49 protein-coding genes and 1 pseudogene are annotated in these 57,671 nt (G+C 41.1%); 12 read left to right on the top strand and 38 right to left on the bottom strand.

Going from position 1 to position 57,671, the window contains the following annotated elements; all coding sequences use genetic code 11:
• Window positions 1–4 precede the first annotated feature (4 nt).
• Complete coding sequence (locus ISX59_RS20270) at window positions 5–952, bottom strand: ABC-three component system protein (RefSeq protein WP_032539709.1); 948 nt, start codon at window positions 950–952, stop codon at window positions 5–7.
• A gap of 393 nt (window positions 953–1,345) precedes the next feature.
• Here ISX59_RS20270 and ISX59_RS20265 point away from each other — a divergent pair, with 393 nt between their 5' ends.
• Window positions 1,346–1,495: a hypothetical protein gene (locus ISX59_RS20265; RefSeq protein ID WP_175413933.1), complete on the top strand. Its 150-nt coding sequence runs from the start codon at window positions 1,346–1,348 to the stop codon at window positions 1,493–1,495.
• A gap of 304 nt (window positions 1,496–1,799) precedes the next feature.
• On the opposite strand, the gene ISX59_RS20260 is transcribed toward ISX59_RS20265, so the two are convergent.
• Both ISX59_RS20260 and ISX59_RS20255 read right to left on the bottom strand, forming a co-directional pair.
• Window positions 1,800–2,927, bottom strand: coding sequence for an ATP-binding protein (locus ISX59_RS20260; RefSeq protein WP_005781477.1), 1,128 nt, complete (start codon window positions 2,925–2,927; stop codon window positions 1,800–1,802).
• Window positions 2,928–3,125: 198 nt separating this feature from the next.
• Complete coding sequence (locus ISX59_RS20255; protein ID WP_032536980.1) at window positions 3,126–4,175, bottom strand: DUF2027 domain-containing protein; 1,050 nt, start codon at window positions 4,173–4,175, stop codon at window positions 3,126–3,128.
• Between the two features lie 80 nt (window positions 4,176–4,255).
• Between ISX59_RS20255 and ISX59_RS20250 the strand changes: the two genes are divergently transcribed.
• Window positions 4,256–5,476 (top strand): S-adenosylmethionine:tRNA ribosyltransferase-isomerase, encoded by a 1,221-nt coding sequence (locus tag ISX59_RS20250; protein ID WP_022011084.1) that lies wholly within the window; start codon window positions 4,256–4,258, stop codon window positions 5,474–5,476.
• A gap of 3 nt (window positions 5,477–5,479) precedes the next feature.
• A complete protein-coding gene (locus ISX59_RS20245) occupies window positions 5,480–6,010 on the top strand; it encodes an NUDIX domain-containing protein (protein WP_005808522.1) in 531 nt (176 codons plus the stop codon).
• 119 nt (window positions 6,011–6,129) lie between these two features.
• Here the strand turns inward: ISX59_RS20245 and ISX59_RS20240 are convergent, their stop codons facing one another.
• Both ISX59_RS20240 and ISX59_RS20235 read right to left on the bottom strand, forming a co-directional pair.
• Window positions 6,130–6,672, bottom strand: a complete 543-nt coding sequence (locus ISX59_RS20240) for a glutathione peroxidase (RefSeq protein ID WP_005808524.1) — start codon at window positions 6,670–6,672, stop codon at window positions 6,130–6,132.
• Window positions 6,673–6,734: 62 nt separating this feature from the next.
• On the bottom strand, window positions 6,735–9,077 hold the full coding sequence (locus ISX59_RS20235; RefSeq protein WP_005808525.1) for a GH92 family glycosyl hydrolase: 2,343 nt from the start codon (window positions 9,075–9,077) through the stop codon (window positions 6,735–6,737).
• Window positions 9,078–9,255: 178 nt separating this feature from the next.
• On the opposite strand from ISX59_RS20235, the gene ISX59_RS20230 reads away from it, so the two are divergent.
• The 8 genes from ISX59_RS20230 (at window position 9,256) to hydF (ending at window position 21,537) form a co-directional block, all read left to right on the top strand.
• Window positions 9,256–13,575, top strand: a complete 4,320-nt coding sequence (locus ISX59_RS20230) for a CusA/CzcA family heavy metal efflux RND transporter (protein WP_220576226.1) — start codon at window positions 9,256–9,258, stop codon at window positions 13,573–13,575.
• Window positions 13,576–13,595: 20 nt separating this feature from the next.
• Entirely contained in the window at window positions 13,596–14,483 is an 888-nt protein-coding gene (locus tag ISX59_RS20225; protein WP_220576225.1) for an efflux RND transporter periplasmic adaptor subunit, read from the top strand.
• 28 nt (window positions 14,484–14,511) lie between these two features.
• Complete coding sequence (locus ISX59_RS20220; RefSeq protein ID WP_220576224.1) at window positions 14,512–15,573, top strand: sensor histidine kinase; 1,062 nt, start codon at window positions 14,512–14,514, stop codon at window positions 15,571–15,573.
• Entirely contained in the window at window positions 15,570–16,349 is a 780-nt protein-coding gene (locus ISX59_RS20215; RefSeq protein WP_005781490.1) for a LytTR family DNA-binding domain-containing protein, read from the top strand. Before ISX59_RS20220 ends, ISX59_RS20215 begins: the two co-directional genes overlap by 4 nt.
• Before the next feature lie 88 nt (window positions 16,350–16,437).
• Window positions 16,438–17,907: a monomeric [FeFe] hydrogenase gene (locus tag ISX59_RS20210; RefSeq protein WP_005781492.1), complete on the top strand. Its 1,470-nt coding sequence runs from the start codon at window positions 16,438–16,440 to the stop codon at window positions 17,905–17,907.
• Window positions 17,888–18,925 carry a [FeFe] hydrogenase H-cluster radical SAM maturase HydE gene (gene hydE / locus ISX59_RS20205; protein ID WP_022011090.1) on the top strand — a complete coding sequence of 346 codons (1,038 nt, stop codon included), beginning with the start codon at window positions 17,888–17,890 and terminating at the stop codon, window positions 18,923–18,925. The genes ISX59_RS20210 and hydE overlap by 20 nt, the downstream gene beginning before the upstream one ends.
• 12 nt (window positions 18,926–18,937) lie before the next feature.
• Complete coding sequence (hydG, locus tag ISX59_RS20200) at window positions 18,938–20,356, top strand: [FeFe] hydrogenase H-cluster radical SAM maturase HydG (RefSeq protein ID WP_220576223.1); 1,419 nt, start codon at window positions 18,938–18,940, stop codon at window positions 20,354–20,356.
• Complete coding sequence (gene hydF / locus ISX59_RS20195; RefSeq protein WP_220576222.1) at window positions 20,353–21,537, top strand: [FeFe] hydrogenase H-cluster maturation GTPase HydF; 1,185 nt, start codon at window positions 20,353–20,355, stop codon at window positions 21,535–21,537. The genes hydG and hydF overlap by 4 nt, the downstream gene beginning before the upstream one ends.
• A gap of 131 nt (window positions 21,538–21,668) precedes the next feature.
• On the opposite strand, the gene ISX59_RS20190 is transcribed toward hydF, so the two are convergent.
• The 11 genes from ISX59_RS20190 to ISX59_RS20140 form a co-directional block, all read right to left on the bottom strand.
• On the bottom strand, window positions 21,669–22,865 hold the full coding sequence (locus tag ISX59_RS20190) for a 6-bladed beta-propeller (protein WP_220576227.1): 1,197 nt from the start codon (window positions 22,863–22,865) through the stop codon (window positions 21,669–21,671).
• Between the two features lie 216 nt (window positions 22,866–23,081).
• The gene (locus ISX59_RS20185; RefSeq protein ID WP_220576221.1) at window positions 23,082–25,391 is read right to left on the bottom strand and encodes a beta-galactosidase; all 2,310 of its coding nucleotides are present in this window, start codon (window positions 25,389–25,391) and stop codon (window positions 23,082–23,084) included.
• Between the two features lie 39 nt (window positions 25,392–25,430).
• The gene (locus ISX59_RS20180; protein ID WP_044301447.1) at window positions 25,431–28,436 is read right to left on the bottom strand and encodes a glycoside hydrolase family 2 TIM barrel-domain containing protein; all 3,006 of its coding nucleotides are present in this window, start codon (window positions 28,434–28,436) and stop codon (window positions 25,431–25,433) included.
• Window positions 28,437–28,617: 181 nt separating this feature from the next.
• On the bottom strand, window positions 28,618–30,006 hold the full coding sequence (gene glmM, locus ISX59_RS20175) for a phosphoglucosamine mutase (RefSeq protein ID WP_005808542.1): 1,389 nt from the start codon (window positions 30,004–30,006) through the stop codon (window positions 28,618–28,620).
• Between the two features lie 36 nt (window positions 30,007–30,042).
• Window positions 30,043–30,687, bottom strand: a complete 645-nt coding sequence (locus ISX59_RS20170) for a DUF4827 domain-containing protein (protein WP_005781500.1) — start codon at window positions 30,685–30,687, stop codon at window positions 30,043–30,045.
• Between the two features lie 204 nt (window positions 30,688–30,891).
• Window positions 30,892–31,923: a bifunctional oligoribonuclease/PAP phosphatase NrnA gene (locus ISX59_RS20165; RefSeq protein WP_005781501.1), complete on the bottom strand. Its 1,032-nt coding sequence runs from the start codon at window positions 31,921–31,923 to the stop codon at window positions 30,892–30,894.
• A gap of 50 nt (window positions 31,924–31,973) precedes the next feature.
• A complete protein-coding gene (locus tag ISX59_RS20160; RefSeq protein WP_032539713.1) occupies window positions 31,974–34,073 on the bottom strand; it encodes a ComEC/Rec2 family competence protein in 2,100 nt (699 codons plus the stop codon).
• A 9-nt stretch (window positions 34,074–34,082) separates the two neighbouring features.
• Window positions 34,083–34,733 carry a ribulose-phosphate 3-epimerase gene (gene rpe, locus ISX59_RS20155; RefSeq protein WP_005781503.1) on the bottom strand — a complete coding sequence of 217 codons (651 nt, stop codon included), beginning with the start codon at window positions 34,731–34,733 and terminating at the stop codon, window positions 34,083–34,085.
• Between the two features lie 186 nt (window positions 34,734–34,919).
• A complete protein-coding gene (gene fmt, locus ISX59_RS20150) occupies window positions 34,920–35,894 on the bottom strand; it encodes a methionyl-tRNA formyltransferase (RefSeq protein WP_005781505.1) in 975 nt (324 codons plus the stop codon).
• A 44-nt stretch (window positions 35,895–35,938) separates the two neighbouring features.
• Window positions 35,939–37,729, bottom strand: a complete 1,791-nt coding sequence (locus ISX59_RS20145) for a chloride channel protein (protein WP_005781508.1) — start codon at window positions 37,727–37,729, stop codon at window positions 35,939–35,941.
• The gene (locus ISX59_RS20140; RefSeq protein WP_005781511.1) at window positions 37,729–38,292 is read right to left on the bottom strand and encodes an L-threonylcarbamoyladenylate synthase; all 564 of its coding nucleotides are present in this window, start codon (window positions 38,290–38,292) and stop codon (window positions 37,729–37,731) included. The genes ISX59_RS20145 and ISX59_RS20140 overlap by 1 nt, the downstream gene beginning before the upstream one ends.
• A 79-nt stretch (window positions 38,293–38,371) precedes the next feature.
• Between ISX59_RS20140 and ISX59_RS20135 the strand changes: the two genes are divergently transcribed.
• Complete coding sequence (locus ISX59_RS20135; RefSeq protein WP_005781514.1) at window positions 38,372–38,806, top strand: thioesterase family protein; 435 nt, start codon at window positions 38,372–38,374, stop codon at window positions 38,804–38,806.
• A gap of 47 nt (window positions 38,807–38,853) precedes the next feature.
• Here the strand turns inward: ISX59_RS20135 and ISX59_RS20130 are convergent, their stop codons facing one another.
• From ISX59_RS20130 to updY, 22 genes and pseudogenes are all read right to left on the bottom strand, one after another.
• The gene (locus ISX59_RS20130; protein WP_220576220.1) at window positions 38,854–40,923 is read right to left on the bottom strand and encodes an LruC domain-containing protein; all 2,070 of its coding nucleotides are present in this window, start codon (window positions 40,921–40,923) and stop codon (window positions 38,854–38,856) included.
• A gap of 287 nt (window positions 40,924–41,210) precedes the next feature.
• Window positions 41,211–41,303 (bottom strand): smalltalk protein, encoded by a 93-nt coding sequence (locus ISX59_RS20125; RefSeq protein ID WP_005781518.1) that lies wholly within the window; start codon window positions 41,301–41,303, stop codon window positions 41,211–41,213.
• A gap of 25 nt (window positions 41,304–41,328) precedes the next feature.
• Window positions 41,329–41,808: an HU family DNA-binding protein gene (locus ISX59_RS20120; protein ID WP_005791037.1), complete on the bottom strand. Its 480-nt coding sequence runs from the start codon at window positions 41,806–41,808 to the stop codon at window positions 41,329–41,331.
• Window positions 41,809–42,130: 322 nt separating this feature from the next.
• Window positions 42,131–42,558: pseudogene (locus ISX59_RS21480) on the bottom strand (N-acetylmuramidase family protein).
• Window positions 42,559–42,564: 6 nt separating this feature from the next.
• Window positions 42,565–43,515, bottom strand: a complete 951-nt coding sequence (locus ISX59_RS20110; protein WP_044301453.1) for a glycosyltransferase family 4 protein — start codon at window positions 43,513–43,515, stop codon at window positions 42,565–42,567.
• A gap of 115 nt (window positions 43,516–43,630) precedes the next feature.
• On the bottom strand, window positions 43,631–44,527 hold the full coding sequence (locus ISX59_RS20105) for an NAD(P)-dependent oxidoreductase (RefSeq protein WP_010993517.1): 897 nt from the start codon (window positions 44,525–44,527) through the stop codon (window positions 43,631–43,633).
• Window positions 44,524–45,276, bottom strand: coding sequence for a glycosyltransferase family 2 protein (locus ISX59_RS20100; protein WP_010993518.1), 753 nt, complete (start codon window positions 45,274–45,276; stop codon window positions 44,524–44,526). The genes ISX59_RS20105 and ISX59_RS20100 overlap by 4 nt, the downstream gene beginning before the upstream one ends.
• A gap of 44 nt (window positions 45,277–45,320) precedes the next feature.
• Window positions 45,321–46,148, bottom strand: coding sequence for a glycosyltransferase family 2 protein (locus ISX59_RS20095; RefSeq protein ID WP_032535383.1), 828 nt, complete (start codon window positions 46,146–46,148; stop codon window positions 45,321–45,323).
• 34 nt (window positions 46,149–46,182) lie between these two features.
• Window positions 46,183–47,268 (bottom strand): EpsG family protein, encoded by a 1,086-nt coding sequence (locus tag ISX59_RS20090; RefSeq protein ID WP_010993520.1) that lies wholly within the window; start codon window positions 47,266–47,268, stop codon window positions 46,183–46,185.
• Window positions 47,265–48,251: a glycosyltransferase family 2 protein gene (locus ISX59_RS20085; protein WP_010993521.1), complete on the bottom strand. Its 987-nt coding sequence runs from the start codon at window positions 48,249–48,251 to the stop codon at window positions 47,265–47,267. The genes ISX59_RS20090 and ISX59_RS20085 overlap by 4 nt, the downstream gene beginning before the upstream one ends.
• Entirely contained in the window at window positions 48,248–49,099 is an 852-nt protein-coding gene (locus ISX59_RS20080; protein ID WP_032535382.1) for an alpha-1,2-fucosyltransferase, read from the bottom strand. Before ISX59_RS20080 ends, ISX59_RS20085 begins: the two co-directional genes overlap by 4 nt.
• 24 nt (window positions 49,100–49,123) lie before the next feature.
• Window positions 49,124–49,654: a CatB-related O-acetyltransferase gene (locus ISX59_RS20075; RefSeq protein ID WP_052510079.1), complete on the bottom strand. Its 531-nt coding sequence runs from the start codon at window positions 49,652–49,654 to the stop codon at window positions 49,124–49,126.
• On the bottom strand, window positions 49,614–50,669 hold the full coding sequence (locus ISX59_RS20070) for a glycosyltransferase family 10 domain-containing protein (protein ID WP_050503146.1): 1,056 nt from the start codon (window positions 50,667–50,669) through the stop codon (window positions 49,614–49,616). Before ISX59_RS20070 ends, ISX59_RS20075 begins: the two co-directional genes overlap by 41 nt.
• Window positions 50,670–50,814: 145 nt before the next feature.
• Complete coding sequence (locus tag ISX59_RS20065; protein WP_033572606.1) at window positions 50,815–51,666, bottom strand: hypothetical protein; 852 nt, start codon at window positions 51,664–51,666, stop codon at window positions 50,815–50,817.
• On the bottom strand, window positions 51,663–53,039 hold the full coding sequence (locus ISX59_RS20060; protein WP_137570164.1) for a lipopolysaccharide biosynthesis protein: 1,377 nt from the start codon (window positions 53,037–53,039) through the stop codon (window positions 51,663–51,665). Before ISX59_RS20060 ends, ISX59_RS20065 begins: the two co-directional genes overlap by 4 nt.
• Before the next feature lie 175 nt (window positions 53,040–53,214).
• Window positions 53,215–53,538, bottom strand: a complete 324-nt coding sequence (locus ISX59_RS20055; RefSeq protein ID WP_010993527.1) for a hypothetical protein — start codon at window positions 53,536–53,538, stop codon at window positions 53,215–53,217.
• Window positions 53,535–54,266, bottom strand: coding sequence for a glycosyltransferase family 2 protein (locus ISX59_RS20050; RefSeq protein ID WP_010993528.1), 732 nt, complete (start codon window positions 54,264–54,266; stop codon window positions 53,535–53,537). The genes ISX59_RS20055 and ISX59_RS20050 overlap by 4 nt, the downstream gene beginning before the upstream one ends.
• Before the next feature lie 2 nt (window positions 54,267–54,268).
• Window positions 54,269–54,985 (bottom strand): glycosyltransferase family 2 protein, encoded by a 717-nt coding sequence (locus ISX59_RS20045; RefSeq protein ID WP_010993529.1) that lies wholly within the window; start codon window positions 54,983–54,985, stop codon window positions 54,269–54,271.
• Complete coding sequence (locus ISX59_RS20040; protein ID WP_010993530.1) at window positions 54,982–55,614, bottom strand: HAD family phosphatase; 633 nt, start codon at window positions 55,612–55,614, stop codon at window positions 54,982–54,984. Before ISX59_RS20040 ends, ISX59_RS20045 begins: the two co-directional genes overlap by 4 nt.
• 11 nt (window positions 55,615–55,625) lie before the next feature.
• A complete protein-coding gene (locus ISX59_RS20035; protein ID WP_010993531.1) occupies window positions 55,626–56,246 on the bottom strand; it encodes a hypothetical protein in 621 nt (206 codons plus the stop codon).
• A gap of 98 nt (window positions 56,247–56,344) precedes the next feature.
• Complete coding sequence (locus ISX59_RS20030) at window positions 56,345–56,830, bottom strand: UpxZ family transcription anti-terminator antagonist (protein ID WP_033572592.1); 486 nt, start codon at window positions 56,828–56,830, stop codon at window positions 56,345–56,347.
• Window positions 56,831–56,888: 58 nt separating this feature from the next.
• The gene (gene updY, locus ISX59_RS20025) at window positions 56,889–57,428 is read right to left on the bottom strand and encodes a capsular polysaccharide transcription antiterminator UpdY (RefSeq protein ID WP_033572591.1); all 540 of its coding nucleotides are present in this window, start codon (window positions 57,426–57,428) and stop codon (window positions 56,889–56,891) included.
• Window positions 57,429–57,671: the final 243 nt, after the last annotated feature.

Raw genomic sequence — 57,671 nt, 5'->3', positions numbered from 1 at the left:
GCTATCATTTAATTTTACCTATATCGCAATTAAAATACATAAAATGAACAAATATTCGAAACAAGTTTCTTCTATCTTTTATTTCTTCTTTGTCTAAATCAACAATAGTGTTAACGATATGTTCTATTACCTCCATGAAAGAAGGGAATTCCCCTCTATGTTGTATTATATATGCTTGTAAGTCAGCGATTGTATTTTGATATTTTAAAGTATACCGCTTGTTTTTGGGGTCTTTGAGAAACTTTTCAATCTCAACAAAATATGGTAACGATTGCTTTTTAATAAAATCAAAATACTCATCACTTAAATCATTCAATAGATTCTTTTCCTTTTTATCAATATTCAAAAGAGAGTTACTACTATTGCATGGAGTGAAATTTAAATAATCATTTACATCACTAAAAAGTAAAATGACTTCCTGAATATCTTTTTCGTAAAATCGTTCGGGAGCATTAAATTTGTGTAGACCAAATTGTTGGACAATTTTGGGATATGATGCTAAATATGAATCAAGTTGTTCTTTTCCTACAACATCTGCATTCTTTATATTTAGCTCCGAAATCAATCTATTGGTAATTTCAGGATGTTCACCACCTGTTAATTTTCTATTAGTAAAGAGTAAATAGTTATCAAAAGGATGTTGCTTTTGAACTTCTAATAAACGATTTATTTCTTTAGAAACTATGCTAGTTTGATTTTTATAAAAGTTGTTATCTGAACAGCTAGCTTCCGATGAAGTTGTATGTTTTGCTTGTATCACAAACACCCCTTCCCATTGTGATGCACATGAAGGAAAATTTTCAGCTTTTCCTTCAAACCAACTGTCTTTCCCTTCGTCTTTTCCTTGGGAGAATGTTTTGCATCCTATACCCAATATATTCTGGCATATAGCAATAATAAGATTCTCAAAATCTATTTCATTTAAGTTCTCATATTGATATTTTGTGCGCATACTTCTCTTTTTTCTGCAAAGTAACATTTTATTTTCAAATTGGCTTAAGTTTTAATAGAATATTTTGAAAATAAGTAGTGTCTTGATTGCCTATTCATATTTCAAGTATATATGTTCCATCGTTATCAATTGTAGAGAATGTGACCTTATTTTTTATGAAATCATTTATCCCGATTGATACGCACAGATGAATAAAACATTGGAGCTGGATAAAAATGCGATATAAAAGGATGAATATCCAAATACATTTCCGTCTAATTGTTTATAAATATCCAAACACCGTTTAAAATTTAGTTCAACACTCTTAAAACGAGGTCATCTCCTATGTAGTCTCTAATCATTTAACAAAGAAGGTAAATACCCGGTAAAAGTCAAAGTTTACCAGGTAACGAAGTGGGCGAAGTAAACGCCATTCTCAGGCTGTCGGACTATGGAAGAAAGAGAGCGACGGTGTGGCGACTGATTGCCAACACTTGCTGGAGTGACATAGGGGCAAAAGGAAGGTATCTGATAGCGGCACTAAATAAGGCAAAAAGGAAATAAACGGATAGGGCAAATCCCCTGTGTATAGTTGACAAAAAAGCAAGTATATTGGCTCTATACTGCAGAGACCTTCAGTGAGGCTAAAAAGTAAAAATCAAACTTAACAAGCTGAAATACAAACTATTCAAAGTTCAAAACATCTGTCAGTAAAAGCTTTGTTTTAACACAGAGTTAAAGTTTATTCTTTGGATGCAAATAACAAGTGTTTTAAATGCAAAAGACTTATTATTTGCACACAAGAATAAAATAAACGGAAATTGACATTAACATTGTTAAACAGTCGGTTTTCCCCATACAATTCAGCTCAACAATACTCCCTCTTAAACCAAAGTTCGAATACAGGATCAGAAAACACATATAGTTCCCCCTCCTTCTCAATAAAATCACGTTCGGTCAGCATACGTTTGTTGCGGGTGATGGTTTGTGCACTTCCCAATTCATATTTCCGCACTACAGGAATAGAATTGAAGCGGTATTCACCATTGGCTACGGCACGTAACATGGCTGTTTGCGCAGCGGTCAGATTTTCAGTATCATTCATGAACATAGGCATATTGGTATCTATCAATTGCCGGGTACGCATTTCAATGGTTTCGTCAGTCACTTTGTCGGAAGTGCCACTCCAGACGAAGTAACACAACTGTTGCAGATACCATGAATGGCACTTCACGATGTCACACAGCTGTTCGGCTTGCTCTTTGCTGATTTCTTTATTCGTCCGCTTGAAGGCATTGACGATAAAAGGTACCCACTCCTCCTTCTTAATCTTTTGCAGGAATAGTACCTGCCCGAAACGATAGAAAGGATTGGATGAGTTGTTGAAAATATCCAGCATCATGTGTCGTTTGCTTCCGTAGAAGCAATAAGATACTTGTTGCTGTTTTTGCCAGACAGAACGCATTTTACCTTCCAGATCTCTGTAGCCGGATAGTTGTGCCAGTTGTTGAAATTCGTCGATGCAGACTATCAGCCGTATGCTTTTGGCTATGGCTATCTTTTCGGGCAATTTCAGTATTTCCATAACATCCCTTTCTTCCAATTCGAATTTCAAGTCAAAAGACATCGTATCGGTAGGGGTGCTTTTCAGCGTGATACTGGGTGAAACAGTTTTTAAAAAGTGTCTTACATCTTCCAATCGTTTTTCAAGCGTAGATGCAGCGCAAGCGATGACTTCACGGGCAAAGATCCGGTAGAACTCGGATTCGGTCTTGATACTGAATGCATCGATATAACAGACACGAACCTGTTTATCTTCATGCATCAACTCGTCCATCGCTACTTTGACAAGTGAAGATTTTCCCCAACGACGTGGAGAGATGAGCATTACGTTAATACCCGAACCTAACAACTCTTTCAGTTGTTTGCGTTCTTCTACCCGGTTGACAAAATTCTCTTTATCGACCAGTGTACCATACTGAAAAGGTGATTTCATAAGCTGTTTCCTTCTTTATCATAGAACAAAGATACAAATTATACATCAATGTATAATACATCAATGTATAATTTTAGTAATTATCCACATTTCTTTCGTCCTTCCACCCGTTTACACTGCATCAATTCACTTAATTTCCTTTTTTGTCACCTCTCTAATTTCAGAAACACGCACATCCCAATAACAGGCATAGAAGCATCATTTTATGGTCACCATGGTTGCTCCGAAACCATATTCCTGGAAAGAAGCATCCTGATAGCGGCAATTACTATATTTTCGCTTTAATTCGTCAATCAATGCTTTGCGAAGCACTCCGTCACCTTTACCATGAATGAAAACTATTTTTTGTTCACGTTTGGTTTTGTACTTCTCCATCACCTCACGGAATTTATCCAACTGATAATTCAGTATCTCGGCATTCCCCATGCCACGTGTGTCATCCAGCAACTCGTTGATGTGCAGGTCCACTTCAAGAATATCATTTTTCCCGCCACGTTTTACGATAGACTGCGACTTGGGTTTATCTACTTCTTTCTTCTGGATCAATACGGATTGCAATTCTTCGGCCGAAACAAATACCTGACGGGTAGGAACATCGTCTTTCACAATGTCATAAACCAGTGCCGGTTGTTCAAAGAAATCGGACTCACGGAAAGTATGAAGTTTATAGAACTTCACCGTATCGATACGCAGCTCCACACAAACCGCAGGTTTCAAAGGCGCTGTCCGTCCATCTTTAAAAGCAATGAACTGAACGGCTACATGCTCCATTTCATTCAGCATATCTTTAGTAAACTCTTCCAGCAAAAGCTTCGTATTGGGTTCCACCAGTCCATGCGAACGGGTTTTCCAAGCCTTTCCTTCGGCACTCTGATACGTATAATACAAATAATAATTGCTGTCATTCACCAGATAGGCCTCGAATGGAGTACTGCTGATAGCTTTCACATCTTCGGGCACATAAGCCAGAAAAACATTTAAAACATCGCCACCCCGCACTTCGGCCGGACGAACTACCGGAATCTCAGGCTTTACCGGTTTGACGGGTTCTTCGGGTTTCTTTGGCGCAGGAGCAGCCTTCCGGGTCATATTATAATCATCCGTATCGATCACCACACACTCACGAATCTGCATCGGGATATCAAATCCATCAGCATCTTCCACCAATACAATATCTTTTCCCCGGAATCCCTTTACGATTCCTCCGCCCACCTCACTGAGGAAGCGCACTTTATCACCTATTTTCATCGTTCTGTTTACAATTTACCATTTACAATCTACAAATTAAGGCAAATATAACTACTTTTGTCGTCGCAAAGAAAGAAATGATGAAAGAAAACCCGAAACATATCCGTATTAGCGAATACAATTATCCATTGCCGGATGAACGCATCGCTAAATTCCCGTTGCCTATGCGGGACCAGTCTAAGTTACTTATTTACCGTCACGGCGAAGTCAGCGAAGATGTATTCACCTCCTTACCGGAACACTTGCCTGCCGGAAGTCTGATGATATTCAACAATACCAAGGTTATTCAGGCACGACTCCATTTCCGCAAAGAGACAGGAGCCTTAATCGAAGTTTTTTGTCTGGAACCGATTCAGCCTAACGACTATGTACTCAATTTCCAGCAAACGGAACATGCGGCGTGGCTTTGCATGATCGGTAACCTGAAAAAATGGAAAGACGGTCCGTTACGTCGTGAAATGACTGTAAAAGGTTTCCCCATCACCCTGACGGCTACTCGTGGCGAGTGTTGTGGAACCAGTCATTGGATAGATTTCAACTGGGATAATCCGGAAGTCACCTTTGCCGATATTCTTGAAGTATTCGGTGAGTTACCCATCCCTCCATATCTCAACCGGGATACGGAAGAAAGTGATAAAGAGACCTATCAGACAGTCTATTCAAAAATAAAAGGCTCGGTGGCCGCTCCTACGGCAGGTTTACATTTCACCCCTCGTGTACTGGATGCCCTGACCGAAAAAGGGATCGACCTCGAGGAACTGACCCTCCATGTTGGCGCCGGTACTTTTAAACCGGTAAAAAGTGAAGAGATAGAGGGGCACGAAATGCATACGGAATATATATCCGTATCACGCAGTATTATCAAAAAGCTGATAGACCACGACGCTTGTGCCATTGCCGTAGGAACAACTTCCGTACGTACCCTTGAAAGTCTCTACCACATCGGTGTAACGCTGGCCAACAACCCGGAAGCTACGGAAGAACAATTGCGTGTAAAACAGTGGCAACCTTACGAAACGGAATGTGACGTACGCCCTGTTGTAGCTTTACAGAAAATATTAGGTTATCTCGACCGTCACGGTATGGAAGCATTGCACACCAGTACACAAATTATTATTGCTCCGGGGTACGAATACAAAATAGTCAAAGCAATGGTCACCAATTTTCATCAGCCACAGAGCACCCTGCTATTATTGGTCTCGGCATTTGTCAAAGGGAACTGGCGTACAATTTACGACTATGCACTCAGCCACGATTTCCGCTTCCTGAGCTACGGCGATTCATCCTTATTAATACCTTAAGATATGCAAAGCGATAATAATCAGGAAATGTTTCCCATCGTAGACGAACAGGGAACTATTACAGGAGCTGCTACACGCGGCGAATGCCATAGCGGAAGCAAGCTATTGCATCCGGTTGTTCATCTGCACGTATTCAACTCAAAAGGTGAACTTTACTTGCAGAAACGCCCTGAATGGAAGGATATACAGCCGGGCAAATGGGATACCGCCGTAGGCGGACACATCGATCTGGGAGAGAGTGTAGAAATAGCTTTAAAGAGAGAGGTCGCCGAAGAATTAGGTATCACGGACTTCACACCGGAACTCCTGACAAGTTATGTCTTTGAGTCTTCCCGTGAACGGGAGTTAGTCTTTGTGCATAAAACAGTATACGACGGAGCAATACATCCCAGCGATGAATTAGATGGCGGACGTTTCTGGAGCTATGAAGAAATCAAAACGAATTTAGGAAAAGGTGTCTTCACACCGAACTTTGAAAGTGAAATAGAAAAAGCAGGGATTTTCTCTTCTACTTCCCCCAAAGAGGCTGTGTAGAAACTCTTTTCGCCACGGAGTAACACAGAGTAGCACAGAGTCTTTTGATTAATAATCAACAACTTAAAATCGTCTCTGTGTTACTCTGTGTCCTCTGTGGTGAGTTTTGACACATTAAATCACTTCTTTTCTATCCAACTGATAATAGTCTCAGAAAAAGGACTTTCTTTAGGAGCTGCGAAACCAACCCAATTTCCATTCTCATCAATCATAAACTTCTGAAAATTCCACTGTACGGGCGCATCCTGCTTCCCGTTCAGTTTCTTCTCAGTCAGCCACTGATAAAGTGGAGCCATATCTTTACCCTTTACCGAAATCTTGGCCATCATCGGGAAAGTAACATCATAATTTGCCGAACAGAACTTGGCTATCTCTTCGTTCGTACCCGGTTCTTGCCCCATAAAGTTATTGGCAGGAAAAGCTATAATCACAAAATTCCGATCTTTATACTGATCGTACAAATCCTGTAACTCGGCATACTGCGGCGTCAGTCCGCACTTGGAAGCGACATTAACCACCAATACCTTCTTGCCTTTAAGGTCTGCCAGTTTATACTCTTTGCCATCTATGGTCTTCACAGAGAAGTCATAGAACGATTTACTCTGCGCAGCCATCGATAATGAGAGTACCAAGACTGCTACAAAAGAAAAAATTGCTTTCATATTCTATTATTTGGTTCATCAAATAATTAACAAGCAGCCCGGACAGAATGTTTGAAAACGTTCTACTCCTCAGACATCGAATAAGGTTTAGCCTCCTTGGCAAGCCCTCTCTTCTCGTTTGGAGAAGCAGACATTTCAAATTCAAGTATTCCCCCTGCCAAGAGATCGGCATGGGTAATATACATTTTATCGTAAACTTTTCCGTTGAGCTTTACCTGTCGAACATAGCGGTTGCGATCGTTCACTTTCGGCGCTTTTATCTCAAAAGTGTTTCCATTAGGCAGATTCATACGGATGTATGGAAGATAAGGTGCTCCCAACACGTATTGATCGGTACCCGGACAAACGGGATAGAATCCCATTGCCGTAAACAGATACCAGGCAGACATCTGCCCGCAATCGTCATTGCCCCCCAGGCCGTCAATATCATTTTTGTACATCCGGTTCATCACCTCACGCACCCAATATTGTGTTTTCCAGGGCTGGGAAGTCCATGCATACAAATAGGGAATATGATGACTGGGTTCGTTGCCATGCACGTACCCTCCTACCAAACTCACCTCGGCGATATCTTCATTCTTTTCATAATATTTCCGGGGAAGTGCCATAGAGAAGAGTGTGTCCAGCCGGTTGACAAATTTCTTTTCACCACCCATCAGCCCGATCAATCCGGTTACATCATGCGGCACATGGAAAGAAAAATTCCATGAGTTTCCTTCAATAAAACCTTCACCGTAGGTCTGCATAGCATCAAACTCTTTCTTAAATTCACCGTTGCTATAGCGAGGGCGGGCAAAACCGACAGAAGCATCAAAAACATTCCGATAATTATCCGCCCTTTTCTTATAAATATCGGCTAACGGTTTATCTCCCGCCAACAAAGCCACCCGGTAAATGGTCCAGTCGTCATAAGCATATTCCAACGTAGTAGATGCAGCCGTTCCACTCTGATCAAAAGGCACATATCCCAATCGTTTATACGATTCAATGCCTTCATAATAAGACACATTTGCCGTATGATCCATCGCCGGCAAAGCCTCCCGGACAGATATTCCGGCACCTTTGACAATCGCGTCAGCCAAAGCAGATACAGCATGATAACCGCTCATACACCAGCCTTCATTCCCCATCAGACTCCATATCGGCAGCATGCCATGCACACTCTGCTGCTGATGCCGAATCATAGACTGCACCATGTCTCTATTCTGCCGGGGTTTAAGCAAATTCAAAAAAGGATGTTCTGCACGGTACGTATCCCATAAGGAGAAAATAGTATAATTGGTAAATCCTTCGGCTGTATGGATATTATGATCGAGCCCGCGATAACTACCGTCTACATCCATATAGACAGACGGATTAATCATCGTATGATACAGTGAAGTATAAAACATGGCAAGCTGGTCGGGGGTTCCTTTGGCCTCAAGCACATCCAATTCACGATTCCATGCCGAATGTGTCTCGGCTGCCAGCCGGCTGAAAGTCTTTCCGCCAGCCTCAGCCTGCAAATTTTTTAAAGCCCCTTCTGTGCTCACGGCCGAAAGAGCGACTTTAATTATCAGTTCCGGATTCTGCCGGGTATCGAAGTTGAAATAAGCCACCAGTTTCCGTCCGGTCATTTCCGGGAAATTCCGGTCGGAATTGAACCGTCGCCAGAATCCTTTATACAAAGCCTTCTCTTTATCTGTATATCCATAGTCTTTGATGGGTTGAGACAAGGATATGGCAAAATAAGTATAGTTGGTGCGGGCCCACCCGTTCGTGATACGATACCCCGTCAGCAATGTATCATTTTCTACGCGTATATTAGCCCACAACGTTTTCCCGTCATAATTATAGATGCCGTGTACCAGGTCAAGAATAATGCGTCCGTCGGCACCGTCCGGAAAAGTATATTTATGTATCCCTACCCGTTGGGTAGCTGTCAACTGTGCTTTTATACCGTAATCTGTAAGCTCCACTTCATAATAGCCCGGACGAGCCACTTCAGTTTCATGGCTGAAACGGGAACGGTATCCTTCGTCTGGGGTGTCCGCCCTTCCGGGATTCAGTTTCAATTCACCTGTAGCAGGCATAATCAAGATATCTCCCAGATCAGAATGTCCCGTACCACTCAAGTGGGTATGACTGAATCCTACTATTGTTTGATCGCGATGCTGGTACCCGGCACAATATTCATATGCATTTTTTTGATAAACTCCATCCACATTGTGAGGAATTGTATCCGTATCAGGGCTCAACTGTACAAGTCCGAACGGAGCGCAGGCCCCGGGAAAGGTGTGCCCCATACCATTGGTTCCGATGATGGGATTGACAAGTGCGCATACATCCGGTACTGCCGGATGTTGAGCCGTCACTGTCGTAAATGCCGGGATGAATGCCAGCAAGGAAAGTGCTTTTTTCTTCATAATCTTATTATTGTGATGTGTTGTTGATATGCAAAGATAGCCTTTTTCAACAATTCCGTTCCACTTCATTCCCACATTTTACCATTTCACCTGCCAATCTTTCCACCTCGCAATTTTTCATCAACAACAAAAGTTTCAGCGATCTACCTTTGTACCGATATTCAAACACTTAAGGATTATGTTTAAAGCTATCGTACGTTTTTCTATAAAGAAGAAACTATTCGTAGGACTCACTACCCTCTTTCTTCTTATCGGAGGCATTTATGCGATGATGACCTTGCCAATTGATGCCGTACCGGACATCACCAACAATCAGGTACAAATCGTAACTGTCTCGCCGACACTTGCCCCACAGGAAGTAGAGCAACTGATCACAATGCCCATCGAAATTGCCATGAGCAATATCATGAATGTGGAAGATATCCGTTCGGTAAGTCGCTTCGGACTATCGGTAGTGACAGTTGTATTTAAAGAGAGTGTACCGACCTTGGATGCCCGGCAACTGATTAACGAACAGATACAATCCGTAGCAGGAGAAATTCCATCGGAATTGGGTATGCCGGAAATGATGCCCATCACTACCGGATTGGGAGAAATCTACCAATATATCCTAAAGGTAGAATCCGGTTACGAAAACAAATATGATGCGATGGAACTCCGCACAATTCAGGATTGGATGGTGAAACGCCAATTATCCGGCATACCGGGTATTGTGGAAATTAACAGTTTTGGCGGATACCTGAAACAATATGAAGTAGCCGTTGATCCGGATGCGCTCTTTTCGCTGAATATCACCATCGGTGAGGTGTTCGAAGCTTTAAGCAAAAACAATCAGAACACCGGAGGAAGCTATATTGAGAAGGCTCGAAATGCTTATTATATCCGTTCAGAGGGAATGATCAGCCGCACTAAAGACATCGAGCAGATTGTTGTTGCCAACCGCAACGGCATTCCTGTGCACATTAGTGATGTAGGTACTGTCCGCTTTGGAGCTCCAAAGCGGTTTGGCGCAATGACCAAAGACGGAAATGGTGAATGTGTAGGAGGCATTGCGATGATGTTGAAAGGAGCCAACGCCAACGTTGTGACACAAGAGTTGGAAAAAAGGGTGGAAAAAATACAGAAACTATTACCCGAAGGGGTAAGTATAGAGCCTTATCTGAATCGTTCGGAACTTGTCAACCGAAATATCTCCACCGTCATACACAACCTGATAGAAGGTGCAATTATCGTATTCGTAGTACTTATCATTTTCCTGGGTAACGTACGTGCAGGGCTCATCGTAGCCTCAGTTATCCCACTGGCCATGCTGTTTGCATTTATCCTTATGCGTATTTTCGGTGTGACAGCCAACCTGATGAGTCTCGGTGCCATCGACTTCGGTATTGTGGTAGACGGTTCTATTGTAATAGTAGAAGGTATATTAGCTCACCTCTACGGCAATAAACTAAAAGGCCGCACTTTATCGAAAACAGAAATGGATGAAGAAGTGGAGAAGGGTGCTTCGGGGGTAGTACGTTCGGCTACATTTGCCGTTTTCATCATCCTGATCGTATTCTTCCCCATCCTGACTCTGAACGGAATTGAAGGAAAATATTTTACTCCAATGGCAAAGACACTGGTATTCTGCATTATCGGAGCCCTATTACTCTCTCTGACTTATGTACCGATGATGGCTTCCCTCTTCCTGAAACACACCATTGTGGTAAAACCTACGTTTGCCGACCGTTTCTTTAAAAAACTTAATGTCATATACCAACGTTGCCTATGCTTCTGCCTGCGTTTCAAATGGCAGACAGTCACTATAGCTTTCGCTGCTTTAATAGGTTCTTTCTTACTCTTCGGACGTTTGGGAGCAGAATTTATCCCTACTTTGGACGAAGGCGATTTTGCCATGCAAATGACATTACCGGCCGGAAGTTCACTCTCTGAAAGTATTGAAGTATCCAACCAGGCCGAAAAGGTTTTGATGGATCAATTTCCGGAAATCAAACATGTAGTTGCCAAAATCGGAACTGCCGAGGTTCCTACCGATCCAATGGCTGTGGAAGATGCCGATGTGATGATTGTAATGAAACCCTTCAAGGAATGGACCTCTGCTTCGAGCAGGGCGGAAATGATAGAAAAGATGAAAGAAGCCCTCCTGCCTTTAGAGAACCGTGCAGAATTCAACTTCTCTCAACCCATTCAGTTGCGTTTTAACGAGCTGATGACCGGAGCTAAGGCTGACATAGCGGTCAAGCTATACGGCGAAGACACTCACGAACTTTATGCAAAAGCGAAAGAGGCTACAAAGTTTGTCGAACAGATTCCGGGCGCTGCCGATGTCATTGTCGAGCAAACCATGGGATTACCCCAACTGGTAGTAAAATACAACCGGGGGAAAATAGCCCGTTATGGCATTAACATCGAGGAATTAAACACAATGATCCGTACAGCTTATGCCGGCGAAGTAAGCGGAGTAGTATTTGAAAACGAAAGAAGATTCGATTTGGTAGTACGCCTCGATCAAGAGAAAGTGGCAGACCTGAACCTCGATAAACTCTTTATCCGTACTTCAGAAGGAGTACAGATTCCTGTCAGCGAAGTGGCAAGTATTGACCTGGTAAGCGGTCCGCTCCAAATTAACCGGGATGCCACTAAACGCCGCATCGTGATCGGAGTCAATGTGCGCGATGCCGACATTCAACAGGTAGTATCAGAAATCCAACAAACATTGGACAAAAACATCCGGTTGAAACCGGGATATTATTTTGAATACGGGGGGCAGTTTGAAAATCTGCAGAACGCCATCCGTACACTGACTATCGTAATACCGGTAGCCCTGATGTTGATCCTGTTGATTTTATTCTTCGCTTTCAAGAATGTAACCTATACACTGGTGGTATTCTCTACAGTGCCATTATCATTAATAGGTGGTATCCTGGCTCTTTGGCTACGCGGACTCCCGTTCAGTATTTCGGCAGGAGTAGGATTCATCGCATTGTTTGGGGTATCTGTGCTCAATGGAATTCTGATGATTAACCACTTCAACGACTTAAGAAAACAAAATAAATATGCCATGACCACTAATCAGATTATAAAAAAAGGAACACCACACCTGCTACGTCCGGTATTCCTAACCGGGCTGGTAGCTTCATTGGGTTTCGTACCGATGGCCATTGCCACATCCGCCGGAGCTGAAGTACAACGCCCACTGGCAACTGTTGTAATCGGAGGCTTGATTCTATCAACCATATTGACCCTGATTATCCTTCCGGTTTTTTATAAAATAGTAAATGCGACAAGTGCCGGTTGGAAACAACCTAAGAGACGGTTGCATCTGTTCATCCTGCTGCCGGCACTTCTGCTGAGTGCCACCGTCACAGCACAAGCGCCACAAACCGTCAGCCTGGAACAAGCAATAAAAATAGCCAGACAGAACCATCCAAGGCTTAAGACAGCCACAACCGCCATCCGGCAGGCACAGGCCACAAGAGGCGAGATTGTAGAAGCCTCCCCTACCACATTCAGTTACTCCTGGGGACAACTGAACGGCGAAAACAAGAAAGATAAAGAAATGGTTCTCGAACAAAACCTGGGTTCACTATTGACACCGTTCTACAAGAATACTCTTGTCAACCGTCAAGTACAAACCGGCACTTACTACCGCCAAATGGTAGAAAAAGAAGTAACGGCAGAAGTAAAACGTGCATGGGCTTATTATCAGTATGCTTCAGCAATATGTTCACTTTATCGCGACCAAGATCGCATGGCTGCTGAATTAAAGCGCATCAGCGAACTGAGATACGAACAAGGAGAAATCACCCTGTTGGAAAAAAACATGATGACTACATCGGCTGCGGACCTGCACAACCGACTCTTTCAGGCACAGGAAGAAGAAAAAATGGCTCTTACCCGTTTTCAATGGAGTTGCTACGCAGATGCGCCCATCATACCGGAAAACACGAGCATGCAGCTCTTCCCGACAAATGTTCAGCCAGGAAGCGTATCCGAAGCCCATCTCGGATTTTTCAACAGCCAGATTTCCGAAACACGGGCAGCACTGAACGTAGAGCGCAGTCGTTTCTTTCCGGAACTCAGCATAGGATATAGCCGCCAAAATATTCTGCCCCTGAAAAACCTGAATGCATGGATGGTGGGGGTATCATTTCCTATCTACTTCTTACCACAAAAGAGCCGGATCAGACAAGCAAAACTTGCCGCTTCTGCCGCACAAATACAAGCAGAAGCCAATATTCGCGAATTGAACAATAAAGTTACTGAACTGAGTGCCACCTTACGCCGTCACGAAGAGAGTCTCCGGTTTTATACCTCGTCTGCACTCAAAGAAGCAGACGAATTAATCAAGGTGGCTAATCTACAATTGCAACACAGCGAAACGAGCATCGCGGAATTTATCCAGTCGGTCAGTGCCGCACGTGAAATACGCAAAGGTTATATCGAAACGGTATATCAATATAACATCGCCTCACTGGAGTATGAACTTTATCAATAACCTGTTGAAACATAAATAATATGAAAAGAATATTTTATCCCATTCTCTTGTTGGCTCTTATAGCATGCAAAGAGACAAAACAAACTTCCGAAACAGCAACAACAGCTCCTTCCATCGCTAAGGTACAAACAGATACTACTGCTACGCAAGTGGATGGAATTACATCAGCCACCTCAAAACCCAATCAAGTATCTTTCAACGGAACTATCGTACTATCTCCCCAACGCCAGGCCACCGTAGCCCTTACCATGGGAGGAGTAGTAAGAAACACTTCACTTTTACCGGGACAACAGGTGCAGAAAGGCACCCTGCTGGCAACCCTTGAGAATCCGGACTTCATCATGTTGCAACAGACCTACCTTGACAGTCATGCCCAAACAGAATATTTGCAAGCGGAATATGAACGCCAAAAGTCACTCTCAGCCGAACAGGCCGCTTCGCAAAAAAAGTTTCAACAGAGCAAAGCAGACTACTTATCAATGAAAAGCAAACTGGAAGCTACAGCTGCACAACTTTCCTTATTAGGTATTACCCCTGAAGAATTATTGAAAAGTGGTATACAGCCTCTGTTGCAGGTGAAAGCTCCTATAAGCGGCTATATCAGCGATGTAACCATGAATATAGGCAAATACATTCAACCCGGCGAAGCGCTTTGTGAGGTCATTGACAAGTCATCTCCCCTACTCTGCCTGACAACTTATGAAAAAGACCTGACGGATATGAAGGTAGGCAGCCCCGTCCAATTCCGGGTAAACGGCATGGGCAAAACAGTATTTAAAGCTACCTTGGTCTCAATCGGGCAGAAAGTAGATGAAACGAGTCGTTCACTCGAAGTATACGCCCGGATTGACAGCACCGCTCCACAGTTCCGTCCCGGCATGTATGTAACAGCAAGAATACAGAAATAATCCGGTAGATTATCTTATCTTTGTTCCCATGAAAAGAATTAGAGCTCTATATAACGATAAATACCTTCTGTCCACGCTTATCATTTCAATGGCTGTGGCGGTACTTATCCACTTCCCCGAATCCGTCTCCCTCTTTGACGGGTTTGAGAGCCATACCCTTTTCCCGGGCATGAAATTTGCAGATGTAGCCAACGAGATTATCTTCACTTTCCTCTCACTATTGGCCCTGTTCGCTGTCAACACAAGATTGTTTCATTTCAATCAGACCTCGATGAAAATCACGTGGCAAAAGATTGTTCTCTCTTTTGTACTGACCTGGATATTGAGTAACCTATTGGGACAATGTTTTGTCTATCTGCACAAAACATTCGATATTCCCGCAATCGATGCCATGGTACACCACTACCTGCACCCATTACGCGATTTTATCATGTCATGCCTTGTCACCAGCAGTTGTTACATCATCTACCTGATCCGCCGTCAACAACAAGTAATCATTGAGAATGAACAATTGCAGGCAGAGAACATACGCAACCAGTTCGAAGTATTGAAAAACCAGCTGAATCCACATATGCTATTCAATTCGCTCAACACGCTGCGTTCACTCGTCCGTGAAAATCAGGACCGGGCACAAGATTACATTCAAGAATTGTCACGCGTATTACGCTATACATTGCAAGGCAACGAATCTCAATCTGTCACCTTACGTGAAGAAATGGATTTTGTATCGGCCTACATCTTTCTTTTAAAAATGCGCTTTGAAGATAACCTGCAATTCGAAATTGACATAGAATGTAACCTTGAAGACTATTTTCTACCACCTATGTCGATACAGATGTTAATTGAAAACGCTGTAAAACACAATGAAATCAGTAACCGTCGTCCGCTCACCATCACAATCGTCACCGATCCGGAGGGCAGCCTCTCTGTAAGTAACCCTATCCAACCTAAACTGACAGCAGCCACCGGTACCGGCATCGGACTGGCTAACCTCGACAAACGTTACCATCTCTTGTTCCGGCAGGAAATACAAATCACAGAAGATAGTAACTTTACCGTTCGTATACCCCTCATCCGGAAATACCCATGAAAACAATTATCATTGAAGACGAAAAAGCAGCAATACGGAATCTGACTTCACTCCTCACCGAAGTCTGTCCGCAAATAGAAATGGTGACGGAACTCGACAGCATTGCCGGCACCATCGAATGGTTTGCCAGCCACCCTATGCCTGAATTGATATTTATGGATATCCATCTGGCGGACGGTTCGGCATTTGAGATATTCGAACACATCCACATCACATGTCCCATTATTTTCACGACTGCCTACGACGAATATGCTTTACGGGCCTTCAAAGTCAACAGTATCGATTATCTGCTGAAACCCATCGGACGAAAAGATGTAGAACAGGCACTGGAAAAGTTATCTCTCTTCAGTTCCAACACATCCGGACCCGCTGGCCTGGAAACAGACGAACTGTTGAAACTGATACGTTCATTAAAAAAACAAGAAAGCTATAAAACCCATTTCCTGATTCCAGTGAAAGGGGATAAACTACTCCCGGTTTCGGTCGATATGATCATGTTGTTCTATATCAAAGACTGCCAGGTGAAAGCTGTCCTGACAGATAATACGGAATACTCCTTTCCACAGACTCTTGATGAGTTGACGGAATGTCTGGATCCGGCACTCTTTTTCCGCGCAAACCGACAATACCTGCTTTCACGAGAAGCTATCAAAGATATAGACCTCTGGTTCAACAGCCGCCTCTCCATCAATCTACGCCATCCGGTTGCGGGGGAAAAGATTCTGGTGAGCAAGGCACGTGTAGCCGAGTTTAAAGAGTGGTTCTGTGTTAAATAATTAAGGAATAAAAAACAAATATTAATGCAAGCTTGCAGGATACTCCTGCAAGCCGTATCTTTGTAACCCTAATTCTAAATACTCAAATATGGCTTTCACCAACAACGTAATGATTGTACGCCACAAGTTGCTGGCAAAACTGGTAAATCTCTGGAAAGAGAACAAACTGACTAATGAAATTGACAGACTTCCCATTGAACTGAGCCCACGCCGTTCACGCCCGCTCGGACGCTGCTGCATCCACAAAGAGCGTGCAGTGTACAAATACAAGCTGTTCCCGTTGTTGGGCTTCGACATGACAGATGAAACAGATGAACTCACTCCGCTTTCAGAGTATGCCCGTCACGCCCTGGAGCGTAAAAACGAACAAAAAGAAAACATACTCTGTGTCATCGACGAGGCGTGTTCATCCTGTGTACAGGTCAATTACGAGATAACCAACCTCTGTCGTGGTTGTGTGGCTCGCAGTTGCTACATGAACTGTCCTAAAGACGCTATCCGCTTCCGGAAAAACGGACAGGCAAAGATCGACCATGACGCCTGTATCAGTTGTGGAAAATGCCATCAAAGTTGCCCGTACCACGCCATCGTATTCATTCCGGTACCTTGCGAAGAAGCCTGCCCTGTGAAAGCCATCAGCAAAGACGAAAACGGTATCGAACACATTGACGAAAACAAATGCATCTACTGTGGCAAATGCCTCAACGCTTGTCCTTTCGGGGCTATCTTCGAAATCTCACAAGCCTTTGATGTGCTCGAAGGTATCCGCCGCGGTGAAAAAATGGTTGCGATTCCCGCTCCTTCCATTCTCGGACAATTCAACACATCGATCGAGGCAGTATACGGTGCACTCCGCCAAATGGGATTTGCCGATGTGGTCGAAGTGGCTCAAGGAGCCATGGATACCGTAAGCCACGAAGCTGCCGAACTGAAAGAAAAGCTGGAAGAGGGACAACCATTCATGACAACCTCTTGCTGCCCATCCTACATCGAACTGGTAAACAAGCATATACCGGGAATGAAGCCTTATGTTTCTTCTACCGGATCACCGATGTATTATGCCGCCCGTATCGCCAAAGAACGCCATCCGGACGCAAAAATCGTATTCATCGGCCCATGCGTAGCCAAACGTAAAGAAGCCCGTCGCGACGAATGTGTAGACTATATACTCACTTTTGAGGAAATGGCTTCCATCTTCGAAGGATTGGATATCCAGCTTGAACAGACACAACCGTTCTCTGTACTCTACACTTCAGTGCGCGAAGCACACGGCTTCGCACAAGCCGGAGGCGTGATGGGAGCGATTCAGGCATATCTGGGCGAAGAGGCAAAGAGATTCTCTGCCATCCAGGTTTCAGACCTGAATAAGAAAAACATAGGTTTACTGCGTGCTGCTGCCAAAACAGGCAAAGCGCAAGGACAATTCATCGAAGTCATGGCTTGCGAAGGCGGATGTATCAGTGGCCCCAGCGCCCATAATGACGCTGTCGGCGGACGCCGGCAGTTGAACCAGGAACTGATAAAACGCCGCGAATCATATGAAGAGACTCATAGATAAATTAAAAGAGGAACACACCCTCACCAACGAAGAGTTTGCACACCTGCTATCGCATTATGATGACGAAACTCTGGCATACATCAACCTGCAGGCACGCGAAGTGGCAAACGCACACTTTGGAAAAGGGGTCTACATACGCGGACTCATTGAAATAAGTAATCACTGCCGGAACAATTGCAAATACTGTGGTATCCGGAAAGATAATTGGCAAGCCGACCGATACCGCCTCAGCAAAGAAATGATTCTGGATTGCTGCGAACACGGCTACAAGCTCGGCTTTCGCTCATTCGTTCTTCAGGGAGGAGAAGATCCGAAACGATCTGATTACGACATGGAGGAGATCATCGCGGAAATCCGCCGGTGCTATCCGGAGTGTGCCATTACATTATCCATCGGCGAGAAACCATCGAAAGCCTACGAACGCTATTTCATGAAAGGAGCCAACCGCTACCTGTTACGTCACGAAACAATCGACAGGGGACATTACTATTGTCTGCACCCTTACGAAATGTCCAACGAGAGGCGTATCAAATGCCTCCACGAGCTGAAACGAATCGGTTATCAGACAGGAACAGGTATCATGGTGGGCAGCCCTCTTCAAACTGTAGAATACTTGATAGAAGATATCCGCTTTATTGAAAGTTTTCATCCGGAAATGATTGGCATCGGCCCCTTCATTCCCCATCAGCGAACTCCATTTTGTGACGAAAAGCCGGGCAGCGTGGAACTGACCCTGTTACTGCTTTCCATCTTCAGGCTGATGCACCCCCAGGCGCTGATCCCTTCGACAACGGCATTGGCAAGCTTGGCACCGGATGGAAGAGTACGTGGCATCCTTGCCGGAGCCAATGTGGTCATGCCCAATCTGTCACCCATTATTGTGAGAAATAAATATGACCTGTACGACCAGAAAGTAGCTTTCGGTGCCGAAGCTGCCGAAGGACTTGCCTTGCTGGAAAAGCAACTGGCAGATGTCGGATATCACATCGACTACAGCAGGGGAGACTATAACGACTAATCAATAAATGATATGTATAAAGTAGATTCACCTGATGCCACCGACTTCATCGACCATCAGGAAATAATTGAAACTCTGGAGTATGCCTGTGCGCACCGAAATGACCGGAAACTGATTCGGGAACTGATAGAGAAAGCCCGCACTTGCAAAGGACTCACCCACCGGGAAGCTGCCATATTGCTGGAATGTGTTGAAGAGGACCTGACTGAAGAAATATTTCGTCTTGCCAAAGAAATCAAACAAAAATTCTACGGCAACCGCATCGTAATGTTTGCTCCGCTTTACCTATCCAATTATTGTGTCAACGGTTGTGTATATTGTCCGTATCATCTCAAAAACAAAACTATCGCCCGCAAAAAACTGACTCAGGAAGAAATACGCCGGGAAGTGATTGCCCTGCAAGATATGGGACACAAACGTCTGGCACTTGAAGCCGGCGAAGACCCGGTGCGTAACTCCATCGACTACATATTGGAATCTATCCGCACCATCTACAGCATTCATCATAAAAACGGAGCTATCCGCCGGGTGAACGTAAATATCGCCGCCACAACAGTAGAAAATTACCGCAAACTGAAGGAGGCGGGTATCGGCACCTATATCCTCTTTCAGGAGACATATCATAAAGAGAACTATGAACAGTTGCACCCCACAGGCCCCAAAAGCAACTATGCCTACCACACCGAAGCCATGGACCGTGCCATGCAAGGGGGAATTGACGATGTGGGAATGGGAGTCCTGTTCGGACTGAATACATATCGTTACGATTTTGTAGGCCTGCTGATGCACGCCGAACACCTGGAAGCTGTCTATGGTGTGGGACCACATACCATCAGCGTTCCACGTATCTGTTCGGCAGACGACATCGATGCCGGAGACTTCGAGAATGCTATTTCCGATGAAATCTTCCGGAAAATAGTAGCGGTCATTCGCATCAGCGTCCCCTATACCGGCATGATCATCTCTACACGCGAATCACAAAAAACCCGTGAAAAAGTACTCGATCTGGGCATTTCACAGATAAGCGGAGGCTCACGGACCAGCGTAGGTGGATATGCCGAAACGGAAACTCCGGAGGAAAATTCTGCGCAATTCGATGTCAGCGATACCCGTACACTGGACGAAGTAGTTAACTGGCTTCTGAAACTCGGATATATTCCCAGCTTCTGTACAGCCTGCTATCGTGCGGGACGCACAGGTGACCGGTTTATGTCACTTGTCAAATCGGGGCAAATAGCCAATTGCTGTTCACCCAATGCGCTGATGACCTTACAGGAGTATCTGGAAGATTATGCTTCGGAAGAAACGAAAGTCCGCGGAGCGGCCATGATAAAACAAGAAATGCAACACATCCCCAATCCCAAAATCCGGGAAAGGGCCTTGGAAAACCTGAAGCAAATAGCAGCGGGAGAAAGGGATTTCAGATTTTGAAAACAACTCCGCTCTCCAACCGCCTGCATATTGCCCTGTTTGGTAAGCGAAACAGTGGCAAGTCGTCATTGATCAATGCACTGACCAATCAAAATGCTGCTTTGGTATCGAATATCGCCGGTACCACTACCGACCCTGTATACCAACCGATGGAGATACACGGCATCGGCCCGTGTGTATTCATTGATACGGCCGGGTTCGATGACAACGGTGAACTGGGGTCCCTGCGTATCGAACGGACTGTGCAAGCAGTGGACAAAACCGACATTGCACTGATGGTTTGTTGTGATACGGAGTTATCCGAAGAGAAGCGATGGATAGAACTGCTGAAAGAAAAAGGCATCTCCTATCTACTGATACTGAACAAAGCCGATCTGTCAGAAAACCCGGAAGAAACAGCCAACGAACTGGAACGGCAGACAGGAGAACGTCCTCTGATTGTCAGCGCCAAAGAGAAAACAGGCATGGATTCTATCTGCAGGTCCATCCTCCAAAAACTACCGGAACTGGGCGGACAGCCGGATATTGTGGGCGATCTGGTTAACAAAGGCGATGTAGTTCTACTCGTCATGCCACAAGATATTCAAGCTCCCAAAGGACGGCTCATCCTGCCACAGGTACAGACGCTACGCGAATTGCTCGACAAGAAGTGCATTACCCTGAGTTGCACTACCGACCAGTTAGACAGTGCCCTGAATGTTTTGTCAGCCCCTCCTGCACTGATCATCACCGATTCACAAATCTTTAGGACCGTATACGAGAAAAAACCACTACAAAGCCGGCTGACCTCCTTTTCGGTATTATTCGCCCGATACAAGGGAGACATTGACTACTATACCGAAGGAGCGTATATCATAGACCAACTGACGGAAAACTCCCGTGTCCTGATAGCCGAAGCCTGTACCCATGCTCCCCTGTCCGAAGACATCGGCAGAGTGAAACTTCCGCGAATGTTGCGCAAACGGATCGGAGAGCAACTGCATATCGATATTGTTTCCGGAAATGATTTCCCTAAGGACCTGAATTGCTACGACCTGATTATCCATTGTGGAGCATGTATGTTCAACCGCAAACATGTTCTGAACCGGATAGCCAAAGCTAAAACGCAAGGTGTCCCGATGACTAACTATGGGATAGTTATCGCATATATCAATGGTATTTTAGAACAGATAGATAAATAGGCTATCCCCAATACCCTAATAGTATTAGCTCAGAAAAAAGGTTATTGCAATGTTACAGATGCAAAAGTGCAATCAAACCATAACCTGAAACAACAGGGAATTTATCCAAGGAGTCTGATATATTAAGAATATTATTTTATCTTATATATGATAAAAATCGGGTTTTCATTCGTGTTTCTCTTTTGCAATTCTTGTGGTATAGTAATTTTTGTTTGTTCTTCAAACGTCTCTATCTCGTAAGGTGTCACAACCTGCACCAGATTATTTCCTAAAGAACGCCCCCATACCGGAAACTGGTTATACCCCTTACTACCTACCATGCCTAACTGCATATTGATATCAGCCAAGTTGTAAGCACTTGTCTCAGGAATATCACACTGTTCCACAACTGTTTCTCCACTGTGTTTATCCACCGAAGCCACATAATACTTCTCATTCAGCATCATGCGTAAATAAAAACGACGAGGTGTCTCAAAAATATCGTTTACGAAAATATCACCGTTAGCAGGGAATTTTTTAATATCTCGAATATTGAGTCCACGAATAACCTCTTCATCCGAATTGCCTAATCCGGCCACTAAAACAGGCTGTATGGTGTCTGCCGACAAACGAAAAACAGTATCGTTACTGGCTGTTTTAAACAAGACTGAAGACTGCTTTCCACTTGAAGGTGAACCCATTACTCCAAATGTAAAACCTGAATCTTCTCGAGGCACCAACGGCGAATAGAAATCATTCTTGGTGATTATCGCCTCGCCATCCTCTTGAAATATACCAATACCAAAACTGCCACCCTGGAAAGGCATAAGAGGCATGGCGATGGCGCCAATGCGCTTACTACCGAGGTGATGAGCATAGATGATGGGAGAATTTATAGGTAGGTCTTCCACAAACGTACCTTCCAATGTATATACGCCAACCTTATTGCCGATGACGTAGAAACGGTTATCAGTCTCATCAGCCTGTATAAAACCTATCATACCATTAAAGTCATCGGGACCTTGACCTTGGCGAAGAAATGTACGCAAGAAGTGTCCTTGGCGATCGAACAGTACGATACGAGCTTCCTTGCCCACCAATACATAAATATATTTGCTTGTGATGGCAAAATCGACTACACCGTCTATCAATGAAGCATTGTCACTGGTCATTTCTAAAGGGATATATTCGACTGACTCTATCTCATCAGCAATAGACAAAGTTGCCGGCGAATGAAGTGCTTCACGAACGGAAGCGGTTAATAGACCCGTTTGGTTGACTTGATTTAAATTACAAGATGCCAAAACAAATACGCTAATGGCAACCATGAAAAAAGATTTTGTGTTCATCATGTTTTAAAGTTATGTTTTGGTCAAAGATACAAAACATTTATTATATTACCATTTTTCCCCCGAATATTTTTCTATGAACCGAAAAGATATGTTCAAGAAAACATCTCTGTAATTTTGAAATCAGACAGCATAGAGTAATAAATTGTGAATGTTATAATTGGATCTTATAACATTCACAATCTATCTACCTAATCTTCAGTGGAAATTCCTGTTTCAGTATTGAAACTCTTCCCCTTTGACATACACCCGATAATCCTTTATCATACCAGGGTATCCTTTTTCCGCACGGGGCAGATAGCGGAAACCGGTTACAGTATAGTCACCTCCCAAATCAATAACCAACTGATGCGGATAAGCATCACGGGCAACAGTCATCCAATAAGTAGATTCCTGAAGATCGAACACTTTATCTCCCGTACAGTTACCACTACGTGTCTCTTCGCTATCGGCATAACGTATCCGCCACTTTTCACGCGAAATCGGTTTGCCGTCTGCTCCCAACACATCGAGTTCGGCAATGGCTGCAATCTTCTTTCCGTCTTGGGCCGAAAGAGCTTCGAGGCAGAAGAAGCGTCCGGTATACTGACGATCCAAACGGATCTCCTGCCATCCGTTACCCGGAGTAAACGTACCTGTAGCAACAGGAATTTCCTGCTTCAGATTCAGTTGTTCACCTTTCTTTCGATGGGTAGAAGCACCTTCATTACGCAACCAATCCAGTATGGGTTTCTTCAGACCGCGAACAGAGGCTTTCTCAGGTCCCTTCAGATCGAGGACAATTATTTCATTTTCTCCCTCTTTCAGCCAACAACCGGGCATAAAAAGTGTTTGTTGCGGACCGATCTCCCAAAAACGTCCGATAGCAATACCATTGACCCATACCATACCTTTCCCCCAGGTACTCATGTCAAGGAACGTATCGCCGGCTTTATCCAAATGGAAAGTGGCCTTATAATAAGCAGGCATTGTCTGGGCCGTTCCACTTTTATATTTTTTGTCTTGCACAAATGAGTAATCGACCGGGAAATTGTAAACTGTCCAGTTCTTCAACTCCGTGGTTTGCTTATCACAGACAAGTTCTACTTTCTCAGTGATACCTTTACGGTCATGGATGGATTCATCGAAGTTAACACGCCCCATAGCTTCTACCAGAATATCGATGCAGGTCCCTTTCTTCAAAGCCGGCAGCTGCAAAGTGAATTCACCACGACGGCGATCGAGGCGAGCCAATAGTTTACCATCCGCAAAAACCTGTGCCCAATCGTGTACTTCTGTAATCTTCATCGTCGTACCGGCATCTACAGGCTGCTGTAAAACAGTCCGATACAAAATAGTTCCCCATCCCTGATCGAAAGCTTCCATCGGTTGTATATCCGTGCTCTGTTTCGCTTCCGGCAGATTGGCAAAGAGGGGAGCCACCCGCGTAAACTTCACCTCGGGTATCTCTATGACCGGAAAAGCTACGGGAACAGCCGGTAACTGTTCACCTGCAGGCAGATAGTTTTCCAGCAGATCACGCAGTTGGAAATATTTATCTGTAGCCCATCCCGGTTCACTGATGGGAGCGTCATAATCATACGAACTGCACATAGCAGAATAAGCAGGGTTGTTGGCACCTCCCCAATGGCCGAAAGTAGTACCCCCATGTGTCATATAAAGACTGAAAGAGATATTGCGGTCGAGCATATCCTTTATGCCCTGTACCATACTCTTGGCGGGACGAGTCTCGTGTTTGCGCCCCCAATGATCAAACCACCCACTCCAAAACTCGCTGCACATCAACGGTGTGTCCGGACGAGCCTCCTTAAGACGTTTGAATTGTTGCTCAATGTTGGCTCCCGTACCAAAGTTGATAGTCCAAAGCAGATCGTCCAGACCATTCCGGTCGAAAGTACTGCTCCAATCACATTGGAAAAGGGGAACCTCAGTAAACCCGGCACTTTTCACGATGTCACGAATCGCCGAGACATAAGGTTTATCAACAGCATAGGCACCGTATTCATTTTCTACCTGTACCATAATGATATTCCCTCCCCGGGTAATTTGCAAAGGTGCGAGCTGCTTGCCAACTTCCTTCATAAAAATAGCTGTACGTTCCATGAAGTAAGGATCGAGTGTACGGAGAACGATATCTTTCTTCTTCAATAGCCACCAGGGAAGTCCGCCCATTTCCCATTCGGCGCAGACATAAGGACCTGGACGGACAATAACGTACATTCCGTGCTTCTGTGCCAAACGGCAGAAAGCTGCTATATCATTTTGTCCGGTAAAGTCAAATTTACCCTCAGTCTGCTCGTGAATGTTCCAAAACACATAAAGACAAATAGTATTCATGCCCAATGCCTTACACATCTCGATGCGATGTTCCCAGTAAGGTGCCGGAATACGGGTATAATGCAACTCGGCAGCCTTTACGGTGAAAGGCTTGCCATTTAAAAGAAAGGTATTCTTCCCGATCGTAAAGTTCTGCGCCGCGACAGGCAACGAAAAAATCAGTACGAGAAGTAAAATCAGTTTTTTCATGTTATTATTGTATTGTTCTTGGGTTTTATTGAATTATTATTATTTAAGCCTCATCTTTATTTTTCCGAAGCAAGGCAGCGCTTCAAGGGTTTTGCAAAAATTCCCCCATGCTATTTCGGGATAATCCCAGCAATTGTTGACATACAGGATTAGTTGGTCATCCGGTTGTTTATTGATCCGGCATGCCACCGAAGCATCTGTAGACAAAACCGAAAGCTGATGGATAGAAGGGGAAGCTGTCGAAAGAGTATAATAATAGATGTTTTCTTTCATCCCCTTAGCGGTTTGAGTCAACGGGTAGCGGCAATTGGCTCCTGCATCTGCCCAATAATAATAGTTGTGTGTATCGTCTCCCCAAGGTTGAAGGGGTTCTTTACCGTAAGCAGCCTGCTTCGAAATGTATAAAGCAGTCTTTCCTTCATTTCCAGCAAAAGCTTTTTCCGGATAATAGTTCCAATACCCTTTACGTTTCCAGTCCAACTGCTGTATGGCATCTGCCAGATGGAAAGACAAACCTGTTTCACGCAGAAATCCGTTGGGAGCTCCATCTGTCAGGTAATCCACCTCCAACTGTCCATCGGGAGTTATTTTTATCGAAAAATCAACAGTTACCTCCTTATAATTTCCGGCAAGGTCGATATATACATCTCCGTTTGTTTCCTGCCGGTAACTGAATGCACTTTTCTTCCAGTCCTCTTCCAAAATCATAAACCGCGTAGCTGCTTTGCGTACTTCCGCTCCTGTCAAATGATTCAGGTTAATATACAAGTTCAGGAAAGGTCCTTTTTCTATCAGTACCCGGTCACCGGCTTTGGCTTGTGTAATCAACCCTGTCTCTTTACTGAACGGTATTTCAAAACCTTCCCCACGAATGATCACCCAATCACCGGTTTCTTCCACCGATAGCTTATTTCCGTCAAGCACAGGTGGAAAAACAATCTTCTCCGTTCCGAGTATCGGACGGTAAGTGTCGATCAGGCTTCCATCGGCCGTCCAAAATTCAATCAACAGATGCTCACCTTCTTCCCACCGGTCAGCGGGGATCACTATGCTCCCTTTCTGATGGGGCGGAATGGCCGGAAGTGCAAGATTCTTCTTCACCCCCCGATAAGTATAACTCATCTGAAGTTCGTTCAGGCTCGTATGATCAAAGCGATTATAAACCGGAAGCACCAAACGCTGTCCGGAAGTGAAGTTACGAATATCATCAACTAACAGACGCACCGGCGAATACGCTTTCTTCGTAGCCCAAAATTCCGGTTTCTGACGTCTCCATACATCTACGATTCCCCACTCACCATAACCTACACAATTACCTTGATAGCCTTCGGGCTTGGCTGTGTGGGCAAACTCTTTCCAGAACGAAATACCGGCCTTGGGCACAGGCAAAGCAAAAGTTTCATCTACATATCCCCAAATAGCTCCTCCCAATCCTCCAGGCGCATCAAACAGTCCACTCCACATCATGTCAAGTGATTTTCCCCAGAACTCACGGATATTCGGGTCAGTCTGCAAAGTAGAATAAGTATAACAGGCCGGATGTGCCCATTCGTCAAAAAGAGCAGGAATCCCATGTCCCTGAAAGTGGCGGGTATTCATTCCCCATTGCGAAAGGTTACCGTTCACATCCTGATAGTGCATACTGAGTATATCATAAATTTTCTCCTTTGTGTCTACCGATCCCGGATAACTGAAAATAACGGGACGAGTCGTGTCTGTTGCCTTCACCCAGTCCCAACAAAGCTGAAAGTTAGTACCATACACACTCTCATTACCGATACTCCAAAACAAAATAGACGGATGAGAGCGGAAACTCTTCACCATCTCCTGACACTGTCCCAGATAACGGTCAGTATATTCGGGATTGCTTTGTGTTTTACCGGGAGCATAGTTTTTCTGCCGATAAGTATCTACAAAACAGACAGCAGTCTCACTCTCTACATACACCCCATAACGGTCACAGTATTCCAGGAATCTTTCAGAAGGAGGATAGTGCGACGTACGTACAAAGTTCATGTTCGCCTCTTTGAACAGAAGTACATCAAGGCTGTCCAATTCAGCGGTAGTGGTTCGTCCCAGAGTGGGATGAATATCATGCCGGCAGGCTCCGCGCAATTTCACAGGCTGTCCGTTCACCAACATACGATTACCTGCTATTTTAACTTCACGAAATCCCACTTTACGGATAAAACAGCTGATTTCTTTCCGATCCTGCAGAAGTACAACAGTCAGGGTATATAAATTCGGATGTTCAGCATCCCACTTCAACGGACGTGAAACAGGCAGCGACCAGACCTGTTCTTCTGCTCCTGCCTTCAACGGAAAACAATCCTGAGGAAGTTGTACAGGTTTTCCGTCAGGGGCTGTCAGCTGCAACCGGACTTCAGCAGGTTCATTTCCGGCAGATGTACAGGCAAAACGAAGGACAGCATCCCGGTACAATGAGTCCAAATGAGTCTCTACACTAATATCGTAAAGATGGGTAACAGGTAACGTGAACAAAGTCACATCCCGAAGAATCCCTCCAACAGGGTGATGTGCATATCCCGAAGCATAAGAGATTTCATCCAGCCGGTCGGTCACTTCCAACTGTATTTCATTTTTCTTCCCTGGACGGGCCTGTGCTGTTATATCGGTTTCCCAACGAGTAAATCCACCGTGATGTTCGCGCACCAACTGCCCATTGACACTTAATTTAGCATGGCTGTAAACTCCGTCAAAACGGAGAATAATACGTTTTCCAGCATAATCGGCAGGAATAGTAAACGATTTCCGGTAGAAAAAAGGCTTGTCGTGTTCTATGGCATATCCTTGCATAGCTGCCTCACCGGGAACTTTAATTGTAGTCCATTTGCTTTGGGGTGAATATTTAAATTGCCAGGTTCCATTTAGCAGTATCACAGGCTGTCGAACTCCTTCCTGTTCCACAGGGATAGTATAAGCAGGATACGAAGAAGAGGTAAAAGGTGCAGCGGTAGCCGACGTAGCAGAAAACAAGAAAAATAGACCAACCACTATAGTAAACAAAGAAAGTCTCAATTTCATGATATACGATATAAGAGGGTTAATTGAAGGTACAAAGGAACAAGAAATATCATTTACAAAAAATAGACTTTATTTCTTAAAAGATGGACAATCTTATGATTTTTAAAAGATTACTCCATTATAACTCATAAAAAAGGCTGCATCGTTGTCAATGCAGCCCTTTTATTATTTTTTAGAATCTTTACTTAGCCAATTCATTGATTACATCCATAATCTTCTGTCCTATTTCCTCAGCAGCCTCCATAGTCGATGCTTCACTGTATACACGGATAATGGCTTCGGTATTGCTCTTACGCAAGTGTACCCACTTGTCTGCAAAGTCAATCTTCACACCGTCGATATCATTGATTTCTTCGTTCTTATAGATTTCCTTTACCTTAGCAAGGATAGCATCTACATCTATTTCCGGAGTCAGATCTACACGATTCTTAGCAATGAAATAAGGAGGATAAGTTGCACGCAACTCGCTCACCTTCTTGCCTTCGTGAGCCAAATGGCTAAGGAATAATGCGATACCTACCAAAGCGTCACGTCCGTAATGGCTGGCAGGATAAATCACTCCACCATTACCTTCACCTCCGATCACCGCATTGGTTGCCTTCATCTTGGTCACTACATTCACTTCACCTACTGCAGAAGCATTGTACTCCATACCATATTTACGGGTCACATCGCGCAAAGCACGTGTAGAGCTCAAATTAGATACCGTATTACCCGGAGTATGTTTCAGTACATAGTCGGCCACTGTGACCAATGTATATTCTTCACCATACATCACACCGTTCTCGCAGATCATGGCCAGACGGTCTACGTCAGGGTCAACAACAAATGCGACATCTGCTTTTCCCCCCTTCATCAGGTTCATGATATCACCCAGATTCTTTTCCAGAGGTTCGGGATTGTGGGCAAAATTACCGGTCGGTTCGCAATAGAGTTTTTCTACGTGTTTCACTCCCAGACGTTCCAACAGTTCAGGCAGAATAATACCCCCTACGGAGTTTACGCAATCGATGGCTACAGTGAAGTTAGCTTTCTTGATAGCTTCTACATCTACCAGGTCAAGCGCCAATACACTGTCGATATGTTTTTTGTTATAAGTAAGATCTTTGCGATAAGAACCCAGATGATCAACATCTGCATAATCGAATTCTTCAGCCGCAGCAATGCGAAGCACTTCTTGTCCTTCGGCTGCATTCAGAAATTCGCCGTGTTCGTTCAGTAATTTCAGTGCATTCCACTGCTTGGGGTTGTGTGATGCAGTCAGGATGATCCCTCCGCAAGCCCCTTCCATTGTCACAGCTAATTCTGTTGTCGGGGTAGAAGCAAGGTCGATATCAACCACGTCCCAGCCCATACCCATCAAGGTACCGACTACAACGTTCTTCACCATCTCACCCGAGATGCGGGCATCGCGGCCCACTACTATCTTGTTACTGTTCGATTTGCATGTCTTGCGAATCAAAGTGGCATAAGCCGACGTGAATTTTACAATGTCAAGCGGATTCAGTCCCTCGCCTGCGCCTCCGCCAATGGTTCCACGGATACCAGAGATAGATTTGATTAGAGTCATAGGTTGTTGTTTTAGAAAATTGGTTATTTAGTAGTTTTAGTTCAATGCTTTCTGGAATTTACGAATATCGTAGAAATAGGGGTTTACATATTGGTTAGCACTCTGATGCCCCATCTTTGAAGGTACAATCATTCTCACATGGGCATAGTTGGTAACATATTTCAAAGCAAGTAGCCATCCGGGAGGAACATCCGTCGTACCATATTTGGCATACATCGACCCCTCTGTAAATACACCGGCTACTGAAGTTCCATTATCTACGTAACGGAATACATCCGGATAAGTATAGTAGTTCGGATAGTTCTCAAAACCGGGAAGCACTACATTGAAGCAAGTAGTATCATTGGCCTTAATATCATGCTCCACGAAGCGTACGGCTACAATATTATTATTTTTGATAGAATCGTTCTCCGGTTTGTCGGTAACAATACCTTTATCCACAATCTGCATATAGACTCCGTTTGAGAAAGCTACATATTCATTCTTGGTCGTATCCGTCTTATATCCGTTTGCTTCAAAGTCACTCTCAGAAATAGTACGGATATCGTGCTTTTTAATAAAAGCGTTTACCGCATCTTTCTCTTCATCCAGCATTTCTGCATAAGTCTTCGAATTGTCGCAAGCCTGGAACATATATCCGAAGGCTAACAAGGAAAAAAATAACAATAGAAGTTTTTTCATTTCTGTATCTTATGTATATTCCGTACAAATGTATTTTAAATTAGTCGAATCTTTAGATTTAAAAGCAGAAAGTTCAAGTCTTTTAACCTTTGACTTTCAACTTTTAACGGAAGAGCAAGGAGCCATGGGCTATAAGTCAAAAGTAACAAGAAGTTATACACTTGTCATTCCTTATTCATAAATTGTAACCGACAACCCGCAGCCTCATTGTTTCAGAAGCGGCTTATATTTCTCCAATGCCTGTTCAAACACTTTCACAGCCTCTTCCATCGTACCGTAAAACTCTCCGCCTGACGCATTGAGATGCCCACCACCATTGAAAAACTCGGCAGCTAACTGGTTGCAAGGAAACTTACCTACGGAACGAAGTGAAATTTTAATCATTTTCTTTTCCGTATCCTCACGGAGGAAACAAGAGAAACAGACATTCTTAATCGAAAGCGGGATGTTTACAAACCCTTCGCTATCGCCTTTGATATAATCAAATTTTCCCTGTTCATCTTTGGTCAGCGATATAAGCGCAGAATTATAATCTTTATACACCCGCATATTCGATAATACATATCCCATCAAACGCAAACGGCTTTCGGAATAAGTATTGTAGACTTTCCGGTAGATATCATCTTTATCGATTCCTTTTGAAAGCAGTTCGCTGATAATGAAATAAATCTCACGATTATTAGAGTTATAAGTGAATCCTCCGGTATCTGTCATCATACCGGTATAAATACATTCAGCCCCCTCTTTGGAAATGTCACTGAAATATCCCATCCGGCAAATCAGGCGAAACACCAATTCGGAAGTAGAAGAAATTTCAGGATGTGAAACAGTGATCCGACAAAAGTCTTCGGGATGAAGATGATGATCTATCATTATTTTACGTCCCGGTGAGGAAGCTACTATATCAGCCATCTCGTCAATGCGCTTCAATGCATTAAAATCAAGACAGCAGATGACGTCTGCTTCCATAATCAACTTATCGGCAAACTCTTTATAACGGTCATACAGCAAAATATCCTTGCTACCCGGCATCCATCTCAGGAAATCGGGGAAAGCATTAGGGACAATTACATTTACAATTTTATCTTGAGAATCCAGAAAATGATACAATCCCAACGATGAGCCAATGGCATCTCCGTCAGGCGACACATGGGATACGATTACTATTTTGTCGGCCCGTTCAAACCATTTAGTAAAATGATCAATATGGGTTTGAGCAATTACTTTAGTCAGCATAACTTGTTTGTATAAATATGAGTTGGCAAAAATACGATAAATCTTTGTACTTAGAGCAAAAACCTCACAGAACCTTCGTCGGAAAGGGAGATAAAATGCAATCCCAACCGACGGCATTCTTCACTAAACACTCCCTTATAATAAGCGGACAGAGAAGAATCCAGAATAACCTCCCGGCAATGAAACAGTTGGGCCAATGACTCCAATCGTCCTGTATAGCCCTTACACAAATACAAATAATCTATGTTTAACGGTTCAGCGGCAGTTTTGTTTCGCCAACGGTTATCACTGACCATACAAATACGTTTATTACCGAACAGAAGCAGGTGGTCCTGCATCCAGAAGCCGGAAGAGCGATAGTCTTTTGTTATGGGTATCGGGGTATTCAGGTGTAACCGATTCCAATAGCCGGTTACCGCACGCGAAAGCCGTCTTTCATCCGGAATGCTATCTGCATAGGCAAGCCAGGATTTACCTTGAGACTCAATGCAATGTACAACCGGACATCCCCGGACATTATAGAAAACAATGCTCTGCACCGGTCGGTCAGCCATCCTCCATGCCCAATGAAGACTACCTGTAACCAACAGGCAAACACCTACAAGGTACAAACTTTTCGCACTACGAACCATCATATGACGCATACAGGCCAACAAAGCCAGATAAAAGGCAAGAACTTCCGCCGGATAAATCCAAACATTATCGATAGATGCCAACGGTAGATGCTCTACCCAACGAACCGCAGCATTCAGTAAATCGATAAGAAACTTCACCGCCACAGCACACCAGGTATAAAGCTGAGAAAAAGGGCTGACCACCAGCAGAATAACCGCTGAATACATAATCACCGACACAAGTGGAATTACCAACAGATTAGTCAATAAGAAATGGGTGGAAAATCTGGAAAAATACAACAATACCAAAGGGGCTGTACCTATCTGCGCAGCAAGCGAAACACACATTAATGCCCAGACTTTTTTTAATACTCCATTACCAATCGGAAGCAACCTGAACAACCGGGGATATATCAGTAGAATGGCAGTAACAGCCGAAAAAGAGAGTTGAAATCCAACATCAAACAGCCAGAAAGGATGAACCGCCAGCATAATAAATGCAGTCAGCGCAAGCGTATTAAGTGAAATACCCGTACGCCCGGATAAGACCGACAAAGCCAACAATGAAAACATAATAACCGAACGAACCACAGAAGGGGACAGCCCTGTAATGAAAGCAAATCCCCACAATGCAGTAATTATCACTATCGCACGAAATAGCCTCACCCCCCAAACATTCCCCGGCAACCACTTCAGAAGTAAAAGAAGCAGCATATATAAAAATCCGATATGAAGTCCGGAAAGTGCCAGTACATGACTGGCCCCTGACACGGAATAAGTCTCCCTAATATCTTCACCTAATTCCTCTTTGTAGCCAACAGTAAGCGCGGCAAGTACGGCAAACTCATCCGGTTCGAACTTCAAAGCACGATATTTATCCAGAATCCGGTCCCGGCAGTCCAATGCAATCTGCCGAAAGGAACGGGACATCCTGTGTCCGATTATCTGCCATTTTCCCTCTGCAACAAAAGCAACTCCTCCAATCCCTCTGTAACGTAAATAACGGGCATAATCAAATTCATCGGGATTACCATTATTGGAAGGTGGAGATACGCGCGCCATCAATACTAATTCGTCCCCATTATGTAAACTTCCGGCGAGTGAATCTTTCGAAATGTAAAGCAATACTTTCCGATTCACCGGTACGACTCCCACTGAATCTTGTTTTTCTGTCAGAAATGCCGGACAGAGAAAAGTATGTTCCTTCTCGTCGGGCCAATCAGTCAGGATAGCCCGATAAACGCATTCTTGTTTTGGGAAAGCATATATAGTTTGTTGTAAAACCTGATTCATGCCGCCGGTTCCGGCCCCAAAAACAAGTAGATAGGCAACACTGCCGAATATCCACCGAAACGAATAGCGACGTGAAAAATAGACTGCCAGCAGCAGAAAAAACAATCCGGCAGAAACTCCCACCAACACGGTATCCGGAACATACACCTCCTTGAAAAACAAATAATTACCAACAAGAAAGCCTGCTATCAGAGGTAATAGCAGGCGTAAAAATGGATATCGATGTAAATACCGGAAGCTCACAAGCCGGCCTTACAGCCCTTTCATGGCATGAATCGTCTCTTCCGGATTCTCAGCAGCAAAAATGGCATTTCCTGCTACCAACGCATCCGCCCCGGCAGCCACCAGACGGGCACCTGTTTCCAGATTCACTCCACCATCTACCTCGATCAGCGCTTTCGATCCGGTACGCTCAATCAGTTCACGAAGTTCACGTACTTTCTCTACCGAGTGCTCAATAAACTTTTGTCCTCCGAAACCGGGATTCACACTCATGATCAACACCATGTATACATCCCGGATAATGTCCTGCAACAAAGCTACCGGAGTGGCCGGATTTATGGTAACAGCAGGCTGCATACCGGCCTCACGGATTTGTTGCACCACCCGATGAAGGTGTGGACATGCTTCGTAATGTACATTCATAATATGCGCCCCCAATGCCTTTACTTCAGGAATAAACTTCTCAGGATTGACTATCATTAAATGTACATCCAACGGTTTCTGAGTCAACTTAGCAACATACTTCAGCACCGGAAAGCCAAAGGATATATTCGGAACAAATACTCCGTCCATAATGTCAATGTGCACCCAGTCGGCTTCACTACGGTTAATCATCTCAAGATCCTTTGCCAGATATGCAAAATCTGCCGAAAGGATAGAAGGGGATATAATAGGTTTCATTTCATCAATATTTTAATAATAGCACAAAATTAACAAAAAAACATCAGAGCTCCCTCTTCTATAACAGTTTATTTGGCAGAAATTCTTTCCTTCTATTCCAATTCCACAATTGCAAATGACAGACTCTGCTTTCCAGTACGTTGCCTTTACACTATCAAAGCATAAGATAGAGAGCCTCACCGTCAATTATTCCGCCTTCATCCTAAATGCCTCAGTCAGATGAAACCCACGCAAAAGTTCATCTGTCTTCAGCCTCTTTTTACCCGGCAACTGTAAAGAAAGGATATTTACAAACCCATCCGACACGGCTACTTTCAGGAAGTGCTTTCCATCTGTAATAATGCTCCCCGGAGTCAGTGCATGTACTTTCTCTTCTTTCTCACTCTCAAAGATTTTCACTACAACCGCTTCACCTTCCGGATTAAGTAATTCACTCCACGCAGCAGGATAAGGAGAAAGCCCGCGGATAAAATCATAAACCCGTTTCACCGGCTGATTCCAATTAATCCTACAGGTTTCTTTGAAGATTTTCGGAGCCGGACGAAGCTCACCGACCACTGCCATTTCTTCCTGGGGAATTGCCTTTACATTTCCCTCCAGAATAGCATCTACCGTTTCTATCACCAGCCGTCCGCCCAACTGCATCAATTTGTCATGCACCACTTCCACATTGTCCGTATCAGCAATAGGAACGCGCACCTGCTGGATCACCTCACCTGTATCGATTTCATGTTTCAGGAAAAAAGTAGTAATCCCCGTCTCCGTATCTCCATTGATAACCGCCCAATTGATAGGAGCTGCCCCACGGTACTGCGGAAGCAAAGAAGCATGAAGATTGAAAGTTCCAAAACGAGGCATGTTCCATACCACTTCCGGCAACATCCGAAAAGCCACAACAATCTGCAGATCGGCCTTCCATTCGCGAAGTGCCTGAACAAATTCTGCATCTTTCAGTTTCTCCGGCTGTAATAAAGGCAACTGATGATCCAGCGCATATTGCTTTACCGGAGAATATTGGATTTTGTGTCCACGGCCGGCAGGTTTATCAGGCATTGTAATCACCCCGACTACATTATAGCCGCCTTCCACCAGACAGCGCAGGGCCTCCACTGCAAAATCAGGAGTCCCCATATATACGATTCTTAAATCTTCTTTTTTCATATTTAAAAAGCTATGAGTTATAAGTTTCCGGAAATTGTAACCCGTCAATCTTCCGAGAAATGCACCAATACCTGGCGATACGAATTAAATATTTTAGATTTTGAAACAAATCCCAGATACTTTCCTTCTTCGTTGACTACCGGCAAGTTCCACGCTTTTGTATCGTCAAACGTCTGCATCACCTGTTCCATACTGTCGGTATCATACAAACGGGCAGGAACGGAAGTCATCAATTTACTAACGGTAAAACGATGATAAAGTTCCTGACGGAACATGATGTTCCGGATATCATCCAGCAGCACGACGCCTAATAGAATTCCATCCTTGTCTGTCACAGGAAACATATTACGATGGGAGGTCGAAATAGCCTTTACCAATTCACCCAAATCCATTTCTGGACGTACACAGACAAAGTCTGTTTCGACTACATTTTCCACTTTCATCAATGTCAGTACAGCCTTATCCTTATGATGGGTCAGCAACTGTCCTTTCTTGGCCAGACGCATGGAATAAATACTGTGGGGTTCGAACACAATGATTGTCAGATAAGAACTGACCGAAACAATCATCAAAGGCAGAAAAAGGTCATATCCACCGGTCAGTTCAGCAATCAGAAACACACCGGTCAACGGGGCATGCATGACCCCACTCATGACTCCTGCCATTCCCATTAGAGCAAAGTTCTTTTCCGGTAAAGTGGAAGTAAAATCAAAATCATTGCTAAAGTGGGAGAAAACAAAACCGGCAATACATCCCAAATACAACGAAGGAGCAAAAATACCACCGCATCCGCCTCCACCGTTAGTCGCACTCGATGCAAATACCTTCAACAGGATAATCAATACCAGATAAACCAACAGCAGATTGCCATATCCATAGAACAAGGAGTTATTCAATACCGTATCCCAATCGGCATTACTCGTACCGTTCAGCAATAATTCAATCGTATCGTAACCTTCACCGTAAAGAGGCGGAAAAAGAAAGATGAGTACACTCAACATCACACCACCCAATGCCAACTTCTTATACGGATTGGACAGTTTACCAAATACCCCTTCTACAGAACTCATGGCACGTGTGAAATAGAGTGATACCAATCCGCAAAAGATACCTAAAAGAATCACATAAGGAATACGTTCCAACTCAAAAGGCTGATCCAAATGAAATTTAAACATAGCCTCTTGCCCGGTTGTAATATACGAAACAGTAGCAGCCGTAACAGCCGAGATTAACAACGGCAACAAGGATGACATGGTAAGATCAATCATCAATACTTCCAAAGTGAATACCAATCCCGCTATCGGCGCTTTGAAAATACCTCCAATGGCACCGGCAGCACCACATCCCACCAGCAACATCAACGTACGGTGTTCCATCTTGAACATACTTCCCAGATTCGATCCGATAGCCGATCCGGTAAGTACAATAGGGGCCTCGGCTCCTACCGATCCGCCGAAGCCGATGGTAATGGCACTGGCAATGGTCGACGACCAGATATTATGGCGTTTGATACGTCCTTGACGACGTGAAATTGCATAAAGGATCTTCGTAACCCCATGACTGATATCATCCTTTACGATATTGCGCACAAACCATCCGGCAAGGAAAATACCGACTACCGGATAGACCAGATAAAGGTAGTTGGCCTCTGTCGTATTAAAATTATCTGTGAGAAAGTTCTGTATCGTATGAATGAAGAACTTCAGGATCAATGCAGCAATAGCTGTAAAAATACCTACCAGAAAACTTAAAATGAGAATAAACTGCTTTTCTTTAATCTTATTCTCGCGCCAAATAATAAAGCGCTGTAATAAACTTATCTTTTCTTTTTCCATTATTCGCGAATAATCTTAATCACTCCACCTTTATCCAGTTTAATGATACTCGATGGTTTAGGACGACTCATATCATCCTGCCGGAAATTGACAATGTAGTCTACCGACGATTTTATTTCTTCGCTGATTTCATTGAAATTGGCAGCTCCCGGCTGTCCACTGATATTGGCAGATGTCGAAACAATAGCCTTACGAAACTGCTGGCACAAACGACGGGAGAATGCTTCGTTCGTCACCCGGATGCCTACGCTACCGTCTTCGGCAAGCAGATTTGAAGCTAAATTACGAGCACCGGAATAAATGATAGTCAATGGTTTATCGGCAACTTCCATCAAATCCCAAGCAATCGAAGGGACATCCTGCACATAAAATTCGACCTTCACCGGCGAATCCACCAATACCAACATCGCCTTGCTGTCAGCACGTTGTTTTATCTCATACACCCGGCGCACAGCGTCTTCATTGGTAGCATCGCAGCCAATTCCCCAAACCGTATCGGTGGGATAGAGAATCACCCCGCCTTCGCTCATCACTTGACAAGCTTTTTTAATGTCTTCTATCATTTCTTGATCTATTTCTTGTGAGAATAACGTGCAAAAATACTAATTTTGCCCAATAATAACAAAGGTTAAGAGAAAACAAATGGAAGAAATCGAATTTCATCACAGTTTACCTATACAACTACGATTCAATGACGTAGACAAGTTCGGACACGTCAACAACACCGTCTATTTTTCATTCTACGACCTCGGCAAAACAGAATACTTTGCCTCGGTTTGTCCGGGTGTTGACTGGGAAAAAGATGGTATTGTAGTAGTACACATTGAAGCCGACTTTCTGGCACAGATTTTTTCATCCGACCACATTGCCGTTCAAACTGCCGTCTGTGAGATCGGAACCAAAAGTTTTCATCTGATGCAACGGGTTATCGATACCGAAACAATGGAAGTGAAATGTATTTGTCGCTCGGTCATGGTGACATTCGACTTGGAGAAACATCAATCCAAGCCACTGACCGAAGAGTGGATAGAGGCAATTTGCCGATTTGAAGGAAGAGACTTGAGAAAGAAAAAATAAATAATCCTCCGTAGATGCCTTTTTCTACGGAGGATTTTATTTTCTCCTTAATATAAGAATTCCTTATTCACGTTCCCCGACACACTCGCATCAAACCACGAAAGGTTCGATTGATCAAGCACCCATTCTTCATAATTAGGATATGCCTGTATGACATTAATTCTCTCCTTCGGATACTTCCATGCCGGTGAGGAGGCTTCTTTACGTGGGAAATCAAGTGCCCAGGGATAGCGGTTGTCCATGCGATAGTAAACTCCGGACTTAGGATCCGAGCGATCATTTTCTGTTTTGAAAAGTGAAACATCCGCATGCTTTGTCGGTTTATAATCTACCAGATGAATCTCTTTTTGACGGCTGTTGACAAAGATAAACGGATTAAATTTTTGAGTCTGCAGATTGCTGACAGGAGTTTTCAACCGAACGGTTATTTCAGCGGGAGTCCCGGAAATTCCGGTTGCCGTCCCTTCCGTATTCACATATCCCTCAGTAGTCCCCAAAGCTACATTTACATCGTTCCACACAATAAAAGTGGCCCATTCATTCCCTTCCTCAATAATAGCACCTTCCAGTTTTGACCGATCAATAATGTCCTCAGAAAGCGGAAGTTCAATCCCGACCCCAATATGCGTCCACGGGGCTGCCCCCTTCGCAATTGGTGTGAAAGTCAATTTCACGGCAGTAATAGAATTACCATCTCCTTTCTCCAGCTCATAAGCATAATTCATCACAAAATCATTGAAATCATAATCTCCCATCTTAGGCCACTGGTCTTCAAAAGCAAGTGTTCCATAAACAGCCTCCGAAGGAGCGAATTCATCAATTACCGGAATATCTTCTTCCGGTTTAACGGCAGATACCGGTGATGCGGTAAGCTTTATCAGCACGTCATTGAAATCATAATCAGCCTTCGCATCGCCATAAGGACGGATATCAAACCCCATAATGCAGCAGTTGTAATCGGACATGCTACGGATCACGGCATTTGTTTTTTTAGTTGTATTCAAAGTTGGAGTAGAATAATAGAATCCGTTTACATTCGCATTAGGAAATGTCTGATTCTGGAATTTATAGGCGCTCTTCGAGTTTACACCGCCAGTAGCAATATTCGTCATGTTTAACCCGTCACGTGCCACGGCAAAACCGATACGTGTACCCTTCGGAAATATTGTATCATACTTGTTTCCGTCCCAATATAATAATTGCACTTTCAGTCCCGATGGACATTTTTCCTGATGGGTGTTCGGCAACAGCAAGGTCATACGATGTCCCTGTATATCTTCGCGTTTATTGAGTTCCCCTTCTTTATAACTATAGTAAGTCAAAACATTGTAAACAGTCCTATTATTTACATAGAATCCCCCATCACCAACATACGTAGCCCACACTTCTGCTCCCAGTTCGTCAGTAACCACCAGATCCGAACTCTTATTCAGATCCACATCCTGTACATTCTTCTGTTCCGGATACCAACTATTCACCCGGTTTAAAAATTTAGGTGACAATTCTTCTTTTGAAACAAGCGGCGAAGCATTTAAAAGCGGGATGCCGTCTTTCCCAACTTCTGCATCCGCATATGGACTATACAGTTCATAAAGATTGCTTAGCTTCTGGCTGACAGGAATCTCCAACTCTGCCCCGCTCCGGGCAACAGCCATGCGAGTAGAAGCATTGGTACTGACTTGAAAGGGTACGGCAGACAAGACACACGTCATTCCCGGTTGCACATCAACCTCCTGCACACCGGGAAAACCGGCAGTCAATGAAGTTATATATACCTTATCGACATTTACCGGAACAGATATAATAGCATAAATGCATCCATCCACATCTGTATAACCAACATAAAGAGGCTTAATGACAATAGTCCCATCCTCCTCATAAGGTTGTTGGGGATAAATCCCTATCAAGATGCCTTCAGCCACCTTCTCATCCGCAGAGGTAGCCATCACACCGATCTGCTTATCGGTTCTCAAAGAGAATTTAAATGATAAATCCAGTTCTTCCGTATCATCAGGATTCTTACCCGACGGTTCATACAAATCTTTTTCTTTTACACATGAGGTGCAAAAAAGTACTATCAGCAGTGCATACTTCAGCAATGATACATTATTTCCCATAAGACTCTGTTTGTTCGTTTGTGCGAGGTCACCATATATCAGTAATCTCAGTAATCCATTCCACTGTACAAAAATATCAAAAAAAACAGAAACTTACAAAATTTGATCATTTTAATGTAGATTTCATTCTCCTTTATCCTATAATATCATTCACACCACTATATAGGCCCTATTATTAATGCTCTTTTACATTCCCGGTTCTACAGGTAATATAATAAAATGCCGGCATCCATTCTTCCAAACGGACACCGGCATTTATCATTCCAACCGAAGCTGTCAGCCACCTATCAAAGCAATCCCTGCCCTCCGATCACCCCGGCAATAGCACTTGCTACAGCAATAATCACTTTCAAAATAACGTTCCAATTATTTTTCTTCATCTTTTTCATCCTATTAAAAATGCAACTACGCAGTCGGATCATCTACTATGTCTCCATCACCACCTCCGGAACCATTATTGCCCGAAGCACCGATCCCACTCGCCTTCTGAAACTCAACTCCCTGAAACAAAGCCCGGGTAGTACCGATAGCCGCAGGACGAGTATATTCAGGAGTAAAATGACAAAGAAGGGCTGCCACCTGATTCGGATTCACCTCTTCCTCTTTGTCCACTCCCCTTCCCCGTGTACGCGCTTTCATCGTAAAAGTACCCAATCCGTCCAGGCGTACCGTCTTACTGTCCAGCAGTGCACTACGCATCGCTGTCATCAAGTTCCGAACCACATTATGCACATCACCCGGAGTCAACGACGACTTTTCCGCAATCATTTCAGCCAATTGCTGAGTAGATACCACCTTGCCTACCTTCACCAAGTTCAAGTGCCATTTCTTATCACCGGACTTAGTTGCCATAGTCGATTTTACTGCTTTATAAAATAATGCCATATTCCTAATCTCCTTTTTTTAATGTTATTACCACTGATTTTATTCACATTGCGTTGATCAACATTGCAAAGGTGAACATTTGCAGGAAGATGACAAAGGAAAATGAGGCGTCCGGATCAAGTTATACAGAACAAGTTATAATCATCACATTATCAGAGTTATTACTTAATTCTTTCTCATACATCTACTTCACATACTCTGCTATGGTTCGATTATTCATATTATATCCGTTTAACGGAATGTCCCCAGATTTATACCCGATATAGTATAAATCTGGGGACGAAACAAAAATCTACACCCGAAAACCGGGTATATCTCTTTTCTACTTCGTAAATCTCCGATAAGCCTCTTCTAATTTTTTATCGTACTGATTCTGAGCATATCCGGAACCATTATATCTTTTGGCAAAACCGGTCCAGTCTTTCCGCTCCAGATTGGGCCGTAACCCAGCAAGTTTAATGAACCTCGCAAATGCCTCCAGTTGCTTATCTTCTCCGGTACACATATCTTTCACCATTTCATTTACACAGCCATACCCGCACATCACATAGTTAAAGCCCATCACCTGAAACATTCCCCATGGAGTTCACGCCAAAAGATGTGTCCTTCGAATAAGATCATCGGTCACCCCAGAGCCACAAAGCCCCCACGACCACCGGTTTCAACTGTCTGTACGGCTTTTATCACTGCCACTTCAACGCCAAGCCAATCTGCCACACGTTGAAAATCATTCTCTGTTAAGTTTTCCATGAGTAATTAATTTGATTTATGTAAATAGAAGAATCTCTTCATAAATAGGAAGTATAATAGCCCCAACACCAAGATGCTCCCTAATAAATACTCATATCCATACTCCCGCAATGCCAAATATCCTGCTACAACCCCAGCTTGCACCGACATATAGGTCAATGCCACTGCCACGTGTGGTATCTTCAGTTCATTGGCCATGATCTGATACAAATGTTTCCGGTGAGGCAAACCAATATTTTCATGTAGTAACAGGCGGTGTACGATCGTCAACACACTATCCACCCCGTACACAACAAGCAATACAAGCCAGCTGAAATCCTTAGTTTGAAGAATCAAACTCCCGATCAGGAACAGGACCACAAAAGCTATACTGACCGAACCCACATCACCGGCGAAGCATTTCGCTCTCTTACGGAAATTAAAGAAGTCAAACACCAACACAGAACAAATCATCGTATAAATAAAACTCTGTTCTGTGAAGGAGATCACTTCCGCATTCACATATGCCAAAGAAACCAGGATAACCAATGAATACCCGCCGGTAATGCCGTTAATGCCATCCATAAAGTTATAGGCATTGATAATCCCCGTACAGACGATCAGAGCGATAAGCAACGTCCACCAAGGCAGGCTGAACAATCCCCATTGATAGAACAACAGGGCCATTGCCGTAAAATGGAAGACTAAACGCAAACCCTGCGAAGTAGAACGGATATCATCTACAAAACTGATAAAAGTGATCAAGGTCAAAGCCAGTATAAACCAAGGGTATTCAAACTGATTCGTCAGGAAAAAAGTCAATGCACCCAAATAGAAAATGATTCCTCCACCTCTCAGAGTAATACGGGTATGCGAACTCCGTTCATTCGGCTTGTCGATAATATTACATTTATCAGCAATACGAAAATAAAAAAGTTCTGCCAGAAATAGCAGAACTAATATAAGAATATAATACATGTAAGTTAACCGTTTTTATAAATCAGATAAAACCAAAATTGAACACAAAGAAAAGCTACGAGAATAATTACAATAAGTATTCCCAAAATCCAGCAAATAATAGTCATAATTCAATTTACTCTATCCGAAAACTCTCTAACACATTCACAGGTTTCCATCCAAGCTCCCGTACTGCCTTTTCATTACTAAAAGTCAAAGAGTTCGTAATCTTACGGAGCTTCAAAGAATTAATCGGAGCTTTTTCTCCCAAACAATCACCAACAACTGCCATACCTTTAGCAAAATAATAAGGAATAGACAAAGGCAATTTTTTATTTAACTGATTACATATAATCTCTTCCAACTCACGAAAACTAGGTTGATAAGTATCGCAAACATTATATATCCCTCCTTTTTCTACTAATAAAGGAACAAGATTGGCAATATCCTGCACCATCAAAACACTCTTCCGGGCTTTTCCTCCCGCAATACTCAGATACTTGCCACTCTTAATACCATGGATCATTGTCCCTAAATTTCCCGGAGGATTAGGCCCGGCAATTAAAGAAGGACGAAGTATACTCAATTTTACATTGTGCATACTACACCACCCTTCGAGATATTTCTCAGCTTTGATCTTACTTAAAGCATAAGGGCTAGTTCCATTCAACGAATATTCTTCGGTAATATTCTCACCAAAATCACAGCCATAAACAGCAACAGTACTAATGAAAATGAAGGCCTTAGGCGTACAAAAATTTTCCAAAGCCGTACACAAATTCTTTGTACCTTGCAGGTTGATATCAAAGAAGGTTTGTTTTTCTACCTCCGTTTTAGGTATTGAATGGGCTTTTCCTGCAGCATGTAAAACAACATCATATGGCATATTTAGTGTCGGGATTTCTTGCGCTATATCCACTTTGTAATTATCCTGCAGAGCAAGTCCCATAGTATCTATCTTATATTTTTCTTTTAGCAAAAAACAAATATTTCTCCCTAGAAAACCAGAAGCACCCGTAAAAAGAAGATTCATTTTAAATATTTAAAAAGAGATTTATTCAAATCTGACAATGAGTAATACAAACTTAACCAGATTGTTTTTTTCTGTTCCACTCTATAAATATGCCAAATCCATTTTATAACTCTCAATTTATTTGAAGAGACAGAACCTTTGCGTATTCTATACAACGCCAAACAAATATTTGTATTTATAGCAATAAAACCTTCTTTGAGAATATCTAACCAAAGATTGTAGTCCTCATGTCCAATAAACTTAAAATAACGTTTCCCTATTTTTTGCGTATCATAAACCACAGTTAAACATCCTAACTCATTTCCACACAATAAAGATTTATAATGATGATAGGGATCTGATTTAACGATTCTTCCCGTACGATTTCCTTCTTCAGATATTTTCTCATAATCAGAATAGACAATTGCAACATTATCATTAATAAATAAAGGAAGTTGAGTAGACAATTTATTAGGAAGCCAAATATCATCGCTATCTAAAAATGCTATAAAACGTCCTTTTGCAGCTTGTATCCCGACGTTACGAGGAAGAGTTGGTCCCCCAGAAGGATGCTCTGTTTTCAAATAATAAATTCGAGAATCCGTATCCATAAATTCCATTATAATTTTCACAGAATCATCATTTGAACAGTCATCAATTATCAACAACTCCCAGTTAACATAGCTCTGTGCTATGACAGATCGGATCGTTTCTCGTATAGTAGCCGCAGAATTATAACAGGGAGTAATAATAGAAACAAGTTCATTCATTATTCAACAATATTAAACAAAAACACAAGACAGACAAAACTTTACTAAAAAAAAGCTGTATTACGTGACAGTTTTATGGCCCCTTTAATGGACCCTGGAATTCTAGAAGCAAAAAGTAAGAAATTATACGAGAAAGGAGAAGACAAATAAATAGATACATATGCTTTTATTAGCATAAAAGTATCCCAACACAATTGTCCTCGTTTAAGAGGTCTTCTTGAAGCAGAGCCAGCTCTCTCTCTCACATAATAAGTAGTATCTTCTTTCGTAAAACGAAATCCTCCAATCAAATCCGATATTTCGGTCATAAAAAGCGCATCCTCTCCATTTTTAAATCGTGGATTAAACCTTCTATTTCCAATAATATCTCGATGTATCAATTTAGCGACAGGAAATGCTAATATAGCTCGATTTCTAAACAAAGAATACTGACACTCTCTTTGTTGAATAATTCGGCAAGCAAAAAAATTATCCTCCTTCTCTTCTATCGTTTTTCTAAATGTATGCACATTACTAACTCCAACTATATTCCGAGAAGATATTTTACACAATTCTTCAAGGTAATCAGAAGAGACAATATCATCATCATCAACGAAACCAATATATTGCCCTTTTGCAGCATCAATGCCAAGATTCCTCGCATTAGATACGCCTGCTTGATCAGTTTTTATCAACCTACAATACAAGCCAGCTGGTTTATAAGCAAATATATCTAATATCATATCCGTGTACTGTGTGTCAATATCACCATTCAATACAACTATCACTTCATATAAATAGTGAAACATCGTTTGGTTAAATAACGAAAAAAGACACTCCTCAAAATAAGTTTTTTGAGGTTTAAATGTGGGAACAATAATAGATAAAAGCATTGTCATTAGATTATAGATGCTCAGTAATCTAATTCTAAATCAACCACGACCTATAAGGCAGATAAACATCCTTCCCTATATTTATATATCTAAAGAAAAAATAGATTACCATCAAATTCAATATAAAAAGCACCATCATTCTATTCTTAACAGAAAAGAACAGAAACAATTGCGAAATAATAAAAATTGTCGACAGTTGAAATATGAGTACAGTCCTCTGCTGAAATACATACGTTTGGAAAAAGGCATAATAACAAATAATACTCAATACAAACAGATTAAAAACCAGATTAAATGAGATGTTTTTTTGCTCCAATTTTTCCCGAAGCCTCAAACACATTAAAAGTAATATAAATTTTTCAGCAACTGCTATATTTATCTTACCAGTCATACCGCCCCACACGTCTGATTCTGTATAGCTTGTTAAACTGCTCTGTATAAAAGGAGGAAAAAAACTAAGAATAGCTCCCATCCAGTCAAAGAAAGACAATAGTACAGAAATAAATACAACTGTACACAAAAAAATGTTACTATATCTTCTGTTAATAACAAAATACAGAGGAAGAACTATTAATAAACTCGAATGAAAAAGAGAGGATAATATATTGATTAATAAATACTTTATTATTTTTTTATCTTCTATATATTTTAAAGAATAAAAGAAGATAGATATAGCTATTCCTTGTCTGACAAACATCATATTAAACTGCATATACCCATAACGCATATAAAGTAATACAGCTAAAAAAGGAAGTAGTGTATACCTTTTTTGAAATACAAAAAATAAGGAAATAACAACTATTGACGATAATAAAAAGACTTCATTTATACTCCCACCAAAAGATTTAATTACACTATTAAATAAAATGTAACCAGGTTCCATTCTGAACAAAAGAAACATACCGTTATCATTCCATAAATCGCTTACTAGTGGAATTTTATCAAACACCTTTGTATATTCGCCCCAATCATCACCTGTTTCAAATCGTGTTCCAACAAATAATATTAGAATAAAGGAAAGAAAAAATAATAATATTTTCTTTTTAAAAACATTTAAATTAGAAAAATCAAAAACACTGAAAAACACAACTAATAATATAATGAAAGCGTAAGGTATCATTTCTTTATCTGAATCTTATAATACAAGAATTTAAAAAGATACATAATAAAATAGAAACCTCTGCTCTCTGAGTACCATCTCGACAAACTCAACCCTCTTTTATTCACTAAGAAAGCAATATATTTATAATTGCTAGCCCCTCTATAATGAGACAATATTTTTGTAAGGTGAGCATTTATTTCTGATGGTCTTATTGTTAAAGCTTGATTTCTAAATCTATTATTATCCGAAATGATGAAATGCAAATACAACTCTTTTTCCGTATAATCTATCCCTTTATTTCTAAAAATATCTTTATAAATTGACTTGTGAACATCAAAACGCGACTGAAAATTTTTATTTGCTTGTCTAGTGACACTTGATTCTAATATTCTATATTTCAATAATACTTCCCTAATATTAGAAATCTTAGTATATTTAACTGCCTGACACCAAATAGCATAGTCCTCTGCATGCAAATATCGGTCATCATAACGTAACTTATATTTATCTACAATAGATTTACGGATAATAACGGATGGATGAGCTAAACAAGTAGAAAATAATAGAAAAGCTTCATTCACATTGACATTACTTGGGAATCTTTGTACTTTCCGCTTTATTGTATCACCAAAGATCTCAATATAAGAGCCACAAACCCCAACTTCAGGCTCTCTCTCCATAAACTCGACTTGTTTTTCAATTCTATTTGGCAAACTGATGTCATCAGCGTCCATTCTAACGATATATTTACCAATAGATTCCAGTAATCCCCTATTTAATGAATAAACAAGACCCTTATTTTCTTGATTATTTAGGACTTTAATTCTTTCATCATCATATAATTCCAATATCTCCGAAAAATTATCCGAGGAGCCATCATTTATTATAATGAATTCAAAATTCTTATAACTTTGACTAAGTATACTATTGATAGCGTCTTTTAAAAACTCCCCTCCATTATATACCGACATTACAACTGAGACAAAAGGATTACTATTCATACACAAATCCAATCAGAAGGAATAATATCACTTACTTGTACTCTGTCATCATTAATCCACTTCCCAGGGGCAATAACAATCCTCTCGGGATTTGTGTTAAGCCAAGCTCCCCACCAACTAAAAGAACTGTTTGCTATTATATTATGTTTGCAATAAGTCATTAAACACATATCCCAATACGATTCTTCTTTGTTATTCCAATCTATAATATGGCAATTAGGTATTTTTAGATGATCCTTACACCACACAGTATCATCTGAGAAAACAAAAAATTTTGGTTCTGAGACTTTGCTTTGAATTATATTTATGGCTTTATTATAATAAGCAGAAGTACAAATATTAGAATAAGCAGGATTATTAACATAGTCTCCTAATCGAACATGAAGGCTCACTGAATTTGAATTTTGCATTTGCTTCTTTATGAACTCATTCTTATCGCTTAAAACTTTAGAAAAATGAAACTGTCCACGAATAGCCGCTTCTATATTCGTAAAATATTTATAGCTTTGCCAATATCCTATATAATATTTATCACACGATAATGATATAGCATTCTCATCAAAACACAAATATGGCTCTACATATTCTGTTTTTTTTCGTTTCAATAGTTTACGCAACACCCTTATCCATATTTCACTTCCCTGGTAAGACAATTTTATTCTTTCTCGGATGGACGCCTTTAGATATTCAACATGAAAAACTTTATCAAGTTCAAATCCATTGTGCGTATAAGTACCAAACGAAGAAGTGTCTAATTTTACATTAACATACTTTTCCTTTAATGCTAAATAAAATGCGAACTGAAACATTTGGTTGCCTAATCCACCAATTATTTGTACTATTTTCATACGTTTTTTTTAAATATAGCTGATCTATTCAATATTCTCTTCCCTCAGCTTTTCAATAACCTTATTGGCTTCATCTACATCCAGATTCCACCAACTCGTTTTTTCGATATTTAAAATGCAGGAAGAATCGAAACGGTACCTTAATATACGTGCAGGAACTCCTACAACAATAGCATAGGGTGGTACATCTTTCGTCACTACTGCACCAGCACCAATTATTGCACCACGTCCCACCTTTAATCCTCTCAAAATAATAGCACCTGTCCCAATCCAGACATCATCTTCTATAACTATTGGAAGTTGAGTTAATACGCTTTTATCTTTATAGAAAAACACATTTGTAGATATATCATTCGTCAAATGCTCTCCATGGCCTATATTTACATTATTAGCAATGGAGACATAATTCCCTATGGTACTCCATGAAATAATACAATTGTACCCAACATAACTATTAAATCCAATAGTAGTATTTCCATTAATAATTGTTCCAGGCATTACTTTCACTTTCTTTTTAAACCACATCCACCTTTTTAAGTATTCCTTTAATAACATAGTATATTCTATAATAATTTAATTTCCATATATTAGCTTTGCCTCTTTTACAAAATTCTTTTTGCAAAACAATTGCCATACTCTCACAAAAGAAGGAAGAAGTAAACAAGTCTTTCTTAGAGCTTTGCAAATACCTATTTATATTATCAATATATTTTACATAATCCTGATAAGTCATAGAAGATAAAAAATTATCCAGTTCACATATATTATTAAATTTTGGGTAGTCAATATAACATTCTTTTGGAATATAGTTTAACACATTGTTTGCCCCCCAATAAACAGGTACTACCCCAGAGATAAAGCAATCAAATATTTTTTCCGTAATATAACCATTAACATTACACATATTTTCTAAGCATAAAGCAAACTTAAAATTTCTATAAACATCACTCTTCCTTAAACATTCTCCTTTAAATGTTCTCATGCCTTTTGACCACCCTCTTCCATATAATTCAAAAGTATCTCCGCAACCTTGTTCATAAAATCGAATAACTTTCAAGCGCTCTGAATATAATTCACTTTTATGGGAAGAAAACTTATTCCCTGAAATATTCACTAACAATTTCTTCTTATTAAACTCCTCTATTGTACATACGCTAATCAGTTTGTCAAAAAAGTACGGATAATTGATTTTAAAATATTTTATATTATCTACAATATCATCGTTCCACGTCATTATTGCGTCAAAAAACGATTCTATCTTTTTTAGGTTCTTCTTAGAATGCCTTTCATCCACCACTTCTGGTTCCCAAGCAAAATAAACTAACTTCTTAACCCCGTTTTTAATACATCGGAGCAAAAGTTTATAATCAAGATAGAAAAATAGTACACAGTCAACATCCTGTAAATCACTGTATTTATCAATAGTATTGATATCATAAGTATCCTTTAACTTTTCCTTTATTTCAAAATAAGGAGTTATCAAATTATCCGCATTTAAATTGCAGTCCGTTATGTCAAACAACTTATTGTTTAGTAATCCATCATAAAATGGAACAATACCAATTTTCATCACTATTTTAATTCTATTTTTGAAGAACAAATATCATTACCTTCATACAAATAATTAGATGAGCCAAAAGAGTTTTTACTTTTTTCTCAACTTAAACCTTACATTTGCTCTATATAAAACAAGCAAAACCTAATTTATACACTTCTTAATATTTGGCAATATCTTCGGCATAATTTCCTTTATTAATATTAATGGAATACATACCATATAATTTAATCGTATTTTCTATCCAGTTATCACAGTATGGTGCATCATTTGGTAACTTATCTTTCAAATAAGAAACACAACTATTATTATTAAAAACTATATTAGCTTTTTCTCTTACTCTCTTTGACCATTCAACGTCCTCTCCTTCACCCCATCTTAATTTTTCGTCAAGCAGATTGCGAATAAAAAAGTCTTTCTTCACTACGAAATAGGTACCACTAATATATTGATATTTTTTACACTGAATCTTATATGGCAATAGAGCCGGCCCTAAGTTAGGATAATCATAGACTAACCAATCCCTGGTTCTATTCCCATTTTTCAATTTGATTCTATTCATACAGATGTCATAATCTTGGCCAAACTCATCAAAACCTACTTTCCAACCTCTATTTAGAGATACATAATCATGCATTATTACTAGTTTATTATAAATAGCAACTTTAGCACCTATGTTTTTTTTAATTGTTATCCAACCGGCCAAAAATGGAAAGCTATAATATGGTATATACCTAATTTTATTATTTAATTGAGGGTAATCTCTATTTTGACCAATAACAATAATCTCATAGCGATCCTCACCAAATTCGTCTAAAATACTTTTAATAGAAGAATTTAACAATTTTTTATTCTTCCCATCTGTTATAATTATGAATGACCATCCTTCATGATATAAATCATTTTCCATACCAGAGTTTATATTACATCGGCGTTCGATATAGTCTAAGAAATACCTTACAAAAACAGTATGTTGAATAATGTTCTTTAAAAAACTACTTAGTATTTTCATCGATGATTATTTAAATTATTTATAATGACATTTTTACTTCTATTAAAATAAAACAGCATACGTTGAAACTCCTCTGTTTTCCGGTATATAATATAATTCATCACGCTAATCACAGAAATACAAACAAATAATTTAGCAATAAAAGAAATTATACCATTCCCCAAAAAAGAACAAATTACAAATGTTATAAAATAGCCAATAAACAAAACAATAATTCTCAACAACTGCCTTTTTATATATCCGGTAGATATATTACCAAAATATTCTTCTTTCAGAACTTTATAACGACCAATCCAAAACCCCAACATAGCTATAATAGTTCCAATATATACCCCAGCTATACCATAGCTATTAACTAACATAATCGATACAAATAAGCTTAACAACGCACCTCCCAAATTGTAAAATCTATCAATTTCAAATCTGCCAAAAACCTCCCTATAACACGAAACAAAATGAGAGGCAAAACCAATATACAATTTCATAGATATCAATATTACAACGAAAAGGGACAATACGTATTTCTCGCCTATCCAAATGGATATAAAAGGATTTATTAAATTTGCAAAACAAATAGAAACAGTTGATCCAATAATAAAAGAAAGTAATTCAAACATTCTGAACAGTTTAAATCCTTCCGCTTTATCTTCAGAATACACATAGTTTCCTATGCTGCCTTGCAAAGGTGAAAATATCTTTGAGAACGCAGCGGCAATAGCTTCTGATATCAATGTATAATTTGCTAACATTGCGACAGACTTTACCCCTAACGATGAAGATAAAACCAAACTATTAGTACTGCCAAAAATTGTACCAGCTATTTTAGACATATATACATTCTTCATATCCATGAAAAAATTTCTCTCCCTAAAATCAGGAATACTAACCTTGACTTCTTTTGAGTATGGATATTTCGTATAAGACATTCTAGCTATAATGATATTGGCAACAAATACAGAAATAGTCTGAATAATCAAATATGCGATATAGCTTTGAGTAGCAATAATTACAATAAACCAACTCAAATATTTAAAATAATTAGTTATTGTATCAATTTTAGTACATACATACTCACATTGATCAACTTTAAATAAAAGCCTTCTATAAGAGAAGCAATAAGAACCAACCATAGCTATTCCTCTAATAAGATATATTACTATAATATAGTTCCAATCAAACCCTTTGGACTTAATTAAAATGGGCAACAATGGGATTAAAAAGATGCTAATTATCCCCATAGCAACAGCTATGAATAGATACATCTTTTTGTACATTGACATTAAAACAGATACTTCCCTTCTATTATTCTCCGAAAAAGCTTTATACAGTAAATATGATATTAGCGACCCTGTCCCTACATCTACCAGTGCCATCAGAGAAAACATATTCTCAAACACACTGTCAAGCCCCAAATATTCAATATCTATATATTTTAAAAATACTTTTCGCAATATTAAGGACAAAATAAACAAAGAACCGTATGAAAAGACAGAGTAAAATATATTCTTTAAAGCTTTATTTGTCCTCATCTCAATTTATCACTGATAATCACAGGCAGTATTTATCATCATTTGCTCCAGGTAATTTCACAACTACATTCTGTGTACCATTTTCTAGACACTCAAAATCAGTCGCCTCATTGGGCTCCATAACTACTATATCTCCTTTGGAGTATTCTATTCCGTTCATCTTCACCTTACCACTGACGATAACAGTTATTTCCGTAGCAATTTTATGATAATGCTTCTCTTCATAGTCACCTTTGTTATAAGACTTAACTGCTACTTCAACATCGTTCGTTCTTAAAAGAGTTGGTTCAAAATTTCCTATAAACCAACCTTTTATCATATCCTCAAGTTTCGCTGTTTTCATTTATTTCTCTGCACTAAATCAATATATACATTTAAGTCTGTTGGAGTGCCGATTCCATGCATTTGATTTATGTTTATATTAAATATTCCGAATTTAAGTCCCTCTTGTATTCCAAAATTGTAAACCGGCGCAACATAGAATTCATTTTTTACACGTTCATTACGTATAATCATATCAATTGCATTTTTTACAAAAAAACCTCCTTTCGCAAAATAGTAGATACCGACAGTTGCAAATTCCGAAATAACAACTTTCTCTCTTATCTCAGTTATTAAACCTTCACCATCTATTTTGGCATAAGACCATTTTGTATCATGATCTTTAAAACACAACACTGAACCATCTAAATTTCGATTCTCACTATCATTGATAAATTCAGCAATGTTCATATCCACTATCTGATCCGAATTAGCAATTAATAACGGAGTATTATTATCAATAAGTTTATGAGCATGAAGCACTGTACAGGCTGCTCCTTCCGTCAAATTATCTATTAACACAAATTCGACATTGTATTTTGATTTTATCCAGTTCACAGTTTCTTGTTCATTCTCAAAATGCTCTTTACGAGTTAAAAGAATAAACCTAGCATCAGGCATATTCAAGTTATCCAAAACATGACAAATCATAGGCCTACCTAATACATCAATGAATGGCTTTGGCTTTTTATAACCGGCTTGTGCGAAGCGACTACCCGCTCCGGCCATAGGAATCACAATATTAATCATCTTTATTTCTTGTTTATATAGTTTTCATACATTTGAGTCGTCGCAAACGATATATATTCCTTTTTATCAATTTTATATACACCTACTTTTTTTTGTCTCAATATCAATTCATTAAAAGTAGAGCTTATATAATAACTACCATTTAGCTGAACATCTTTTTTTAGAACCGAAAAGCATGATTCCACTAAATCCAAGCCCCTTTTATAATAATAAATTCCAGCTGTTGCAACATTAGAAATAGGACGTTTTTCACTTGTTTGCACCACCAAGCCTTGCTCGTCCAAACAAACATAGCTCCATCTGGGATGAACGGACTCAAAAGTAACTATGCCGCCGTCTAAGTTTCTTTCTCTAAAATCAGCAATAATATCATTTATATCGTACTTCACCAATTGATCCCCATTAATCAGCAATACCTCATCTTCATTATTTATTGAATCAATAGCAAACAAAGTGGTACATACAGCTCCTTTTGTGGAACCAGAAATACAAACGACATCCGCAAATGGTGCTAAAATCTTCAATGAACTTCCTAAGAAGAACTGATCATTATCTTCCTTACGAATAATAAAAGTGATTTTACAGTCTATCTTTTTAAGAGACTCCACAATGTTCTGTACAAGAGGTTTATTATCTAGTTCTAAAAAATATTTAGGATAAGTATAGCCTTTCTCTTTGAAGTCATTACTGTCTCCAGCCATCAATGCAATTACGTTCATATATTATTCTCTATTTCATTTATACGATTAATTATATTCGAGTAGGTGACGTCATTGATTGTCTCTACTTTGAGAAGATTAGCTCCACTGGCTAAAGCTGCTTTAACCCCATTCTGATTGTCTTCCACTACCAGACATTCTTCAGGAGACAAACCCAGCCTGTTTATTGCCGTAATATAAATTTCCGGATCAGGTTTGGATTTTTTTACATCTTGATTAGATAAAGAGAAATCTAAATATTGATTCAAATCTGCTTTCTCCATCATCATATCTATGGTAACCCGTACCGAATTCGAGGCCAGTGCCAAACGAAAACCTTCCGATTTTAAGCGTGATAAAGCATATTGATGAACAAAAAGAGGCTTACATTTCATATATACGTACTCCATCGTATATATTTGCTTCATATCATTGATCAATTGATGTAAGCTTTTCGGAAGCCCCCTCTCTACCGTCATCATTTCGAGTTTTTTCGCTGTCGGCAAACCATCAAATGTAACCAAATGGTCATATCTAGATATTTCAAATCCAAAAAGCCTTAAAGCCTTATTCAAAGCCTCATAATGCCATTCTTTGGCATCAATAAGAACCCCATCCATGTCAAATATAACAGCCTTAATTTTATCCATTTTTACATTATTTATTTATTAAAAAAAAAGTCAGCTTCCATAGGAAAATCTGTACATAACATCAAGTTAGCATGATTGAAACTTGCATACTTGTTCCAAACTTCTTTATATGGACGTCTGTGCAATTCTGGTGAGACAATACATACTTTTTTACCACTTTTAAGATGCTCTTCCAAATTACCCCAGCTAATCCACTCACTTTTAAAACAATCCATCCAAACATAAGAGGATTGACTGTAAAAAGGAAATTCTTTTTCATATTCTGAGTGCCGGGTAGCTATATTCATATTATCAAGAATATAATCTATTGTATCAGGTATAGACATATCAAATAAAAAATATTTCTTTATCTGATATGTATTTAGCATGTCCTTTAATAACTCTTGCAGGCCATCTGCTTTTATATTCAAAGCTAGGGTGCTTTCCGTACCACTATCACGATACAATCTGAAAATTTCCTCAGCAGTAGGCTCATTACCCAACGGCATATTATGAGATATTACAATTGTACCGTTATTATCTCTATAATCTGTTTCAAAGCCATAACCATTATCAATAGCACGCTTGATTGCAGTTAAGGTATTCTTCTCAGACTCTTTATTCCAGAATCCTCTATGAGCTATTATTTCCATTTTCTTTCAATAAATTAGTTCAAAATACATAAGTTATAAATCACACAATTACACCTAAAACATGTAGAACACAATCTACAATAGATTATTACAATAAATTAATCAACTATATCCACATATGGATACGGATTTTCCTCCAAACGCCTTAAATGCTCCACCATCTCAAACTCTTCCCTCGTCAATTCCCGCTCCTTCCAACCGTCTATTATTGCGTGTGCCTCCGCTGCCAGCTCTTCGTCAAAGACCTCGGCGTAACAGGCTACCAACAAACGGCATTTCAAAAGCGAGACGGGAAGTGTATCCAAGATATCCCAACTACGATTGAGAACCGACTGGATTTTATCTTCCTTATCACCGTGATTATAAATGGTAGCATTATAGCCGGTCAACAAAGCAATACAAAGAGAAGCTTCCTCTTCGAGGGTACGTCCATGTGAACCGAAAAGATGCTCACAACGATGATACACATCCGTATTTAACTGACGGAAACGGTCGGAGTAGATGGGTTCGCCATCCAGACCTAAATGGAGAAGTTCGTGCGAAACAGCGCACAAAGAATCGATTTCTGATTGCAAAGACAACATGGTGATTTATTTACGTATTGGAATATGCACCACAGAGGGCACAGAGTTCACTGAGTTTTTAATTCTTTATTAGTTCGATTAAAGAGGGATGAATGAAAGCAGTGGCAACTGCCATAACCCCCTGGATGGAAACCACCACACGGCGGTCACCTTTAATACGGACAAACTCACCCTCGACACCCTCAAAGATGCCACCGGTGACACGGACACGGTCTCCCTTCTTCATGGAAACGGTGGAAGGATCCAGATAAACAACCTGTTCATCGTAATTACCGGCAACAGCAATAAAACTACGCATCTGGACTTCAGGAATGGTAATGGGCTGACGGGTCTCACGGTCCATGATATAACGAATGGGAAGAGAAGCGCCGACAGTGGATTTCATTTCGTCAACCTCACTGCGGGTGGCATAAACAAAAACCAGGTTGTGAACAACAGGAACCAGTTTGCGGATCTTACGCTCACCACGGAATACGTATTCGTAGCGCATGGGAAGAAAATTCTTCACTCCACGGGAGTCCAGGTATTCCTTAAAGGCAAGCTCACGGCTATAGGTGATACGAAGGGCGTACCAGGATTTATCAATACTCTTGTTCACGAAAGGATATGATTGGGGGACACCGGGGTAGTGAAATACCTTCCGGTCAAGTTTGCTAATTCTGTTATTTGCCTTGCAGCGTATATCATTTCATCAGGTACTCCCCTATCGCAGGAGAGACGGTTTGAAAAGGGATTCAGAGCAAAAAAGACCATCTTCACAAAGAAGCAGGGAATTTTTGATCTTAGATTTTGTAAACAAGCGTATTATGAAGCAGAAATGTTTCAATAGACGTTCGTTTAA

Origin of the sequence: Bacteroides sp. FSHCM14E1 (genome assembly GCF_019633785.1) — a bacterium.
GTDB lineage: Bacteria > Bacteroidota > Bacteroidia > Bacteroidales > Bacteroidaceae > Bacteroides > Bacteroides hominis.
The sequence above is the reverse complement of the archived record's forward strand: the minus strand, read 5'-3'. Positions and strand labels throughout refer to the sequence as shown.

What these genes read in the sequence shown, in the direction of transcription:
- ISX59_RS20270 (WP_032539709.1), bottom strand. Translation starts at nt 952, where the DNA reads ATGCGCACAAAATATCAATATGAGAACTTAAATGAAATAGATTTTGAG.
- ISX59_RS20260 (WP_005781477.1), bottom strand. Translation starts at nt 2,927, where the DNA reads ATGAAATCACCTTTTCAGTATGGTACACTGGTCGATAAAGAGAATTTT.
- ISX59_RS20255 (WP_032536980.1), bottom strand. Translation starts at nt 4,175, where the DNA reads ATGAAAATAGGTGATAAAGTGCGCTTCCTCAGTGAGGTGGGCGGAGGA.
- ISX59_RS20250 (WP_022011084.1), top strand. Translation starts at nt 4,256, where the DNA reads ATGAAAGAAAACCCGAAACATATCCGTATTAGCGAATACAATTATCCA.
- ISX59_RS20245 (WP_005808522.1), top strand. Translation starts at nt 5,480, where the DNA reads ATGCAAAGCGATAATAATCAGGAAATGTTTCCCATCGTAGACGAACAG.
- ISX59_RS20240 (WP_005808524.1), bottom strand. Translation starts at nt 6,672, where the DNA reads ATGAAAGCAATTTTTTCTTTTGTAGCAGTCTTGGTACTCTCATTATCG.
- ISX59_RS20235 (WP_005808525.1), bottom strand. Translation starts at nt 9,077, where the DNA reads ATGAAGAAAAAAGCACTTTCCTTGCTGGCATTCATCCCGGCATTTACG.
- ISX59_RS20230 (WP_220576226.1), top strand. Translation starts at nt 9,256, where the DNA reads ATGTTTAAAGCTATCGTACGTTTTTCTATAAAGAAGAAACTATTCGTA.
- ISX59_RS20225 (WP_220576225.1), top strand. Translation starts at nt 13,596, where the DNA reads ATGAAAAGAATATTTTATCCCATTCTCTTGTTGGCTCTTATAGCATGC.
- ISX59_RS20220 (WP_220576224.1), top strand. Translation starts at nt 14,512, where the DNA reads ATGAAAAGAATTAGAGCTCTATATAACGATAAATACCTTCTGTCCACG.
- ISX59_RS20215 (WP_005781490.1), top strand. Translation starts at nt 15,570, where the DNA reads ATGAAAACAATTATCATTGAAGACGAAAAAGCAGCAATACGGAATCTG.
- ISX59_RS20210 (WP_005781492.1), top strand. Translation starts at nt 16,438, where the DNA reads ATGGCTTTCACCAACAACGTAATGATTGTACGCCACAAGTTGCTGGCA.
- hydE (WP_022011090.1), top strand. Translation starts at nt 17,888, where the DNA reads ATGAAGAGACTCATAGATAAATTAAAAGAGGAACACACCCTCACCAAC.
- hydG (WP_220576223.1), top strand. Translation starts at nt 18,938, where the DNA reads ATGTATAAAGTAGATTCACCTGATGCCACCGACTTCATCGACCATCAG.
- ISX59_RS20190 (WP_220576227.1), bottom strand. Translation starts at nt 22,865, where the DNA reads ATGAACACAAAATCTTTTTTCATGGTTGCCATTAGCGTATTTGTTTTG.
- ISX59_RS20185 (WP_220576221.1), bottom strand. Translation starts at nt 25,391, where the DNA reads ATGAAAAAACTGATTTTACTTCTCGTACTGATTTTTTCGTTGCCTGTC.
- ISX59_RS20180 (WP_044301447.1), bottom strand. Translation starts at nt 28,436, where the DNA reads ATGAAATTGAGACTTTCTTTGTTTACTATAGTGGTTGGTCTATTTTTC.
- glmM (WP_005808542.1), bottom strand. Translation starts at nt 30,006, where the DNA reads ATGACTCTAATCAAATCTATCTCTGGTATCCGTGGAACCATTGGCGGA.
- ISX59_RS20170 (WP_005781500.1), bottom strand. Translation starts at nt 30,687, where the DNA reads ATGAAAAAACTTCTATTGTTATTTTTTTCCTTGTTAGCCTTCGGATAT.
- ISX59_RS20165 (WP_005781501.1), bottom strand. Translation starts at nt 31,923, where the DNA reads ATGCTGACTAAAGTAATTGCTCAAACCCATATTGATCATTTTACTAAA.
- rpe (WP_005781503.1), bottom strand. Translation starts at nt 34,733, where the DNA reads ATGAAACCTATTATATCCCCTTCTATCCTTTCGGCAGATTTTGCATAT.
- fmt (WP_005781505.1), bottom strand. Translation starts at nt 35,894, where the DNA reads ATGAAAAAAGAAGATTTAAGAATCGTATATATGGGGACTCCTGATTTT.
- ISX59_RS20145 (WP_005781508.1), bottom strand. Translation starts at nt 37,729, where the DNA reads ATGGAAAAAGAAAAGATAAGTTTATTACAGCGCTTTATTATTTGGCGC.
- ISX59_RS20140 (WP_005781511.1), bottom strand. Translation starts at nt 38,292, where the DNA reads ATGATAGAAGACATTAAAAAAGCTTGTCAAGTGATGAGCGAAGGCGGG.
- ISX59_RS20135 (WP_005781514.1), top strand. Translation starts at nt 38,372, where the DNA reads ATGGAAGAAATCGAATTTCATCACAGTTTACCTATACAACTACGATTC.
- ISX59_RS20130 (WP_220576220.1), bottom strand. Translation starts at nt 40,923, where the DNA reads ATGGGAAATAATGTATCATTGCTGAAGTATGCACTGCTGATAGTACTT.
- ISX59_RS20125 (WP_005781518.1), bottom strand. Translation starts at nt 41,303, where the DNA reads ATGAAGAAAAATAATTGGAACGTTATTTTGAAAGTGATTATTGCTGTA.
- ISX59_RS20120 (WP_005791037.1), bottom strand. Translation starts at nt 41,808, where the DNA reads ATGGCATTATTTTATAAAGCAGTAAAATCGACTATGGCAACTAAGTCC.
- ISX59_RS20110 (WP_044301453.1), bottom strand. Translation starts at nt 43,515, where the DNA reads ATGTATTATATTCTTATATTAGTTCTGCTATTTCTGGCAGAACTTTTT.
- ISX59_RS20105 (WP_010993517.1), bottom strand. Translation starts at nt 44,527, where the DNA reads ATGAATCTTCTTTTTACGGGTGCTTCTGGTTTTCTAGGGAGAAATATT.
- ISX59_RS20100 (WP_010993518.1), bottom strand. Translation starts at nt 45,276, where the DNA reads ATGAATGAACTTGTTTCTATTATTACTCCCTGTTATAATTCTGCGGCT.
- ISX59_RS20095 (WP_032535383.1), bottom strand. Translation starts at nt 46,148, where the DNA reads ATGCTTTTATCTATTATTGTTCCCACATTTAAACCTCAAAAAACTTAT.
- ISX59_RS20090 (WP_010993520.1), bottom strand. Translation starts at nt 47,268, where the DNA reads ATGATACCTTACGCTTTCATTATATTATTAGTTGTGTTTTTCAGTGTT.
- ISX59_RS20085 (WP_010993521.1), bottom strand. Translation starts at nt 48,251, where the DNA reads ATGAATAGTAATCCTTTTGTCTCAGTTGTAATGTCGGTATATAATGGA.
- ISX59_RS20080 (WP_032535382.1), bottom strand. Translation starts at nt 49,099, where the DNA reads ATGAAAATAGTACAAATAATTGGTGGATTAGGCAACCAAATGTTTCAG.
- ISX59_RS20075 (WP_052510079.1), bottom strand. Translation starts at nt 49,654, where the DNA reads ATGTTATTAAAGGAATACTTAAAAAGGTGGATGTGGTTTAAAAAGAAA.
- ISX59_RS20070 (WP_050503146.1), bottom strand. Translation starts at nt 50,669, where the DNA reads ATGAAAATTGGTATTGTTCCATTTTATGATGGATTACTAAACAATAAG.
- ISX59_RS20065 (WP_033572606.1), bottom strand. Translation starts at nt 51,666, where the DNA reads ATGAAAATACTAAGTAGTTTTTTAAAGAACATTATTCAACATACTGTT.
- ISX59_RS20060 (WP_137570164.1), bottom strand. Translation starts at nt 53,039, where the DNA reads ATGGCACTGGTAGATGTAGGGACAGGGTCGCTAATATCATATTTACTG.
- ISX59_RS20055 (WP_010993527.1), bottom strand. Translation starts at nt 53,538, where the DNA reads ATGAAAACAGCGAAACTTGAGGATATGATAAAAGGTTGGTTTATAGGA.
- ISX59_RS20050 (WP_010993528.1), bottom strand. Translation starts at nt 54,266, where the DNA reads ATGATTAATATTGTGATTCCTATGGCCGGAGCGGGTAGTCGCTTCGCA.
- ISX59_RS20045 (WP_010993529.1), bottom strand. Translation starts at nt 54,985, where the DNA reads ATGAACGTAATTGCATTGATGGCTGGAGACAGTAATGACTTCAAAGAG.
- ISX59_RS20040 (WP_010993530.1), bottom strand. Translation starts at nt 55,614, where the DNA reads ATGGATAAAATTAAGGCTGTTATATTTGACATGGATGGGGTTCTTATT.
- ISX59_RS20035 (WP_010993531.1), bottom strand. Translation starts at nt 56,246, where the DNA reads ATGGAAATAATAGCTCATAGAGGATTCTGGAATAAAGAGTCTGAGAAG.
- ISX59_RS20030 (WP_033572592.1), bottom strand. Translation starts at nt 56,830, where the DNA reads ATGTTGTCTTTGCAATCAGAAATCGATTCTTTGTGCGCTGTTTCGCAC.